The sequence below is a fragment of the Burkholderia sp. BCC1988 genome (genome assembly GCF_905339895.1).
GTDB lineage: Bacteria > Pseudomonadota > Gammaproteobacteria > Burkholderiales > Burkholderiaceae > Burkholderia.
This window is the reverse complement of sequence record NZ_CAJPHA010000015.1, coordinates 170,313-221,171: the sequence shown is the minus strand read 5'-3', so window position 1 is coordinate 221,171 and position 50,859 is coordinate 170,313. Positions and strand designations below refer to the sequence as shown.

Here is a 50,859-nt window from a genome sequence, read left to right as displayed (position 1 = left end):
AGGCGCCGGCACCCCCCCCCCGGGGGGGGGGGGGGGGGGGGGGGCCCCCCCCCCCACGACCGCCGCGTTGTCGTCGACGATTTCCCAGTCGGCCGGCACGCGTCCGCCTTCGTCGAGCACCGCGCGGCTGACGACGACGCGATCCTCGTCGGTCGCGAGCTTCATCCGGCGCAGCGGTTCGGCGGCGGCGCCGTCGACGATCGCCGCGAGCCGGCCGCCCGGCGCGAAGCGCAGCGGCCGCACTTCGCCGGCCGCGAGCGTCTCGCCCGCGCGCCAGAAATCGACGACCCACAGCAGCTCGCCGTGCGTGCGCTGCAGTTGCGCGACGCCCGCGCACACGCCGTGAAAGCCGCTGCGTGGCGCGCGATTCGCGTCGCGCACGAGCGGCGGATCATCGGTGTCCGGATCGGCGCCGGTGCGCATGATCTCGGGATCGACCAGCAGCACCAGCGCGATCCGGTGCGTGCGGCACCAGTCGGCGAGCGCGTGCGCTTCTTCCGCGAGCGCCGTCGGATCGTCCCAGCTGAACCAGCGTTGCGCGCCTTCGATGAAATACAGCGAGCGCGCGCGAAAACCGTAGCGCTTCATCGCGCGCAAGCCGCCCGTGAGCCGCGCGAACGGACCGGGCGCGGCACGGCGCGGCGCACCGGGCTCGCGCGCGGCATCGCCGTCGGCCGCCGCGGGCGCGGGCGGCATCGCCAGCACGTTGAGGTTGCGCGGCCAGCCGGCCGGCTGCGCGCCGCCCGAGAAACCGCGCGACTGCAGCTGCGCGGCAACGTGCGCCGCGGCGCGCGACAGCACGACCGTCACGTCGCGCGTGCGCGACTGCCGCGCGCTTTCCCACACCAGCGCGTCGCACGCCGGCGTGCCGGCGGCGGCATAGATCGCGTACAGGCCGCCCGCTTCCAGCTGCGTCCACGTGTCGGGCAGCCCGTCGATCGCGAGCCGGCTCAGCGGGCCGGCGCGGCCGCCGGCCGGCCCGGTGCGCAGCAGCGCGCGCAGGCGGCCCAGCAGGCCGGCGGCGCCGAGCGCGGGACGGGTTGCATCGAGTTCCGTATTCACGTGTTCTCCCAGTCCCCTAGTAATCCGAATAAAGCCGCACCGGCGTCGGCGTGACGAGCCAGCTGCGCGCCGCGCGTGCGTCGAACGCATAGCGCAGGTACACGAGCGCCGAACTCGGCGCGTAGTCGTGCGACCGGTCGACGTGCAGTTGCGCGCCGACGCTCAGGTGCGGATTCACGCGATACTCGACGATGCCGTTCACGCCGTACGAGAACGACACGCCGCGCGTCGAACTGCCCGCGTAGACGAGCCCCGCCGCCTCCTGCGCGGCGCGCTGGTCCGCGAAGGTCGGGTAGAACAGCGAGTCCTTCTCGTAGCTGTTCGAGATCCCGCCCGTGACGGTCAGGTCCCACGACAGCGCGTCGCGCCGCCCCGCCCACTCGAGCGGCACGCCGAGCGACAGGTAGCGCTGCGGGCTGTAGTAGCCGCCCTGCCCGTACGTGTAGTAACGCAGGTTCTGCGCGTAGTGCCACGCATTGCCGACGAGCCCCGTGCTCACCTTCATCGTCGCGCGTTCGTACACGGGCACCGTGAAGCCCGAGCGCAGCGTGACTTCCGCGTTGCGCTCGACGTTGCGGCCGGACAGCACGCCCGCGCCGAGTTCCGCGAACAGGTTCACGCGGCCGACGTCGAGCGCCGCGCGCAGGTTCACGCCGTCGCGGCGCACGCCGCCCCACACCGCGCCCGTCCACGGATCGCGCATCCCCGCATACGACAGCACGCTGCTCGTTTCCGGCCGGCGCGACGCGTTCACGGTGAAGCTCGCCGGGCCCGCGTCGAAGCGGTAGCGCACGCCGCCGACCAGGTAATGCACCGGGAAGCCGAGCGGCGACGTGCCGAGATCGACGCGCCACGCATCCGTGCGATAGCCGGCGCCGAGCGCGACGCCCGTCATCGGCTGGTGCAGGTCGCCCTGCGGATGCGCGATCAACGCGGCGGCCTGCTGGTTCAACGGTGCCAGCGACGAGCCGGCCAGCGCGTTGAGCGCGCCGTAGGTGCCGAAGGTCTTCAGCGAATACGCGTTCGGCACGCTCGTATCGAGCGTGCCGGCGTCCAGATGCACGGTGTCGAGCTGCAGGAACGCGTGCCCGTCGTAGCGCACCGGCATCTGCGCGTAGATCGGCACCTGCTGCGCGCGGTACGCGGAAATCCCTTCGTCGCCCGACTTGTACGCGGGCAGCCAGCCGATCTCGATCTCCGGATCGCGCCGCTGTTCGAGATCCGCGAACGCGGCCTGCGCGGGCGTGCGGCCGTCGCGGCCCGGGCTCACGCCGCTCGTGCGTTCCTGCGACAGCGACAGCCGGTACAGCGACGCGGCATCGTCGTAGCGGCCCTGCGCCTCGGCCACGCGCCCGGCGGCAACCGTCACGTCGGCGCGCGCCGGATACGCGGCCTGCAGCGGGTCGATCACCTGCGCGGCTTCGTCCGGGCGGCGCAGCGCGTTCAGCCGGCGCACGACCGACAGCCGCGTATCGACGTCGTCGTCCGGCGTGCGCGCCAGCACGGCCTGCACGCGCGCGAGCGCGGCCGCGCGCTGGCCGCTGTCCTCGTCGATGCGCGCGAGCGCGAGCTGCGTGTCGGCATCGTCCGGCATGCGCGCGATAACGGGCGCGAGCGCGTCGCGTGCCGCGTCGTAGTGACCTTGCGCGCGTTCGAGATCGGCCAGCTCGAGTGCGTAGCGCTTGTCCGCGCGGCCGGCCGGGCTCGCGCGATCGAGCAGCGTGCGCGCGCGCGCATAGTCCTGCTGCGCGATCGCGTCGTCCGTCCGGCGCAGCACGAGCCGCAGCGACTGATCCTCGATGCGCGCGGTCTGTGCCGGCGTCAGCGCCGGTTCGCGGCGCAGCGTGTCGAGCCACGCGGCGAGCGCGTCGTCGCGCCCCGCGCTGCCGAGCAGGTCGCCGTAGCGCAGCCGCACGTCGGGATCGGCCTCGCGCGGATGCGCGGCGATCCAGTCGCGCAACGGCGCGAGGCCGCGCTCGGGCTCGCCCGCGTCGATCCACTGCGCGCCGATCGCGGCCAGCATGTCGGGATCGTCCGGCGCGCTCGCCTGCGCATGCGCGAGCGACGCGGCAAACGCCGCGCGATCGCCGCGGCCGAGCGCGCCGCGCGCGTCGGCCAGCGCGCTTTGCGCGTCGAGCTTGCGGGCGAGCGCACGCATGCCGTCCGAGCGCTGCGCATCGTCGACACCCGCGAGCGCGGCCTGCGCGCCGGCGACATCGTCGAGCGAGTTGCGATACAGCGCGGTCGCATAGCGCATCTCGGGCGTATCGCTTTGCGCAAGCCCATCATCCATCACCGTGCGGCCGAGCTGCGGCAGCCCCATGTCGCGATACAGCCGCGCGAGCGCGAAACGCGTCCACGGTGCGCCGGGCGCCGCGCGCACGGCCGCTTCGTAGCGTTGCACGGCCGGCCCGCGTTCGCCCTTGTCGGCGAGCGCGCGCGCCTGGCTCGCGAGCAGGTCGGCGCGCAGCCCGTCGAGTGCGCGGCGATCGTCGCTGCCCGTCACGCGGCCTTGCAGCGCGTCGAGCAACGGGCCGACGCGGTCCGCGCGGCCGGTGTTCTCGTACAGCATCGCCGTGCCGCGCACCGCCGACACGTTCGGCGAACGGGCGGCCAGCAGTTCGCGCAGCAACGGCTCCGCGCGCGCCCAGTCGCGCTGCGCGAGCAGCGCGTCGGCGAGCTGCAGCTTCGCGTCCGGGCTGTCGGGCTGCATCGCGAGTGCGGCGCGCGCCGCGCGCTCGGCATCCTGCGGCCGCCCGGCCGACGCCGCCGCGCGGCCTTGCGCGAGCAGCCCCCAGAACTGCGCGGTACGCGCGAGGCTCTGCCACTTGCCGCGCTGGTCGGTCGACAGCGCCGCGGCGCGCGTGAACAGCGCACGCGCTTCGTCGTGCCGGCCTTCGCGCAAGCGCAGCAGGCCGAGCCCGCCGAGCGCATCGGCGTCGCCGGCGCGCGCCTGCGCGGCGCGCGCGAGCAGCGGATCGGCACCGGCCAGGTCGCCGCGCGCGAGCGCCTGCACGCCGCGCTGCTGCGCGATGTAGTCAGGGTCGCGTTCGAGCCGGCGCTGCGCGTCGCGCTGCCGGTCGAGTTCGGCGCTGCGATCGCGGAATTCGGTGTCGTCCGGCACCAGCGCGAGATACGCGTGCAGCGCATCGAGATACGCGGGATCGCTGCCGGCGGACTGCAGCACGCGCCGCCACACGGCCATCGCTTCCGTGTGATCGGCGTCGGCGCGCTTCGCGAGCGACCATGCGATGCGGTTCGCTTCCGCGCGCGTATCGGCGCGCTGGTTCAGCAGCCGCGCGAGCGCGAGCGCCGCGCTCGTGTCCTGCGGGTCGGCCGCGACCGCGCGGCGCAACGCGACGAGCGCCGATTCTCGGCCACCCGGCGCATTCGCGACGATCTGGTAATACTCGGCGCCGAGCGCGCCGGACGGCGCGCCGTTCGGGAACAGCGCGACGATCCGCCGGGCCGCTTCGTCGGCGCGGCCGCTGCGCGCGAGCAGCCGGATCTGCGCCATCTCGCCGCGCCCGCTCGTCGCGACGCGGTATTCGTCGGCCGCGCGCCGCGTGCCGGGCGCCGCGGGCGCGCGGGCCTGCAGGCGCGCCAGCGCGGCCTGCGCGCCTTGCGCGTCGCCGAGCCGCAGCAGCACCCGCATCTGTTCCGCGAGCAGTTCGGGATCGTCCGGCGCGATCAGGAGCCCCTTGCGCAGCGCGTCGCGCGCGAGGTCGTCGCGATGCTTCGCGCCCCACATGCGGGCGGTCGCGAGCTGACGCTGCGCATCGGGCAGGTCGGTCGTGGCCGGCGCCGAGATGGCCTTCGGCGCGACGGTTTTTGGCAACACGGGCGCGGGTGTGGCGACGGCGGCCGGCGCCGCCGCCGTGACCGACGACGCGAGCCACGCGAACCCCGCGACGCGCGGTGCGGTGCGCTTCATCGGGCCGCGCATGAACGGTCCTCCCAGCGCGCAGCGAGCGACCCGTCCGCGCCGAACCGGTAGCGGCCGTCGCGCCAGCCCAGGCCGAACAGCGTCAGCACGCTCGTGTAGTAGCCGGGCGCCGCCTGGCGCGCGAGCGCATCGACACGGGCCGCCTGCGCATCGGCGAGCGCATGCTGGCCGCGCGCGTCGAGGAACGGCACGGCTGCCGCGGAGAACCCGCCATTGCCGTCGTTCGGCCCCGCGACGCCGGTCGTCGTGTCGACCTTCTCCGGCGGCGCGCCATGCGCGGCGATATGGTCGGCGAACGGCGCGAAACGCGCGAGCAGCGGCGCGGCGAGCGGATCGGCGCGATCGAGCATGCCGGCCCACAGGTACACGCGGATCGCGTTGTACGCGCTTTCCGCATGGGTCTGGGGATCGGGGCCGAAGCCCGCGCCCGCGCGATACAACGCCCAGTCCGGCGAGAAGCCCTTCGGCGCGGTGTCGAGCAGCACGCGGCCGGTACTGGCCGCGAGCGCGGCCCAGCGGCGCTCGTCGGGCAGGCGCGCGGCGAGCCCGCGGATCACCTGCGGCGGCGAATAGCTCGGGTTCACGCGCCATTGGCCATCGGCCAGCTTGAACCCGGTCGGCCCGGGCAGCAGCGTGAGGCCGAGGCCCGGCACGCTGGCCGTCTCGTCGTCGAGCACGCGCTTCGCGAGCAGCGCGCCGCGCGCGGTGTAGCTGCGCTCGTGCCACAGCCGCCCGGCTTCGACGAGCGTGTAGGCGATCCAGAGATCGGCATCCGACGCCGCGTTCGCATCGAGCACGCGCCACGTGCCGTCCGGCGCGCGGCCCCACAACCACGCCGGCAGCCGGGCGCTCAGGTCGCCCTGTGCGAGGTTGTTCTCGGTCCATGCGAGGATCGTGTCGAACGTGCGTCGGTCGTTCGCGACGAGCGCGAAGAACAGTCCATACGCCTGCCCCTCCGATACCGTGCGCGAATCGGCTGAGCCGACGTCGATCACGCGGCCGTCGGCCGACACGAAATCGCGCTTGAACGCGTCCCAGCGCGGCCACGCCGCGCCGCACCGCACGTCGGCCGCACCGCCTTGCGCCGCCTGCGCGCGCCCGGCCGTCCCGGCTACCCCGGCCGCTGCGCACGCCGCCGCGACGGCCAGCACGAGCGTCGTGCCGCCCCGCCGGGCCGGCCGCGCTGCCCGTCGCCTTGCGAATGCCCAAGCCATCATCCGTTACATCCCCCGGCGGCGCGCGGCGATTTTCTGCAGCACGCTGAACACGCCGAGCGCGAGCAACAGCCCCGCGACGACGCCGACCACGCCGAGCGCCACCGGGTACCGCGCCGCCTGCGTCCAGACGCGCGCATACCAGGGCACGAAACCGACCACGTACGGATCGCCGACGCGCAGGCTGTCGACCTGTCCCGGCCGCACCAGCGCGAGGTCGCCCTGCAGTTGCGACACGAGGCCCGGCTTCTCGAAGACGTCCAGCAGGTCGGCCAGGCGCGTCTGGTCGGTCGCGGTCAGCGCGACGACGCTGCGGCCGTGGCTGCCCGGCAGTTCGAACCCGGCGAGCGCGGCGAGCGCGCCCGTCTGTTCGATATGCGCGCCGCCGTCGGCCATGCCGACGCCATTGCGCCAGCGCTCCTTCACCGAGAACGCGACACGCGTCGCGCCCGTGCCGGCCTGCTGGTCGATCGCCAGCGGCAGCGCCGCGCGCCAGTGCGACAGCAGCGGCGACGCGGGCGAGCCGTCGATCACGAGCAGGTCCTTGCGGCCCGCCAGCGCGGCGACGTCGGCGGGCCGCGCGACCTGCACGCGCAGCGCCGGGAAGCCGGTCCACTGCCCCATGTGGCCGAGCATCGTCAGGTAGGCTTCCAGCTCCTGCGGCGACGGCCGGTCCGGGATCACGACCGCCGTCTGCGACAGGTCGGCGAAGCGCGTGAACGGGAAGCCGCTGTTCGCGAAGAATGCGAGGTTCGGCAACTGCGCGTAGTGGACGAAGTGCGAGAAGTCGATCGTCGAATCGGGATCGATCGCCGCGCGCTGCGGCTCGGTCGCGGTGCTCGAGCAGAGCCCCGTCTTCTGCGAGTCGAGCGTGAAGCGGAACTGCAACTGGTTGCCGCTGCCGACGCGGAACGCCGGGATGTCGACATCGCTCGTCACGCGCCCTTCCGGCACCGCCAGCAGCGGCAGCTGCATGCGCCCGCGCGCGTCTTCGGCATGGGCCGGCCCGAGGCGGTACGACTTCACGAGCTGTTCGTTGATCTCGACGGCGAGCGTCGAGTTGTCCTGCACGGTCGGCGCCGTGTAGCGGTAGCGCAGCGTGATCGGCACGCCCGAGCCGTTCCACGAATGCAGGTCGGCCGGCACCCGCAGGTTCAGCCGGATCGCGTCCGGCGACGTGCCGCGCACTTCGAGTTCGCGCGGATCCGACACCAGTTCGCGGAACGCGATCGGCCGGTTCACCGGCAGCCAGCGCGGAGCGTCGTACGGCTTGCGCGGCGCGCCGAGATCGACGTGCGCGACCGTCGCCGCCGGGCCCGACAGCGCCGCGCGGCCGAGTACGAGCGCCGCGACCGCATCGTCGACCTCGGCTGCCGTGCGGCCCGTCACGACCAGCAGCTTGCGGCCCGGCGCGGCCGGGTTGTCGGCGACGGCGAGCAGCGGGCCGTTGACCGACGGCAGCGCGAGGCCGGCCGGCAAGGTCGCGGCCGTGCCGACCACCACCGCCTGGTCGTCGGCCGGCAGCGTCGCCGCGACCGGGAAGCGCGCCTGCCGGTAGTCGGCCTGCGCGCCGAACCACGACGCGAGCACGCCGGCACTGCGCAGCGTCGCCGAGTCGGGCGACGCCGGCAGCACGAACGGCAGCCGCAAGCGCCCGTTGTCGCGCCGGTCGAAGAACGGCGCGGGCAGCAGCGCGAGATCGTTCGGCAGGCGCACCGGCGACTCGTCGAGGATCAGCTCGCTCGTCGGGCTCACGTCGGCCCACAGCGCCGAGCTCGACGGGTCCTCGCAGTGATCGAGCGAGTAGTGCGCGATCAGGCGCAGGCCGATCTGGTTGAAATCGGAGAAGTAGCGCGGATCGATCGGGATGTCCTGCGTGACCGTGCGGCCCGCGCGCGTCGCGTCGAACGGGACGGTCGCGACCACCTCGTCGTTCACCGAAACCTTCAGGTGCGACATCGGGAACACGAGCGACGGCGAATACGCATAGGTCAGGCGCAGCCGCGCGCCGGTGACCACGCGGTCGAGCCGCACGCCCGCATGGATCGTGCGCGCATCGTCGGCGCCGCGCAGGTGCACCGGATCGAACGCGCCGAGCGACGCGAACGGCAGGTGCACGGTCGTCGCCGACAGGCCGGCGGCGCTCGATGCGGCCGATGCGCTCGATGCGGCCGCGCCGCTGGCAAGCGCCGGCGTGGCCGGGCTGCCGGCGGACGCCGAAGCGGCCGCCGAAACGGATGCCGACGCGGCCGGCATCGGCGCGGCCGACAGCGCGGCCGCATGAAACGCGCCGAACGTGGCGAGCGACAGGACGAACAGCGACACGGCCGGCTTCATGCGCGGCTCCGCATCGTCGTGGTCGTCCGGTGATCAAGCGCGCCGCAATCGACGCGCCCAAAGCAGCTATGCCCGTGAGTGCACATCCCCACTGCTTCCCCTCAAAGTCTGGCCTGAATGCATGTATCGAAACGACGCGGCGCATTCTTCCGCTGCCGGTCCATCGGACGGTGCGCGCCTGGCACCGGCGCTCGCACATTCGTCACACTATCTCAAAATCAGGACAAAACTCACCCTGATTCGCGCTGACGAAGCGAAAAACAACTCAATACGGTCGGAAATGCTGCGTGCGGCGACTGAATGGCAAGAATTACGCCGTTGCTGCCGGCCGGACCGATCGGCATACTGCCGACGCTGCCGGATCGGCGAACCGTCGCGCCGGCGAACCGTCCGGATACCGGATGCCGGATGCGACCCCTTGCGGGCCGCCCGGAACGCGCTGCCGCGTGGGCGGCGCGTATGCTACCGCAAGCCGGCGCCGCGTGCCGGGCTTTCTTCATGGAAAACTGACTTGGATCAAATCGTCGACACCGCCACCCCGTCCCCCGACACGCTGTTGCGCATCATCGCCACGCAGACCGAGATAGCGAAACTCGGCCTCGACCTCGGCAGCGTGATGGCTTATGTGACCGAGCAGGTGCCGCAACTCACGGGCGCGAGCGGCGCGGCGGTCGAATTCGCCGAAGGCGACGACATGGTGTACCGCGCCGCGTCGGGCTCCGCCGCCGGGATGCTCGGGCTGCGGTTGCGCCGCTCGGGCAGCCTGTCGGGCCTGTGCGTGACGCGCGGCGAATTGCTGCGCTGCACGGATTCGGAAACCGACCCGCGCGTCGATCGCGATGCCTGCCGCCGCGTCGGGCTGCGCTCGATGCTGGTGATGCCGCTCACCCACGCGGACACGACGGTCGGCGTGCTGAAGGTGATGTCGCCGGAGGTCGACGGCTTCTCGGCCGCCGACGCCGGCACGCTGCGGCTCACGGCCGACCTGATCGCCGCCGCGATGTTCCACGCGGCGCGCAACGAGGCGAACGAGCTGTACCTGCGCGCAACGCACGACGCGCTCACCGGCCTGCCGAACCGCGCGCTGTTCTACGACCGCCTGCGCCAGTCGATGCACACGGCGCTGCGCGCGAACGGCCGGCTCGGCATCCTCAACATCGACATGGACGGGCTCAAGCCGATCAACGACGGCTACGGCCACCGCGCGGGCGACGCGGCGCTGCGCGAGGCCGCCACGCGGATGCTGGGCGCCGTGCGGCGCTCGGATACGGTCGCGCGGGTGGGCGGCGACGAGTTCGCGGTGATCCTGCCGAACGTCGGCAGCCGCGACGACATCGACGCACAACGCGCACGGCTCGCCCGGCAGGTCGCCGAACCGTTCGAGTTCGAGGGGCAGCCGCTGCGGCTCGGCGTCAGTGTCGGCGTCGCGATGCTGCCCGAAGACGGCACCGACATGAACGCGCTGATCGAGCATGCGGACCAGGCGATGTACGAGGTGAAGCGCACGCGGACGCAGCGGGCATGCCACGCGTGACGGGCGCCCCCCGGCCCATTCGGCCAGCCGGGCCGCACGCGCACGGCTAACCGAATCGCGGCACCGCGATCGCCACCCCGACCACGATCCACTGCACGATCGCGACCAGCACGCCGGCCCGGCACAACCCGAGCGCGCTCATGACGCGTCGACCCGCTGCGCGAGGCCGACCGTGAAGATGCCCAACTCATCGATCCGCTGGTCGAGCTTGCGAAAGCCCGCGCGCGCGACGAGTTCGTCCATTCCGGCCTGCGAGCGGCGGCGCATCACCCAGGTCGCCTCGCCGCGATGATTGTTCAGCGCACGCGCGATGAATTCCAGCTGCGAATGCCACGGCTGTCCGGTGCAGACGAGATAGCCGCCGGGCGGCACCGCCTGTGCGAGCCCGCGCAGCTCGAACGCACGCAGCGGCGCGAGCGCCTGCGCGCGGTCACGCTCGCCGAGTCGACGAGGTGCGCGACGCGCGCCGAATGTTCGTGACCGCGATGCAGCAGCACGATCGCGTCGCGGCAGCGCGGGCCCGTCGCGGGCCAGTGACGCTAGAACAGCGTGTCGCCGTCGCGCGTGACGAAGCCGGCCTCGCGGGCCGTGCGTGCGCTCATGCGATCTCTCTCGCTTCGTTATTCGAATCATGCGGCGCCGCCCTCCGGCGCCGGTCCCGCTGCGGCCGCCAGCCGCCGTCAGCCACCCGCTTCGGCGACGCCCGCCTGCACGCGCCGCACCGCCGTCACGATCGACAGCACGATCAGCACGCGCCACAGCCACGCGGCGACACCGCCGACCGGCAGGCCGAAGCCGATCCACAGCGCGAACGCGCCGAGCGCGAGCGCGCGGTCGCTCTTGCCGAACGGGCCGTCGTAGCGGCGCGTCGCGCCGGCGAGCGGGCCGATCAGCCCCGCGCATTCGACGATGATCGCCGTCAGCGCGAACAGCCAGACGTCTGCCGGCGCGAACGCGGGAATCGCGAGAAACGGCAGCACGAGCGCGACATCGGACACGATGTCGCCGAGCTCGTTCAGGTACGCGCCGAGCGTGCTCTTCTGCCCGTGCTCGCGGGCGAGCATGCCGTCGATCGCGTTGAGCGCCATCCGCACGAACAGCCAGATCGGGATCAGCAGGAACAGCACGCGGGCGAACACGCCGAGCCCCGCGAGCGCGCCGACGACGATCGAGCCGCCGGCCGCGAACAGCGTGACCTGGTTGGCCGTGACGCCGCGCTCGGCAAGCGAATCCGCGAACGGACGCAGACGGTTCTGGAATTTCGGTTTGAGTGCGTAAAGGCTCATCGTTTTATTGGTTCGGCACGTTCGGATACGTTCGTCGCCGCCATGCCCCGGGCGGCGCAACCGCCGGCGGCGGCTTTCGACAGGTGGTCGTAATCGTCGCCGAGCGGCCCCGACGCGTCAAGCCGCGCCCCCGCGCCCGGCAATCTGGCGTTTTCGACGGAAACTCGCGATAATCCGCTGGCCCGTGAGCGCAGCAATTCACTCGAACTGTCGCCGGGCGCTCGTGCAACAGCCGATTATCACGCCGTCGAACGGCGCATTCGCCGCAACGCAACGTCTGCCGGCGCATCGTCCGATGATCGCGGCCCTGCGACAGGCAGCCACGAATTTGAAAAAACTTGAACAATGGCCGTCCGGCGCGCATCCTGCCGCGCCGGCATTCCGGGATTCCGCCCGCCGCGCCCGCGCGGCCGCGCGGGCATGCACGCAGGAGGCGCGGCGCCGATGAACATCCTGAACATCTGGCAGCGCGATTTCCTGCTGTCGATCGTGCGGCTCGTCGCCGGCGCGTATCCGGTCTGGCATCAGGCGCCGCCTTCCCCGACGCAGAAGATCTACTTCTCGAACCACACGAGCCACATCGACACGCTCGCGATCCTCGCCGCGCTGCCGCGCGACGTGCGCGCGGTCGTGCGGCCCGTCGCCGCGCGCGACTACTGGGACAGCGGCGACCTGAAGCGCCACATCGCGCAGAAACTGCTGAACGTCGTGCTGATCGACCGTCACCGCGAGAGCGGCGGCGACCCGCTGGACCCGGTGCGCGATGCCTTGCGGCAAGGCCACTCGATCATCATCTTCCCGGAAGGCACGCGCGGCGCCGACGTGTTGCCGCAGCCGTTCAAGAGCGGCCTGTTCCATCTCGCGACCGAGTTTCCGAACGTCGCGCTCGCGCCGGTCTATCTGGAGAACCTGCAGCGCATCATGCCGAAGGGCGCGATCTGGCCCGTGCCGCTGATCTGCAAGGTGCACTTCGGCGCGAACGACGCGCTCGGCGCCGGCGAAGACAAGCCGACCTTCCTCGCCCGCATGCGCGACGCGATCGTCGCGCTCGCGCCGCCGCAGCGGCCGGCCGGCTGAACGCGGCGCCCTCCTCTCCCTTTTCCGGACCTCTTCATGCGAACTCTCTTCTGGGAACTGGTCGCGGGCGTCACCGGCGTGCTGGTGCTCGCGACCGTGATCGGCGCGATCCTCGGCGCGCGCAGCGGCGGCGCGAGCGCGACCATCGTCAACCTGAACCAGCGCATCCGCGCGTGGTGGGCGATGATCGCGATCATGGTCATCGCGATCAGCCTCGGCAACAACGTCACGTATCTGGTGTTCGCGCTGCTGTCGTACCTGACGCTGCGCGAGTTCATCACGCTCACGCCGACGACCGCGAGCGACCATACGACGCTCTTCATCGCGTTCTTCGTCGCGATTCCGGTGCAGTACCTGCTGCTCGGGATCAACTGGTACGGGATGTATTCGATCTTCGTGCCGGTGCACCTGTTCTTCGCGATGTCGCTGGTGTCGGCGCTCACGCAGGACACGCGCGAATTCCTGAGCCGCAACGCGAAGATCAACTGGGCGCTGATGGTGTGCGTGTACGGGCTGAGCCACGCGCCGGCCGTGCTGATCCTCGACATTCCGCGCTACGCCGGGCAGAACGCGCTGCTGCTGTTCTTCTTCCTGTTCGTCGTGCAGATCAGCGACGTGCTGCAGTACGTGGTCGGCAAGCTGTGCGGGCGCCGCAAGATCGCACCGCAGCTGTCGCCGTCGAAGACGGTCGAAGGCTTCGTCGGCGGCGGCCTGCTCGCGACGCTGTGCGGCGCGTCGCTGTATCGCGTGACGCCGTTCAGCTTCGGCGCGGCGTTCGGGATCTCGCTCGCGATCGTGATCGCGGGCTTCGTCGGCGGCCTCGTGCTGTCGGCCGTGAAGCGCTCGCTCGGCACCAAGGACTGGGGTTCGATGATCGCGGGCCACGGCGGGATGCTCGATCGCGTCGACTCGGTCTGCTTCGCGGCGCCGGTGTTCTTCCACCTCGTGCGCTACCTGTACGTGTGATGCGCGGGCGGCGCGGCATCGCAAGCGCTAACGCGTCGGCGGGATGGGAAACCGGCGCGTTCGGCGCATACTGACGCTCATCCCCACCCTTGCGCCGCATCGCGCGACGAGCCACTGCCACCGAACCCGCCCATGAAACTGAAGCTCGACATCGTTCAGCTCGCCGGCCGCGACGGCGACACACCGTACAACCTGCGGCGCACGCTCGACGCCATCGCGAGCTGCGCGCCCGGCACCGACATCGTGATGTTTCCGGAAGCGCAGCTCACCGGCTTTCTCGATCCGTCGAATCTCGCGCGCGTGGCCGAGCCGCTCGACGGTCCGAGCATCGGCGCGGTGATCGCGGCCGCGCGAGCGCGCAACGTCGCGGTGGTGGCCGGGCTGATCGAGAACGACGGCGGGCGCTTCTACAACACGACCGTGTTCGTCACGCCGGACGGCATCGCACTGCGCTACCGGAAGACCCACCTGTGGCTGAGCGAGCGCGACGTCGTGCTGCCCGGCGACCGCTACGCGAGCGTCGAATGGCGCGGCGTGCGGATCGGCCTCTTGATCTGCTACGACAGCGAATTTCCGGAAACCGGCCGCGCGCTTGCGGCGCTCGGCACGCAGCTGATCCTCGTGACCGACGGCAACATGGAGCCGTACCGTCAGGTGCATCGCACGTCGGTCTCGGCCCGCGCGATGGAAAACCAGGTGTTCGCGGTCGTCGCGAACCGCGTCGGCGCAGGTGCGCACGACGTCGTGTTCGCGGGCGGCAGCCTCGCGGCCGATCCGTTCGGAAACCTGATCTTCGAAGCCGGCAACGGCGAATCGCGCCACACGGTCGAACTCGATCTCGACCAGGTCGCCGCGTCGCGCGCGGTCTACGACTATCGCGCGGATCAGCGCCTGCACATCGCGGGCGAACGCATCGAACACGCGGACGGGCGTCGCGAGTGGCTGATTCCGTGAGCATGAACCTGGCGGCGAACGCGGCCGGCTGGCGATGCACGCCGCCACATCGTCACGCCGGCTCCGGCACATCGATCGCCAGCAACACCGAGCTGACCGACTTGCCGTGCGCATCGAGCGCGAGCGAACGCGTGACGCCGCCGCCGAGCGCATCGCGCAGCACGAAGTTGAACGCGGCAAGCGCCGGCAGCTCGTAGCGCACGACTTCGCCGTGTACGATGCCCGCGAGCCATCCCTTCACCGCGGCCGCATCGAGATGCGCGCGCAGGTGTTCGTAGTGACGCGGATCGCGGCTGATGACCGATACGTTCAGCGTATTGCCCTTGTCGCCGGTGCGCGCATGCGCCAGTTCACGCAATTGCATCATGCCTCCACGAAAGAAAACGACGGCGTCACGGCCGTGCGCGGCAGCAGCACCGACTGCACCGCGATCACCTCGCGCGTCGACTTGAACGCACCGCCGCCGCCGGCCGGCCCGTTCGTATAGAGCGTCTCGACTTCGTTGCCGATCCGCGCGGCCTCGGCGGCGCTCGCCGCACGGCCGGCCACCCGCACGCGGACTTCGGCCGGCTCGCCGCGCACGGCGGGCGTCGCGTCGCCGTACAGCGCATCCACGCCGATCAAATCGAAACGCAGTTCGGTCGCGGCCACGCCCGTCAGCGCGAGCCGCTCGCGGACGATGTCGAGCGCGAGCCGCGCGCGTTCCAGCGCGCCCGGCCCGCCGTACGAGATCTGCCCTTCGCCGATATGGCCGTCGACATACGCAACCGACACCTTGAGCGTCCCGGTGCGTGCGCTGCCGCGCCCGCCCGTCACGCGCACGCGATCCGGCGCCTCCTCCGCAACCGCCACGCGCGTGAAATCCGCGACGACGTCGGGCTGCAGGTAGCGCGCCGGATCGTGAATCTCGTACAGCAGCTGTTCCTTGCAGGTCGCCGCGCTCACGCGGCCGCCCGCGTGCGGCACCTTGGTGATCACGACCGAGCCGTCGGCCGCGACCTCGCCGATCGGGAATCCGAGTCGCGCGAGATCCGGCACGTCCTTGTAGCCGGGGTCGGCGAAATAGCCGCCCGTCACCTGCCCCGCGCATTCGAGCAGATGGCCGACGACCGTCGCGGCCCCGAGCGCGTCCCAGTCGTCCATCCGCCAGCCGAACGCGTGGATCAGCGGCGCGGCGAACAGCGACGGATCGGCGACGCGCCCGGTCAGCACGACGTCCGCGCCGGCCGCGAGCGCATCGACGATCGGCGCGGCGCCGAGATACGCGTTCGCGGACACGATGCGGTCGCGATACGCGGCGACTTCGTCGCCCGACTCCTCGAAGCGGAACGCGCCGCGCAGCACGACGTCGAGCACGTCGTCGCCTTCGACCGCCGCGACCTTCAGCCCGGCGAGGCCGAGCGACTGCGCGATCCGCGCGGTGCGCCGCGCGGCCGCGCGCGGGTTCGCCGCGCCCATGTTCGACACGATCCGCACGCGCTTGTCCGCCGCCACCGGCAGCACGGCATGCATGCGCGCGTCGAGCAGCGGATCGTAACCGAGCGCCGGATCCTTGCGCCGCGCCTGCTGCGCGAGCGCGATCGTGCGCTCGGCCAGGCACTCGAAGACGAGATAGTCGAGCTGCCCGTGTTCGGCCAGCTCGACCGCGGGCTCGATCCGGTCGCCCGAATAGCCGGCGCCCGCGCCGATGCGCACGCGCCGTTCGTGTGATGGCTTTGCTGTCATGTCGGTACCGTGATCCGGCGCTCGCGCGCCGGAAAAAAAATCAAAAGACGCCCAGCACGACGCACGCGATCGTCATCACGATCGAGGCGCCGAACAGCAGCGGGAACGTGAACTTCTGGTGCTCGGCCAGCTCGATGCCGCACAGGCCGACGACGAGGAACGTCGCGGGCGTCAGCGGGCTGACCGGAAACCCGGTCGTCATCTGGCCGAGCAGCGCGGCCTGCCCCACGTGCACGGCCGGCACGCCGAGCTGGCCGGCCACTTCCGCGATCACCGGCAGCACGCCGAAGTAGAACGAATCGGGATCGAACAGCATGCTGAGCGGCATCGACGCCAGGCCGAGCGCGACCGGAATGTGGCCGGCCATCGACGGCGGCACGAAGCCGACCGCCGCCTGCGCCATCGCCTTCAGCATCCCGCTGCCCTGCATGATCCCGGTGAACAGGCCGGCCGCGAGCAGGATGCCGGCCATCATCAGCGCCGCGCGCGCATGCGCGTCGATGCGCTTCCTCTGCATGTCGACGTCCGGGTAGTTCACCATCAGCGCGACACACAGCCCGACCATGAACATGATCGCCGGCGGAATCTTCTCGCCCATCACGACCATCGTGCCGAGCACGACGAGCGTCAGCAGCAGGTTGAACCAGAACAGGCGCGGCCGGCGCAGCGCCTGCTCGTCGGGCGTCAGCGCGCGGGTCGGCAACGGAATCGACGCATCGTCGCGCGACAGGCCGAGCCGCTTCTCCTCGCGCCGCCCGAGCCAGTACGCAACGCCGAACACGAACACGAGCCCGAGCGCCTGCACCGGAATCAGCGGATTGAACAGCGCCGACACCGGCAGGTGCAGCGAGGCCGACGCACGGATCATCGGCCCCGTCCACGGCAGGAAGTTGATCCCCGCGGCCATCGACACGGCCGCGGCCAGCACGCGCCGGTCCATCTTCAGGCGGTCGTAAAGCGGCAGCACCGCGGGAATCGTCACGAGAAAGCACACGGCGCCCGAGCCGTCGAGGTGGATCAGCAGCGCGAGCAGCGTCGTGCCCATCACGATCCGCGTGGGCCGCGTGCCGACCGCGCGCAGGATGCGGTCGATGATCGGGTCGAGCGTGCCGGCGTCGGTGATCGTCCCGAAATAGAGGATCGCGAACACGAACATCCCGACCACGGGCGCGAGGCCCTTCAGCCCGTCGATCACGAACTTGCTGGTATGCAGCCCGAAGCCGCCGATCAGCGACGCCGCGATCGGCACGATGATCAGCGCGACGAGCGGCGACATGCGTTTCGACAGAATCGCGGCCAGCAGCACGACGATCGTGCCCAGCCCGAGTAACGGCAGCATCGGTGTCTCCTACCTTGTCTTTCGTTGGAGACGAGCGTAAGGTCGGCGCAGCGATAGCACAATTGAAATGATTTGATCGCAGCAATCACGAACCGTTATGGATCTGAACCTTCGCGACATTCGCGCGTTCGTCACCGTCGCGCAGGCCGGCAACTTCACGCGCGCCGCCGCGCGGCTGCACCTGTCGCAGCCGGCGCTGACCGTGCAGATCCGCCGGCTCGAGGAGATCGTCGGCGCGCGGCTGTTCGACCGCAACAGCCGCAGCGTCGCGCTCACGCAGACCGGGCGCGAACTGCTGCCGCTGCTGCAGCGTTCGCTCGACGACATGGAGCGCGTGCTGCGCGACGCGCGGGCGCTCGGCGAAGGCGCGAGCGGCACGGTGCGGCTCGCGTGCCTGCCGACGTTTGCATCCAGCCTGCTGCCGGAGCTGATCCAGTCGTTCCGGCGCGACGTGCCGCGCGCGGGCTTCGACATTCGCGACGGCGTCGCGAGTCTCGTCACCGCGCTGGTGCGCAACGAGGAAGCCGATCTCGGGCTGACCGGCGGCGACGCGTTCGACGCGTCGCTGGACGTGCTGTACGCGGGCGCCGACCGGCTCGTCGCCGTGTGCCCGAAGGATCATCCGCTCACGCGCAAGCGGCGCGTGCGCACCGCCGACGTCGCCGCCGTGCCGCTCGTGCTGACCGCTCAGGGCACGAGCGTGCGCAGCGTCGTCGATGCCGCGCTGGAAGCGGCCGGCTGCACGCCCGACATCGCGTGCGAACCGACCTACATGATGACGGCCGTCGCGATGGTGCGCGGCGGCCTCGGCGTGACGATCCTGCCGGCCGCCGCGCGCGAGGTGCGCGCCGAGCCCGACCTCGTCGCGAAACCGATCGACGACCCGGCGTTCGTGCGGCCGATCGCGCTCGTCGCGAAACGCGGGCGCACGCTGTCGCGCGTCGCGCAGGCGTTCGCCGACGTGATGCTGGCGGAATTGAAAAAGCGCGCGTGAACCGCGCGCCCGAATCGCGAACGAAAGCCCGCTTTCTGCCTACTGCGCGTCCGGATCGACGTGCAGCGATTCGCCGATCGCATAGAAGTTGCCGCCCGCGATGTAGTGCAGGCTGCGCAGCGCCGGATCGGCCGATTCGAAATACCAGTGACCGTCGCGGAACACGCGCGTGTCGGACCATGCACCGACCACCTCGCCGATGAACAGGTCGTAGGCCTGCTGGTTGTGCGGCTCGGGTATCAGCTTGCACGCGAGCCAGCCCGAGCAGCCGGCGACGAACGGCAGGTCATGGCCGGCGACGTCGAACAGCGTGACGCCCGCCTCGCGCAGCTTGTCCGGCCGCTCGGCGAGACTGTGACTGCCGACCGCATGCGTGAGCTGGAGCTGCGCGGCCGTCGGCACCTGGATCACGAAGGTGCCGCTGCGCTCGACCAGCTCGCGCGTCTTCGCGGACTTGTCGAGCACGACCGTCAGCTTCGGCGGCAGGAAATCGAGTGCGCAGGCCCACGCGGCGGCCATCACGTTGTCGACGCCGTCGTGACGGGCCGACACGAGCACGGTCGGGCCGTGGTTGAGAAGACGGTAGGCTTTCTTCAGCTCCACCGGAGCGATGTGACTGTCCATGCGGGTTCCCTGGTGAGCGGCACGACGCGTGCCGGCCGAGGCCAGCATTCTCGCACTCCGTGCCGATCGCCGCTGACGGCGCGCGCGGGCGCGCTGCATCACACCCAAATCACTCGCGCGGTGCGCGCAATAACACACTCGGCCCGCATCGCGCGATTCGATTCGTTAAATAATCAATTGATGAATCGACGACCCATGCATCGTCGTCGAAATTCGACTGGAAATCGTGCGGAATTATCACGATTCCGGCAATACGCCGGTCGCGCCATCTCGAAATTCAAATCGATTGATACACGATTCTCAATAATGTGAATCTCTCAATGGACCTTGCCGCAGCATGCATCTGTCGGCTTTATGTCACATCGGAGAATTTCGTTTTTGCCGTTCGTCGGCGGCTCGGTAGTCTCCTGCCATTCCGGTTCAAGAAAACAGGCCAATCGCAAGGAGATGAAATGAAACGCACGACCCTCTCGCTGATTTCGCTCGCGTCGTTCGCGGCGGTGCCCGCCGCGCATGCGCAGTCGAGCGTCACGCTGTATGGCGTGATCGACACGTCGATCACGTACGTGAATCACGCGCAGGGCAAGGACAACGCGTGGATGCTCGGCAACAGCAGCGCTGGCAATCTCTCCGGCAGCCGCTGGGGCGTGAAAGGCAGCGAGGATCTCGGCGGCGGGCTGAAGGCGCTGTTCCAGCTCGAGAACGGCTTCGACCCGAGCAGCGGCCGGCAGGGCCAGGGCGGCCGCCTGTTCGGCCGGCAGGCGTTCGTCGGGCTGTCGAGCGACCGCTACGGCACGCTCACGTTCGGCCGCCAGTACGACCCGCTCATCGACCTCGTGCAGGGCATCACCGCCGACAACTATCTCGGCAGCGTGTTCGCGACGCCGGGCGACGTCGACAACTACGACAACAGCTTCCGCGTCGACAACGCGGTGAAGTACACGTCGGCCGTGTATTCGGGCCTGCAGTTTTCGGCGATGTACTCGTTCGGCGGCATCGCCGGCAGCACCGGCGCCGCGCAGTCGTATTCGGCCGCCGTGTCGTACAACAACGGGCCGTTCAGCGTCGCGGGCGGGTACTTCCACGCGACCAACAGCCCCGCGTCGAACGGGCTGCGCAACGGCTGGACCAGCTCGTCGGACGGCACCTTCGACGGCCCGATCAACACTGGTTATGCGAGCGCGCATTCGATCGGCATCGCCCGCATCGCGGGCCAGTATGTTGCCGGCCCGTTCACGTTCGGCCTCGGCTACAGCAATGCGCAGTACCGCCGCGACGCGAGCTCGGTGTTCAACTCGAACGAGCACTACAACACCGGGCAAGGCTTCGTGAACTACCAGGCGACCAATGCGCTGCTCGTCGGGCTCGGCTACAGCTACACGCGCTCGGGCGGCGATACGTCGGCGACCTATCACCAGGTGTCGGCCGGCGCGGACTATACGCTGTCGAAGCGCACCGACGTGTACCTGACCGCCGCGTACCAGCACGCGAGCGGCCAGACCGGCGACGGCAACGGCGGGTCGATGGCCGCGCAGGCGTCGATCGGTTCGTACGGCTATGCGGGCACGAGCTCGCAGACGATGGTCAACCTCGGCCTGCGTCACCGCTTCTGAGCGACGACGGCCGGCTGCGCGAGGCATCGCGCGGCCGGCCGGTCGGAACCGGATTTCGGGAGTCGAGGATGCATCGACACGGCGGCTGCGGCCGCCGTCGTCGTTTCTATGGCCCGCGCACCGGCGCGCCTTTTATCGTCCGTTTCGCTGCACCATTCATTGCCGCATTCGCCGCGCAACTGACGCGTGGCGTCAGTATTCCTATAGCGGCCGCACGCCGGCATGCGCACGATAATCGGCCCTTTTTACCGATTCCATCCTGTCGGACGGGGATACCGGCACCGGTGAAAATCCGCGATAAATCCGCGACAAATCCGCCGGCAAATGCAAAGGAAAGTTTGACGCGAGCCATTTGCCTGCGCGCTATGGCACACTTCGCGTCTGCGTAATTTCCTTGCACCGGGCGGCCGGATTCCGCCCCATCCTGCCATGCCGCGTCAGACTGCCCGTTCGATCAGCCAAGCCACGCCGAAGATCGCCGCGACGATCGTGTTGTCGTGCGCGCTGCACGGGTTCGCGCGGGCCGACTGCCTCGACGACGCGGCCACGTTCCAGAAAGTGAGCGTGAGCCTGTTGCGCGGCATCGCGCAGGTCGAATCGGGGATGAATCCGAACGCCGTCAACACCAACACGAACGGCACCGTCGACATCGGCCTGATGCAGATCAACAGCACCTGGCTGCCGACGCTCGCGCGCGAAGGCATCACGCGGGAAAGCCTGTTCGATGCGTGCACCAACGCGTACGTCGGCGCGTGGATCCTGTCGCAGAACATCCGCCAGCTCGGCGCCAACTGGAACGCGATCGGCGCGTACAACGCCGCGTCGCCCGACAAGCGCCTCGCGTATGCGCGCAAGGTCTATGATGCAATCCGGACCATGCCGGATTCGCCGGATACTCCCATGCCCATCCTTCCGCCCTCCTTCACGCCGCCGCAACAGGTGCAGGCGTACAACCCGTTCGCCAGCCTGAGCGTGTCGGCACCGCCGGTCGCACGGCCCCGCACGCTCGCGCCTGCCGCGCCGCCGCAACCGCAAGGCGGGCCGGCCGGCCCGGCCGGCACGTACAACTTCGGCTGGACCGTCACGGGCGCCGACCAGGCCAAGCCGACCCAGGTGTTCGACGACGGCGCGCGGATCTACGTGCAGTTCAGCGACATGAAGCACGTGCCGGCGATCTTCACCGAGACGTCGTCGGGCCGCGTGCTGATGTCGTGGGAGCTGCAGTTCCCGTATGCCGTTCTGACGCGTCCCGCGCAAACGTTGATCTTCCAGCTCGGGCCGTTCGAGGCGCGCGCGCAGCGCGGCGCGACGGGGACGACTGCTCAGGCGGGCGCGGCAGCCGCAGCGGGCACGCAGCGTTCGGGTGCGACGGCCGCCACGGCAGCGACGGCGACGGCAGCGCCCGCATCCAGACACACCGCCGATGCAGCGGCCAAGCGCACCGCATCGGCCGATGCGCTTTGGTATATCGACACGGCGTCAACGTCGGGTTCGGCAGCAACCTCGAGTCAGGCCAATACGTCGACGGCATCGACCGCGTCGAACACGCCTGCGACGTGGCCCACCGCAGTGACGTCGAACATGCCGCCGCCCGTTGCGACACCTCAGGCGCCCGCCGCGACGAAGCCGGGCGCACGCGTCAGCACCGACGCGCTCTGGTACATCTCGAAGTAACGCTCGGGCCGGCCCGATCCCTCACCCGCGCCGCACCCAGATCACCTTGCCGTCGCGAATGCCGAGGTCGCGGCGCTCCTCGCGATAGTCCATCGTGCCCGGCAACGACTGGCCATCGCGCTCGAGCACGCGCCACAGGCAGCCGTCGAGCAGCGCGGCCGCATCGGCCTCGGTCTTGCCGATCAGCGCGTCGTCCGGCGTGGCGTCCGCCTTGCACGCGTTCACGGCGCCCGACGGCGCGGGGTTCGTCACCGCGCCGCCGGCGGTGGCGTTGGGGTGCTTCGTGTTCATGTCCGCACATCCCGCAAAGGTTGCGCTCGCAACGAGTGCCGCGAGCATCGCGATCGTGTTCTTCATCGGTTTCTCCCTGTCGCGGCCCGGCGCGGCAGGTGCGGGATGCGCGCACGCACCGGGCGTTGGATCCATGATGGGTTCTGCGCGCCACCGGCCGGTAAGGCACCGTATTGCGCGATCCGTTCGAGTCGAATCGGCTCCGCGCAGTCGCCTCGACAGCCTGACGCCGAAGCCGAAGCCGAAGCCGAAGCCGAAGCCGAAGCCGAAGCCGAAGCCGCCTTCATGTTACCGCACCGATCCGCGGCGAAGTCGTGCTCCCCGGACGGGGCGCTGGCGAATCATGCCGGCCGCGTCAGAACTTGTACGTCACGCCGGCCATGCCGAAGTAGTTGCTGCGCGTCTGGACGATCGGGCTGTCGCCATAGCGTCCGAGCAGCCGCGTGAAGCCGCTGGTCGCATGCACCGACCAGTGCCGCGACACGCCCCAGTTCCATGCGAGCGACAGCGTTGCGCTGTCGACCCCGCCGCTCGTCGAATACGGCCTGAAGCCGCTCGTCGCCGACTGCGCGTCGGTCACGCCGTAGAACGTCTGCATGTAGCGCCCCGTGCCGGCATGCACGCTGCCGGTCACGACAATATCGTGGCGGCCGGCCTTGAATACCGGCACCGCGAGATCGACGTGGCCGGACAAGCCGCGCGACGTATGCGTGACCGGCGCATCGATCGCGATGCTCAGTTCACCGCCATCGAGCAGCTGCACGCCCGCACGCATGCCGACGAGCACCGAACCGGGGATCCGGCCCATCCCCTTCAGGTGATCCGAACCCGCCAGGTCGAAACGGTTTTCGTCGGAACGGCCACCGGCATAGCCGAGCGCTGCCGACACGAACGCCCCGTGCGGCAGGTTCAAACGGTAGCCGGCGCCGGCTGCCGTGTCGATGAAGAACCCGTTGCCGAACATCGCGGAGAACGACGGCGCGACGACGGCGCGATACTGGTTGCTGCCCTGGTAGCGCGGCGCGAACCCGCCGCCGAGCGATATCGCGTACTGGTTTTCGGCGTGGGCGACGGCGGCAAGGGTCAGGCCGGCAAGCGGCATGCAATAGCGCAACGAGCGCAGCGAACGGAAGGATGGACTCACGATGTCGAGACAAGAGTGACGGAGCCCGAAGTCTAGGTACGACGGCGCGGCAGCACTGTCCTGAATCTGCGGCAAATGTGTGCTCAATTGTGATCGTTTGTTCCCGATTGTCGTATCGGGGCCCCGGCGGCCGCCACGCCGGATAGAATTCGCCGGCCGCGCATTCATCGGCATCGAGAAGCTGAACGCGCGCAACCGAGGAGACCATGAACGACAATCCGCTCAAATACCGTGTGCTGCTGATCGAGGACGACGACCGCCTCGCGCAGCTCGTGCGCGAATATCTCGACAACTATGAATTCGCGGTGACGGTCGTACGGCGTGGCGATCTCGCGGTCGCCGCGGTGCGCGAGCATCAGCCCGCGCTCGTGATACTCGACCTGATGCTGCCGAACCTCGACGGGATGGAAGTCTGCCGGCGCATTCGCGCGTTCACCAACGTGCCCGTGCTGATCCTCACCGCGCGCGCCGACGTGTACGACCAGGTCGCGGGCCTCGAAACCGGTGCCGACGATTACGTGACCAAGCCGATCGAGCCGCGCGTGCTCGTCGCACGCGCCCGTGCGCTGCTGCGCCGCGCGCAGCCTGCCGCGTCCGAACCGGCGGCCCACACGCAGCCGCACGCCCTCGTGTTCGGCGAGCTGACGATCTCGCCGCCGAACCGCACGGTCACGTGGCGCGGGGAACTCGTCGACCTGAAGACCACCGAGTTCAACCTGTTGCTGATCCTCGCGCGAGCGGCAGGCACCGTGCTGAGCCGCGACGACATCCTGAAGCAGTTGCGCGGCATCGAATTCGACGGGCTCGACCGCTCGGTCGACTCGGGCATCTCGAAGCTGCGCCGGCGCTTCGAGGACGCTTCGTCGGAGCCGCAACGGATCAAGACGATCTGGGGCCGCGGCTACCTGTTCAGCCCTTCCGCGTGGGACGACTAAATGCTGCGCCCGTTGATCAAGCTGTACCTCATCGTGATCCTGTGCTGTGCCGCCTCGATCGTATTCATTCAATGGTCGTTCAACAGGATTTTCTACGAACGCGTGGCGCAGGCGCAGCGCAACGCGCTGACCACTTACGCGTTCGTGCTGAACGATTACCTCGAACGCCATCCGGGCGGCAAGCGCAGCCTCGCGCTGCGTGAACTCGCGCAGCACGGCAACGAGCGATTCGGTTTCGTGACGATGGCCGACGCCCGTGCGCAACTGCGCGGCGGGCCGCTGCGCGATCTGGACGCCGGCCGGATCGCGATCAGTTACGACCGCAGGAACTACTACATGCCGCTCGCGGACGGCTCGGTCCTGCATGCCCGCCCGATCGCACCGGCCGACCTCGACATCCAGATCTACGCATACGGGATGACCGCACTCGCGGCCCTGTTCGCCGTCGCGCTGTGGACCTCGTATCACTGGCGCGACCTGCGCAAGCTGCAGGCCGCCGCGCACGCGTTCGGCGCGGGCAACCTGTCGACGCGCGTGAAGCTGTCCGGGCGCTCGAACATCTACGCGCTGTCGCAGCAGTTCAACGACATGGCCGAGCGGATCGAGGCGTCGATCAAGCAGCAGCGCGAGATGATGCACGGCATCTCGCACGAGCTGAAGACGCCGCTCGCGCGCCTCGAATTCGGGCTCGCGCTGCTCGCCGAATCCGACGAAAGCGGCCGCATGCGCGAGCGCCGCGACGAACTGCGGCGCGACGTGCGCGAACTCGACGAGCTGGTGACCGAGCTGCTGACGATCGGGCGGCTCGAACAAGGCGCAAGCGAACTCGCGCCGATGGACGTCGCCGTCGATGCGCTGATCGACAGCGTGGCCGGCAACGTCGCGAACGACGTCGCCGACCGCGGCCTCACGCTCGGCGTGTCGACGACCGGCGCGCCCGCCACGCACGTGTGCGATCCGAAACTCGTCGCACGGGCGCTGCTGAACCTGATCCGCAACGGCGCACGTTATGCGTCGCGCACCGTGCTGCTGTCCGCGACGCACGACGCGTCCGGCGCGCTGGTGCTGAGCGTGGACGACGACGGTCCCGGCATCCCGGTCGCCGAACGCGCGCGCGTGTTCGAACCGTTCCAGCGGCTCGACTCGAGCCGCGACCGGCAGACGGGCGGGTTCGGGCTCGGGCTCGCGATCGTGCGCCGTGTCGCGCTCGTGCACGGCGGCGACGTGCGGCTCGAGGATTCGCCGCTCGGCGGCGCCCGCTTCGTGATTTCGTTGCCGCCGCGGGCATTGCCGGAATTCCTCGGCGACACGCCACCGCGCACGGAGCACTCTCGTATCTAAACACTCTCTCCTGGGGCCGGCCGCCACGCCGCTCGATCGCCACATGCGCGGCAACCGTCGCCTTCACACCTGTCAGTGCTCCTGATCATGCCGCTCATGGTAGTGGCACACCGCGCCCGGTCGCGCCCGCATGCCGTTCGATGAACGAGAACACTATGTTCTGTCCGCGCGCGCTACGCACCGCCGCGCGAATCGCATAAGCTGACGACACTCGCCGGCACCCGAATCCGGCGAATCGCCAGGCGCGCGCCGCGTCGAGGTCGCGCCGCACCGTCGCGCTTCGATCGTCGCGGCACCGCACCACAGCAGAATCGCATCGCGCCCGCACGACGGGGCGGCGCGATCGTGATCCCCAGCCGCCCACCACCCTGATCTGGAGAGAACCATGGCAAGCGAACCGATTCGCGATCCCGCGAACGACCACCTGCTCACCCCGCAGAACGCAGCGTTCATCGTCATCGACTACCAGCCGGTCCAGGTGAACTCGATTGCATCGATGGATCGCCAGCTGCTGATCAACAACATCGTCGGCGCATCGAAGGCCGCGGTCGCGTACGACCTGCCGATCGTCCACTCGACCGTCAACGTGAAGACCGGCCTGAACAAGCCGCCGATCCCGCAGCTGCGCGCCGCGCTCGAAGGCTATCCGACCTACGACCGCACCAGCATCAACTCGTGGGAAGACGTCGAGTTCCGCAAGGCCGTCGAGGCCACCGGCCGCAAGAAACTGATCATGACCGCGCTGTGGACCGAGGCGTGCCTGACCTTCCCCGCGCTCGACGCGCTGAAGGCCGGCTACGAAGTCTATGTGGTCGTCGATGCGGTCGGCGGCACGTCGGTCGCCGCGCACGAAGCCGCGCTGCGCCGCATCGAGCAGGCCGGCGGCCAGATGATCAGCGTCGCGCAGCTGTTCTGCGAACTGCAGCGCGACTGGGCGCGCAGCGCGACCGTCCCCGCGTTCATCAACCTGTTCATCGAAACCGGCGGCACCGCGGGCATCCAGTTCTCGTACGACAAGAACTGAGCCGCGACGGCGCATGCCGTTTCGCGCGGTTGCGACCGGCCGGATACCGGCGGTCGCAACCGCGACACCACCCTGCGTCGACGCATTCCCTCCGATCCGTTACGAATACGCACGCACATCGCAGCGTTCCAGGCCCGCGACCGGGATGCCGTCGACACGGTGGAGGTCTATCGCCTCGATCAGATCGCCTGACGCCCGCCGCCGCGCCGGCAAGCACCGGCAGCGATTCGCAGATCGCGCCGCCCCTGGCGGCGGCGCGATCGATCGTTCCATGCACGGAACTCTGAGGACCATCCGGCCCGGCTATCGACACGCGACACGTTCCACTACGCTTGGACTCATACGGATTGCCAACGGCATCGGACTCGCATCAAGCTCGCGTAACCCGCCGCGCCCCCGAACTGCCCGTTCGCGCCGCGTTGCAGCGCAGCCGCGCGAAGTCGTTCGCGCGGCCGCGACATGCCGGCGGCGCGTCGCGTTTCCCACGCGTCGCAGCCGTTTCGGCGCATGCCGCCGCGCGCCGCGCTTTCGTCACACGATTCGCGCCGCCGGCCGCCGCCGTCGCGTCGCCCGTCGATCGCCTCGGCATGCGTGGCAGCGCAGCAAACGGCCGCCCTTTACTCATGCCCGACGCCCCTCGGACAGCATCATGAAATCCCTGAACATAGACGATATCCAGGCCTTCCTGTTCGCCGTCGAGCGGCAAAGCATCACCGAATCCGCACGCCGGCTCGGCCTGTCGAAGTCCGTCGTCAGCAAGCGCATCAGCGACCTCGAGCGCACGCTCGGCGTGCAACTGCTGATGCGCTCGACCCGCAACGTAACGCCGACCGAAGACGGCATGATCTTCTATCGTGCCGCGTCGGAATCGATGCGCCGGCTCGTCGACGTCGCCGAGGAAATCGCGGAACGCTCGCACGGACTGTGCGGCGAGCTGCGCATCACGTCGCCGGTGAGTCTCACTCGCCGCCTGCTCGGGCCGGCGGTCGCGGCCTTCGCCGCCGCGCATCCGCAGCTGCGCGTCACGCTCGACACCGACGATCGCACGATGAACCTCGAAGTCGAGCGCTTCGACGTCGCGATCCGCTCCGCGCGACTGCCCGACAGCGCGCTGATCGCACGCCGCGTCGCCGCATGCGAGCGCGTCGTCGTCTGCAGTCCCGACTATCTCGCCGCTCACGGCGAACCGGACTCGATCGACGCGCTGCTCGAGCACCGCTGTCTGAACTACAGCCATACGGCGCCGTCGGCCACCTGGACGTTCACGACACCCGGCAGCCTCGGCAAGCCGCGCGCAATCAGCCCGGGCAGCGTGTTCCTGTCCAACAACGGCGAAACGCTGTGCGACGCCGCGGTGCAAGGCATCGGCATCGCGATGCTGCCGCGCTACATCGCGGACGACTGCCTGCGCGACGGCCGGCTGGTGCGCGTGCTCGCCGATGAAGCACCGCAGGACGAAGTGATCTACGCGGTCTATCCGCGCAATCCGTACGCGAGCAACAAGCTGAAGCTGTTCATCGAACACGTGCGCATCGCGCTGCTCGATCCGCCGTCGTCCGCCGGCACGGACAAGGAGCTGCACGTCGAAATGCTGTCGACGGATTCCGTCTGACGCGATGCGCGCCACCGTGTCGCCGCCGTCCCGCCGGATCCGTCCTGCCGTCACGCCATGCCGCCGACCAAGCCCGCGTTAGCCAGGCCTGTCAACGCAGTGGCGTTCGCTCGCATGCTGCTCGGCATGAGCCGCGAATACGGCCGAGCCGACGGCGCGCGCCTGATCCATGTCGCGAAGACCATCGTCGCCGTCGTGCTGGCGGTGGGCGTGTCGATGCGGCTGGAGCTGGCAGCGCCGCGCATGGCGATGGTGACGGTCGTGATCCTGATGATGCCGGCGATCCGGCTGCTGTCCGGCGGGCCGTCGCTGACCGGACACGTCGAAAGCGTCGCGCGCGGCATCAGCGATCGCGACATTCCGGCCGGCGCGACGCTGCTCGCCGACGTCAACCCGATCTTCACGTGGGTGCGGCTCGCGTAGCGCGTGCCGGTCCGGATCCGGCTGGACGGTATGCCGCGCGACGGCTTCCTCGCTGCGGGCACGACCTGCACGGTCTCGCTGCGCCCGATGCCGCACGCGATGGCGCGCGGCGCGGCGCCGGATACGCGCCCTTGATGCCGTGGTGCGGCCGCATGCACGCACGCCCGTGTTCGATATCGGGCAACACCGTGTTCTTGTTCGCGCGCCTTCCGGTGGCCCGGCATGCGCTTTTACACTGGGCGTTCGTCGGCGATGCGAGCGGTATGTACTGCGCACCCGCTCCGTCGACGCATCCCGAACCCGCCGCGTCGAGCGCGCGCGGCCTCGATCGACCCCGCGCCGGCCTCGCCGGCCGGCAGGAGACTGGCAATGGCATTCAGCATAACTCACGAACTCCGGCGCCGCGCCGGGCGGCCGACGCAGTGCCGTTCGTCACCGCGCGATGCGGATCGGCGCCACGCCGGTCGCGCCGAAAGCAATCGATCATGTTGACCGTCACGTCCGTCGGCATCGCGCCGCGCACCTCGTCACCTGGTCGCAGCCAGGTTCACGTCACGCTGCTGGAGTGGTCGCACGAATCGCTGCTGGTCCGCTGGGTCGAAAGCGGCCGCCTGCACTACGGCGAACAGAAATGGCGCCGCGCGGTCGCACGGCGCGACGGACGGTGCGCGTATTCGGGCCGCGCCATCGTGCAGGGCGAGGCCGTGTTTCGTCCGACCGGCCGGCCGCGGCCCGCGAATCACCTCGCGATGATCGCGGCCGATGCGGTGGCGTTGCTCGATGCGTGATGCGCGGAGCGCGTTGTGCGTTGTGCGTTGTGCGTTGTGCGTTGTGCGTTGTGCGTTGTGCGTTGTGCGTTGTGCGTTGTGCGTTGTGCGTTGTGCGTCGCGCGTTGTGCGTTGTGCGTTGTGCGTTATGCGTTATGCGTTATGCGTGGTGCGTGGTGCGGAGCGCGTTGCGTTGTGCGTGGTACGTGGTGTGATGCGGTGCCGTGTCGTGCAACATCGATCGCGCGGAACGGTACTTGCTGCATCGGGAATTCGCTGGCGCGAGGCGAGCCGCGCATCGCCACGAGCCAAGTCGATCTTGGCTGCAACGCATCTTTCGCACTCCGGTATCCCGTTCGCACACGCTTCACCGGATTCGTTGATCAACGGGCGACAGTGCGTCACGCGCATGCCGGCTTATCGTTCGACGCGATCGCGCGTATCGTCGACCCATGTTGTCCGATCCCGTGGACGTCATCGGCTTCGTTCGCCAACCGGCCGCTCTCGCTCATGTGAATGCGGCCGTCAAAACAGGAAATTGATCATGGAATTCGTACTGGACCACTCGCTCGACGAGGATACCGCCCGCGCGGTCGAACATGAAATCTGGCGCGTCGATCCCGACGCCAAGGTCGAGATCGATCGCGCGACGTCGCACGTGAAGGTCGAGTCGTGGCTGTTCCCCGAGGAATTCGTCGTCGCGTTCGAGGATGCGGGCTACAGCGTCAGGATCAAGACTCACTGACGCGCGCCCGGCCGGCGCCGCACGCGAGCGCGACCGTCGCGTTGCGCCGGCGACATTTTCCGCACCGGCCGGCGGCCCGCCGCTCACCCGCCGATTTTGAACCCCGGCAACTGCTGCCCGAGCCGCGCACCCATTGCCGCGCCGAGCGCCTGCAGCGCATTGAACGGCCGGATCATCACCTCGAATTCGACGATCCGCCCGTCGACGTCGAAGCGGATCATGTCGATCCCCTTCAGCCGCTTGTCGCCGAGCGTCGCACTGAATTCCAGCACGACGCTCGTGCCGTCGTCGTCGGCGAACGCGCGGTGGTATTCGAAGTTCTCGAGGATCGTGAGCACCGTGCGCAGCGCCAGCAGCAGCGCGGGCGCCGGTCCGTACGGCTTGAACGCCATCGGCGAGCGGAACACGGCGTCCGGATGGACGATCGTGTCGAGTTCGCTGAAATCCTTGCGCGCGAGCATCGCGTGCCACGTCGCGAGCGATGCCGCGACGGCGGGTTGCAGATTCGACAGGGGTTGCATGCTCAACGACTCCGGTAACGTCACACGAAAGAAACCCGCTCGAAGGCGACGCCCGCTCGGGCCGCCGCCGCATGATGCCGCGCCAGCGTTGTCACGCGTCCGGCAGGATCACGACCTTGCCCTTCACCTGCCGGCTCGCCATGCGCGCGATTGCGTCGGCCGCGCCCGCGAGCGGCACGCGCTCGGTGATCGCGGGCCGCACCTTGCCGGCCGCGAACCATTGCGCGAGCTGGCGCATGTTCGCCGCATGCTGCGCGGGGTCGCGCCGCACCGCGTCGCCCCAGAACACGCCCAGGATATCGCGCTCCTTGAGCAGCGCGAGGTTCAGCGCGATCTTCGGAATCTCGCCGGCCGCGAAGCCGACCACGAGGAACCGGCCGCGCCACGCGGTCGCGCGCAGCGCCGCCTCGCTGTACGCGCCGCCGACCGGATCGTAGACGACGTCCGCGCCGCGTCCGCCGGTCAGTTCGTCGACACGACGCCGCAGGTCCTCGGTTGCATAGTCGAGCGTGTCGTCGGCGCCGGCCGCGCGGCACAGCGCGAGTTTGTCCGCGCTCGACGCGGCCGCGATCACGCGTGCGCCCAGCGCCTTCGCGATCTCGATCGCGGCCAGCCCGACGCCGCCGGCCGCGCCCAGCACCAGCAGCGTCTCGCCCTGCTGCAGGCGCGCGCGCTGCTGCAGCGCATGCAGCGACGTGCCGTAGGCCAGCACGAGCGCCGCGCCCTGCTCGAACGTCATCCCCGGCGGCAGCGCCGCGATCTGCTGCACGTCAGCCACGCAATGCTCCGCGAAACCGCCATGACCGGTGAACGCGACCACCTCGTCGCCGGGCCGCCAGGCGCTCACGCCGTCGCCGACCGCGTCGATCACGCCGGCGAATTCCGCGCCGGGCGAGAACGGCAGCGCCGGCTTTACCTGATAGAGCCCCTGGACGATCAGCGCATCGGGGAAGTTGAGCGACGCCGCCTTCACGCGAATCCGCACCTGGCCGGCGGCCGGTTCGGGAACCGCGACGTCCTCGATGCGCAAGCGGTCGATCGGGCCGAATGCGGTACACAACAGGGCTTTCATGCTCTCCTCTCTCCTCGCGCGACGTCGTCGCGCAGCGATACGGCATCGATACGGCAGCGGGACGCGCCGCGCGATCGGCGCACAGCGCACGCGCATCGGCCCGCGCCGCGTCACCATCATTCGTGCTGCGCGGCGCTCTGAACCACGCGTCGCGCATCTCGAGCGTCGTCGTATCGGCGCTCGCCAGCAGGTCGAGCTGCGCACCCACCTTCGGCAGCTCCCGGCGAAAGAAGTAACGCGCGGCGGCACGCTTGCCGGCGTGGAAATCGCCATCGCGCCCGTGCGCGGCGAGCGTCACGTCGAGCCACGGCCACGCGACGGCCAGATGGCCGCATGCCGCGAAACCGGATGATCGGGTCAGTGACTGCCAATGCTGGCGGGCAATTTAGCACGGTCGTTCTAAACCGACAATGGCGGGTCGCCCCGATGGCGAACCGGGGCGATGGCGGCATGCGCAGGTGAAGGTGGGTCGATGCCGGCGCGCGACACGCCGGCCGCGATGCCCGACGTGCCCGCGCCCCGCTCACGCGTGCGGCGGCGGGTCCGCGTCGTCTGCCAGCGTGCCGAGCGGCACGAAGATGTAGCCCTTGCCGCGCACCGTGCGGATGTAGCGATAGTCGCCGACCGCCTGCTCGATCAGGTTACGCAGCCGGAAGATCAGCACGTCGAGCCCGCGCTCGGAGCGCCCGGCCACGGTCAGCCCCAGCAGCGCGAGGATCTCCGCGCGCGACAGGACGCGCAGCGGCTGCGCGATGAACAGTTCGAGCAGCGCGAATTCGCTCGCGCGCAGCCCGAGGTCGTCTCCCGCGCGGGTCGCGCGCCGCGTGACGAAATTCACCTCGATGTCGCCGAACGCATAGGTTTCGGCATTCCGCGGCCCGCGCGGCGACTCCGACCGGTTCGGCGCGTAGCGGCGCATCGCGCTGCGCACGCGTGCGACCAGCTCCATCGGCTCGAACGGCTCCACGACATAGTCGTCCGCGCCGATCTCGAGCGCGACGACCTTGTCGACCACCTGCGCGTCGCGGCTGATCACGATCACCGGCATGTCGTAACCGGCGCGCCGCAGTGCGCCGAGCGCCATGTAGAACGTCGTGGCCGGCCGTTCGACCCGCAACACGATCAGGGTGGGCGGTCCCGCGCTCACATGCGCGAGCAGCATCGACACATCGTCGAGCGCCGACGTATCGATCTGGCAGCCGCGCAGGAGCGCGCGGATCCTGTCGCGCATGCGCGGATCGGGCTCTACGACGAGAACTTGGGTGGCCATGGAAAATCGTCCAGCACGACGGCCCGCACGGCGCATCGCGACGTCACGCCGGCCCGCCGTCCAGCCGGAACGGCCGGGTGCGGCCCGCACGAACCCGCGCGCGCACGACGCCGGCGACTACACATGCATGCAGCAATCGAGACTCGTCAGGAAATAGCTCAGGCTCTTGCGGATCGACGTCTCGACGTCCCGCACGTCGCGCGCCGCGGGCGACTGGCCGAGCAGCGTCGCGACGATGTCGAGCGCCTCCCACGGATGCCGGTCGTCGTAGTCGGCATGCAGCTTGAGCCAGCGCATCGCGCGATGCCGCACGGCCGGATCGAACTGCCGTTCGTACGGCGATGCGCACAGCAGCGCGCTCCACTCGCCCGTCACGCCCTCGATCGCATAGTTGGTCGCGGCGATGCTCGGCGCGAGCGCGTCGGTACTGCCGCTCTTCCAGCACCAGTGGCTCAGCGAGAATCCGGCCAGCGGCGCGTCGCCGCGCAGCAGCATGTCGATCGTCACGCCCGATTCCACCGCCCAGTTGGCCCAGTGATCGACGTGGTTCTGCTCGACGCGGATATTGCGGATCAGATAGCGCCGCGCCTTCTCGTCGCCGCGCGACCGGTAGGCGGCGGTCTTCACCAGGTTCATCGCCATGTATTCCGGAAACTGGCTGACCACCGCCCAGCCGGTCACGAAGAATGCGCGCAGTTGCGACGCGCGCAGCGTCCCGCCGCTCATCGCCGCGAACACCGGATGCGCACGGACGCGCGCCTTCAGTTCATCGGTCGCGCCGACCACGTCGCGCAGCCAGGCCGGATAGCTCGCCAGGTCCATCAGGTCGCCGGTCAGTTCAAATGGAGCACTCATGCGTTCGTTCCTCGCTTGGTTCAATGGAATCCCCCTTCCTGCCAGGGCGCGGGGCGGCTGAAGTAATAGCCCTGGCAATAGTCGACGCCCAGCGCGCGAAGCATCTCGGCCGTCGCCGTATCCTCGACGTGCTCGGCGACGGTGCGGTACTGCATCACGTGCGCGATGTCGTTGATCGCGGACGCGATGCCGCGCTTGATGCTGTCGGACGTCATGGTCGACACGAGGCCGCCGTCGATCTTCAGGTAGTCGATCGGCAACTGGCGCAGATACGAAAACGACGACATGCCGGCGCCGAAGTCGTCGAGCGCGAAGCGGCAGCCGAGGTCGCGCAGCTCGCACATGAAGCGCGACGCGACCTCCAGGTTGCGCACGGCGCTCGTCTCCGTGATCTCGAAACACAGCAGCGACGGGTCGAGCCCCGACGCCGACAGTTCGGCGATCACGAACTCCACGAAGCGCTCGTCGGTGATCGACATCGCCGACAGGTTCACGTTGTATTCGACGTAGCGGCGCTGTTCGAGTCGCGCGAGGCGCCGGATCACGGTGCGCACGACCCAGCGGTCGATCATCGTCATGTGGCCGTAGCGCTCGGCGGCCGGCAGGAACACCGGCGAGATCAGCTTGCCGTCGGCGTCGGGGATGCGCAGCAGGATCTCCGCGCGCTCCCGCGCGCCGAGCGCGGGCTGGATCGGCACGATCGGTTGCGCATACAACTGGAAGGAATTCGTCTCGAGCGCCGTCTTCACGCGCCGGCTCCACTGCGTGTGATACGCCTGGCGGCTCGAATGCATGTCGCGCGAATCGGCGACATGCACGCGGTTGCGGCCGCGATCCTTCGCGACGTAGCACGCGACGTCGGCCATCTGCATCGCCTTCTCGACGCTCTCGGGCCGGCACGCGAGATCCAGCACGCCGATGCTCACGCTGAGCTTGAACGGCTCGCCTTCCCACAGGAACGTGAAGTCCTCGAGACTCGCGCGCAGGCGTTCCGCCTTGCCGCCGTCCGGCGCGCCGTCGCGGCCGGCCGGCAGCAGGATGCCGAATTCGTCGCCGCCCAGCCGGCCGAACACGTCGTCGGGGCCGAGACAGCGCGCGAATACCGCGGTCGCGTCGCGCAGCAGCGCGTCGCCGGCCGCGTGGCCGCACACGTCGTTGACTTCCTTGAAGCCGTCGAGGTCGAGCACCAGCAGCATCCCGCCGCCGCGCTGCGCCAGCGCGTCGCCCAGGCGCCGCTCGAACGCCGTGCGATTGATGAGGCCGGTCAGCGCATCGTGCGACGCCTGCCAGGTCAGCTTCTCGATCAACTGGTGTTCGCGCGTCATGTCGCGCAGGATCAGCACGTAGCCGACGCAGCGGCCCGCGGCGTTGTCCATCTTCGACAGCGACGCGCGCACCGACACCGCCGAGCCGCACACGCGGATCAGGTCGAGATCGCGGGTGAACGTGGGGTCGCTGCGGTTGCCGAGCGACGCGAGCAGCTTGATCGACATGCCCGTCGACGTGTCGATCAGGTCCAGCACGTCGTTGATCGGCTTGCCGACACACTGCCGCGACGACGTGCCGAGCAGCTGCTCGGCCGCCGGATTGACGGTCTCGATACCGCGCGTGAGGCCGATCGTGACGATCGCATCGGCGACCGAGCGCAGCGCGGCTGCCGCGAATGCCTGGCTCCGGTCCAGCTCGGTCTGCATCGACACCTGCTGGCGTTGCGCGCGGCTCGCCCACCGCACCGACAGCAGGATGATCAGCAGCGAGGCCACGATGTACGACAGGAACAGCTGGATGACGGCCGAGCGGAATTCGGCGCTCAGTTCGTCGGAAAAGCGCTTCGGCAGCGGTTCGATGTGCGCGTTGAGATCCCAGATCGCGTGGTTCAGGCTGCTCGTGCGCCGGACGTCGTCCGCATGCACCGACGCGTGCAGCGCGTTGGCGATCCTGCGCAGGTCGACCAGTTGCCGGTCCGCGTCCTCCCAGTATTGCAACGCGGCGTTCAGGCGTGCGAAGCTGCTCAGGATCGGGTAGAACCACACCACCGCCGCCGCATCGACCGGATTGATGCCCGCCTCGATCAGCGCCTGGCGCGCCACGCCGTGGTCCGGCGGCGTACTGGTCATCGCGCGGCGCGCGGCGCCGAGGAAGGTGAGGGTCCGGTCGACCGCCAGGTATTCGTCGAACAGCTTTTCGTCGCCGGTCTGCCCGTAGCGGCTCAGCAGCAGGATCTCGTCCTTCTGCGCCTTCGACCAGCTGCTTTCGCCGCCGACGTACACGCGCAACGACATGATCACGATCAGGCTGACGGCGACGAACCCGGCCAGCGCGACGACCACGACGACGATCGGCAGGATGCCGAGCGCCGGACTCCATGGCCACACGTGGAACGAGCTGCGCTGACTCTGGAGCTTCGAAATGTTTTCCATACCTGAATGACTGTTTTTCTGATTCTTGTCGATGCCGCCTGCCCGACGCGTCGCCGCACCGCCTGCGCCAGGCACCTCCCCGTTCCCTTTGCGCGCCGCGCCGCCGTGCATGCCATCGCGCCACGACGCGGTGCCGGCGACTATGTCGTCCGGACGCGGCGCGACAGTTCGGCGCCGGCATCCGTACCGGCATCGGTCGCGAGAATGCGGCGTGTTTCGTCGCGCACGACCCGATGGCAATCGCAGCCCTGCCGTTCGAGACCGGCGAGATCCGTCAGCACGATGGCGCCGCGATGCTGATGGATCAGGCCGAGCTCGTGAAGCTGCCGCGTGGCATCGGTGACGGTCTCGCGGCGCACGCCCAGCATCTGCCCCAGCATGCCGTGCGTGACCGGGATTTCGATGCTGCGTGCGCGCTCGTAGGCGATCAGCAGCCAGCGGCCCAGTTGCTGCCGCATCACGTGATGACGGCTGCAGAACATGACCTGCGACGCCTGGGACAACGCCAGCTGCATCCGCACGAAGACCTGCCGCCGGATCGCCGCCGACACGTCGCACGCGTCCGCGAAGCGGCGCGCATACAGCCGGTACGCGAACCCGCCGCGGTAGACGACGACGCGGCGCTGCATCGCGCTGCCGATGACGTCGTCGCACACGATGCCTTCGCGGCCGATTTCCGTCACGCCGAGTGTCGTCTTGCCGCCCGCCGTGTATTGCAGGGAAATGCCCGCCGTCACCGGAAAATAGACGGCCTCCAGATTCTCGCCGGCATCGCACAGCACCTGGCCGGTCTCGAGATTCGAAAGCATCAGATGAGGCGCCAATTCGGAACGGTTAATTCCGTCGAGCGCTGACAGGAAATGATTGGCACCAAGTGCATGCGGCAACTCGATGACGTTGTTGGCCTGATGTATCACGGCGCACCTCGTACGTTGTATCCCTGCCCCTCGGCCACCGGACCTTCCTGCTGTTTTCACCGCACCGGTTTAACGGTTTCTCCGCCTTTTCAGCGCGGTGACATTGAGCAAAAAGGTATCACGCAGCCCAACCGTACGCGACACTCCGCTTTTGTTACATGAAGTAATTTGACAGTTCGGCTCGCCATCCGAAGATACTTGCATTGTCAATAAAAAATTGGCGATTTAAATCCCACCCATTTAAAACGGATTGCGCGATGAATCATTGAAAACGGCGCATGAATGTCAATGCGCGGTAATGCGATTTACACTGGAAATTAAAATCATTCCCGAATCGAAAAGAATGCGGAAAGTGTGGGTTATCCCACACTTCTCCCTCGTCAGGTGTGAGCGCCGTGACGGCGTGCACGTCCGAGACGGGTGCTAGTGCGCCGATGCCGTGGCCCGGCCCGCGTCGAGCGATGCGGCCCGCAATGCGTCCACCGGATCCGGGAAGTCGCGTTGCCGCAATTGCGCGAGCTGCGCATCGCGCGCGTCGGGCGCAAGCGGCTGCGCGTCGAGCCGGTCGCGTTCGGCTGCGTAGTCGCGATAGCGTGCCCGCCACGCATCGTCGCCCTGCTGCATCCGCTCGACGCGCGCGGCGACCTCGGCGCCGAGCTGCGCACGCAGCGCATCGGGCGTCGCGCGCTGGCCGTCGAGCCGCGCGAGCGTTGCAAGCGCATCGCGTTGGCGCGCCGCGCGCTCGCGTGCGGCGCGCTCGTCCGGCGGCAACGCCTGGTCGAGTGCGGCGAGGCGTGCGCGCTTCTGCGCGTCGTCGAGCGTCGGATCGCGCGCGATCCTGATCCGGTCGAGATCGCCGCGCTGCCGCCGCAATTCCGCGTCGAAGAACGGCGCGCTCCAGTCGCCGAGCCAGCGGTGCGCGAGCGCCGCGCGCCGCTCGAGTTCGCCTGCGATGCCGTCCGGATCGAGACCGGCGCCTGCCGGCAGCGCACCCGGCAGCGTGTCGAACGCGGCGATGCACGCGCGATAGCGCGGCCACAGATCGAGCGCATCGCGGCGGGCCGGCTCGCCGATCGGCTGCGAAGCGATTTCGTGCGCGACCAGCGCATCGAGCGCCGCGGGCGTCAGGTCATGCTGCGCAAGCAAAAGGTAATCGAAGAATTCCCGCACCGCATGCACGTGCGCGAGGCGCCCGCCGGGCCCGACCGGCAGGCGCGGCGCACGCGCGCCCGCGAGCGATGCCGGCAGCGTGACATCGGACACGGCAAGCACCGGCCGCGGCACCGCCGCACCGCTCGGCGCTGCGTGGCCGGGCGGCTCGGCACCCGTGGCGGCCACGGCGGCCGTCGACGCAGGCTGACGACCGAACGCGTGCCACACGGCGGCCGCGGCGATCGCCCCGGTCGCACCGTACAACACCGCGCGGGACAACATGGTCCGGATCTCCATCACTCAGACGCCCTGTTGCTTCAGCCGGTTTGCCTGCACGCGCAGCGCGGCGACCGGGTCTTCCGCATAGGCGCCGCGAACGCCGAGCAGCTGGTTGATCGCGTCGAAGTGATTCCAGCGATAGCGCGTCGAAATCACCGTGCCGAACCGCGCACTGCAGGTCGACGTGAAACCGTCGTTCGGGCCGGCGCCGGCCAGCGCCATGACGTTGCCGGCCGTCAGGAACACGAGCGTCGAAGGATCCAGCACGTTCGCGGGATCGATGACCGGAATCACGCTGGTGTCGACCGCGCCGGTCACGATGCCGAGCAGCGACACCGGCTGATACGCGGCCCCGCTCCACGAATACAGCAGATGCACGTTGCCGCCGATCGTCTCGACCGGTGCGCCGGTGCCGCACGCGCCGGCGCCGAGCCCCGGGCTCGGGAACAGCTGGTTGAACTGCGCGGCCTGGGGCGTGCTCAGCGCGTTGAGTGCGGCGATCGCATCCTGGTTCGTGTTGTGCGTGTCGCTGGTGAGGATCCCGAACAGGTTCAGCAGCGCACCGAATATTGGCGTCGACAGGCCGGTCGGGTCGAGCTTCAGCGCGCCCAGCACGAAATCGGCGAACTGCGAGCCGCGGTGCGGCGTCGCGATCGTCGTGACCGACGCGACGAGCGCGGGCGCGACCGACGCCACGTAGCGCGACGTCAGCCCGCCCTGGCTGTGGCCGATCAGGTTCACCCTGGCTGCGCCCGTGACCGCGAGCACCTGCTTGACGTAGGCCAGCAACTGTTCGCCGCGCCCGTTCGGGCCGAGGTCGCCCTGGAAGCCGGACAAGTCGGCGACGTAGACGGTCGCACCATGCCGCTGAAGATCGGCCTGGATGCCGTACCAGTACGGCAGGACGCCGAAATAGTCGTCGGTCCCGGTCAACCCGTGCACGAGGACGATCGGATAGCGGGTCGCCGCGTAGTCGTCGACGGCCGTCTGCGCGCCGGCCTGCACCGGGCCCAGCAGGACCCACGCGAGCAGCGCGATACGGGCGATGAGCGGTGCGTACCCAAGCGATACGCGTCGCGCCGTCACGGCGTGCAGGAACGCCGCCGCGATACCCCGCACGGCCGCATCGGCGCGACGACGCGGCGCGATACGCTGGTCGATGTCGAAGTCATGCATTCGCGTGCTCCCATGCGGCATGCGCGGCCACGCGCCGCTGCCATGCGATGAACAGCGGCGCGCCGACGACTTCGAGCGCCGTGAAGCCGACGAACGGCGGCCACGGCAGCCCGAGCGCCGCGAGCGAAATCAGCCGCCCGATACCGCCGAGAAAGATCATCATCCACAGCGTCGCGAACAGCCGCCCCTGATGCTCGATGCGCGGGATCACCGAAAACGCCGCGAGCCCGAGCCCGAGCCAGACGCCCGCATGGAAACGCAGGTTGCCGTCCAGCGTCGCGTCGGCCGGCAGCGCGATGCCGAGCGACGCGTACAGCGGATCATGGATGCCCATCATGCCGAGCACTCCGGTGATCGTCGGGACCAGCGCAAGCACGGCGGTCGCCGCCTGAAGCGCGCGTTTGCTCATTCGAATTCTCCTTGCGTCATCGATAAAAAATGCCCAGCACCTGAACGCTTGTCGACTCCGGCATCGCGCCGAAGCGGCTCCACGACGGCCCACCCTGATGCAGCCATTGCAGCGCGACGTCGAAGCGGTCGAAACGCCGCCGCAACTCGAGCCAGTATTGCCGGCCGCCGCCGAGATCGGCCTGCACGAAACCCGACAGGTCGAGGCGACGCACGCCGACATTTCGCCACGCCGCCATCACGAACACGCCGTGACGGGTTTGCAGTTCCTGCGCGGCAATCGAGGTCTGCACCGCACGGCCCCATGCGGGCGGGTTCGCGCGCTGCAACGACCGCCATTGCGCCGCGTTTGCGCCGCCGCCGTTGCTCTGGAATTCGGCGGTCAGCGACAGGTCGACCGGCAGCGTCCACGTCGCGCCCACCGATGAACTGGTGCGAAACGCACGATCGTCGGCCGCGCCGGTGGCACGCGTGATCAGCGAGCGCCGGTAGCCGCCCGTCCACTCGAGGTACGCGACCACCGAGTTGCCGAGCAGCACGCTCAGATTCTGGCCGAACTGCGGCGCCTGCCCGCTTTCGCCGTAGACGATCCATTGCGGCTGGATCGCCGCAGTGAGCCGCTGGCTCGCGACGAGCATCCAGCGGTCGACGCCGTTGGTGCGCTGCAGGTCGGACGACGCGGCCGGATCGCCCGGCAGGCTGCGGCGCTCGAGCCGCGGCGACAGCAGCGCCGCGAGCGAGCCCGAGTCCCACACCTGTTGTGCACGCAGCCCGACCGCGCCGAGCCGGTTCGTGTGCCGGCTGTCCGGATCGGGCGGCACGTCGAGACTCACCGCCCCGGCCCGGAAGAAGTCGGTCGGGTTGTAACCGATCGCCGCGCCGAGCCGCTCGTTCACGCGCCCCGCGTCGACGACGAACGCGGGCGACGCGCGCCAGCTCGCATACGCTTCCTTCACGAGCGTCACGTCGCGCGACGACGTGCGCGACGTGACGAGCGGATCGAAGCGGTCGAAGCGCATCGAGAAATGCGCGGCGAACGACGGCGTCAGCCACTGGCCGTATTCGAACTCGATCGACAGTTGGTTGCGGCCGGCCTCGCCGCCGTCGCGATAGCGGCTCGCGCGCAGCGCGTCCTGCACGTTCAGCTTCCACGGCTTCGCGGTGTCGGCGGGCGTCGCGGCCGGCTGGTCGGCCAGCGCCAGCGCCGCGGCATCGGCCGCGTCGACGCCGGCCGTGCCGTCCGCCGCACCCGCTCCACCCGCCCCACCCGCATCCGCTGCACGCACGAGCGCAGGCAGCAGCACGAACGCGAGCGCCGCGATCCGGCCTCGGCGCCGCGCCGTCATTGCGCCTGGAAGCGGGACAGGTAGTCGCGCTGCAGCCATGCATCGGGAATGTCGCGCCACGCGTAGTCGGAGAAACGCATGACCGTGACCCAGTTGCTGTCGAGCCCGTCGACGATGACGGTCTCGGTCGGCCGCTCGACGCCCAGTTGCATCGTGTAGCGGCGATAGAACGCGGTCTTCAGCAGCCGGTCGCTTTCCGAATAGAAGCGCGCCTTCAGCGGCCGGTTGTTCGCCGCGTCGATCCAGATCTCGATGCGGCGGTACGTGAGCCCGTCGCCGTGGCCGGCGAGCGCAAGGCGGTACGCGCGACGGGTCTGCCGGTCGCCGTCGACGATGTCCTCGACGCCCTTCAGCGCGGCCGTATAGTCGTGCGCGAGATTGACCGTCACGACGTCGCCGTTCGCGGCCTGGCCGAGCAGCCGCTGGTCCGGCGAGATCCGCACGCTGGCCTGGTTCGCCGGATCGTAGAACCACAGGTCGTTGCCGTTCTTCAGCATCAGCTTGCCCGTGTCGCGCGCCGGCGCGACGAAGCGCACCAGCGTGCGGAACGCACCGCCGGGCGCGTCGGGCTTCGAATGGATCGACAGCGTATTGCCGTCGACCTGCTTGCCGGACCGGTACTCGACGAGCGTCGCGGTCAGCACGAAAGATTTCTCCGGCGTGCGGATCGCGTCGCTCGCGGCGAGCACCTTCTGCGGATCGGGCGCCGGCTGCGCACGCGCGACGCCGGCCAGGAACGAAAGACTCAGACAGCATGAAACGAACAGGCGACGCACGGGCGCTCTCCCGAAAGTGAAGTGAACGAAAAACGCGGCAATCGGGCGACCTCACACGTGCCGCAGCGCATCGACGATCGACAGCCGCGCCGCATGCCGCGACGGCAGCCACGCGGACAGCCCGGCCACGCACGCGAGCCCGGCGAACGTGACGGCGATGGTTCGCCACTCGCCCCACACGCGCACCGTCAGCGCGACCGCGTCGATCCGCGCGGGCGGCGTCCAGGCCAGCCCGCTGCGATTGACGATCGCGGCAATGGCGAGCGCGACCAGCACGCCGAGCGACGCGCCGGCCACGCCGAGCAGCGCGCCCTCGCAGACGAACAGCGCCTGGATGCCGCCGCGCCGCATGCCCATCGCGCGCAGCGTGCCGATCTCGACGGTGCGCTCGATGATCGCGGTGCTCATCGTGTTGCTGATCACGAACAGCACGATCGCGCTGATCAGCACGAACACGAAACCGAAGATCACCGAGAACATCCGGTTGGTCTGGTCGTAGAACGGGTTCAGCGTCGCGAAATCGACGACGTCGAGCGCCTGGCCGTCGAAGCCGTCGTGCAGCAGCTGTTCGATGCGCGCGCGCGCCGCCGGCAGGTCGGCCGTGCGCGCGAGCTGGATCTCGATCGCGGTCGCGCGCGGCGCGGCGCCGCCGTAGACGAGCCGCTGCGCCTGCGGCAGGTGCACCGCGAGATACGCGTCGTCGAGTTCCTTCACGCCCTGCTGGTCCGCCTTCACGACCGAGAAGCGGCCGACGTTCGGCGCGCCGCCCGCGCTCGCGGTCAGCACTTCGACATGGGGCGCGCCGTCGGCGGCCGGCCGCGTGCCGGCCTCGGCCTGTGCGAGCGCGAGCACGTCGGGCGGCGCGGTCGCGGCCGGGCCGTCGGCGGGCGGCTCGGCCGGGGCCGGCGGCGCATCGCGGCAATCCGGCACGCGCAGCGGGCCGCACAGGTGCAGCACGCGCGCGACGCCGAGGCCGACGATCGCCGCGTCGCCGGCGCTGCCGCGCAACGCGAATGTGCGCTGCTGCAGCGGGAACCCGTAGGCGTTCCATTGCTGCATCCGGTACTGATCGTCCGCAATCGCGCCGAAGCCCATCACGGTGCGTGACACGCCGGCCGCGAAATTGCCGGCGATCCCGCCGAACTGCAGCGTCGGCGTGACGACCTGCAGCAGCGGCGCGAGCTGCGGGTCGTGCCGCAATTGTTCGATCAGCGTCGGGTAGCCGCGAATCCCGTACGCGGCCGGGTCGCCCGTGCCGTACAGGAAATAGCCCTGCCGCTGGATCTGCAGGTGGCCGCTGCGCTGCACGAAGTCGGTCTGCAAGCCGAGCGTGATGTCGCGGCTGAAGCCGCCGAACAACAGGATCGCGCTGACGCCGACGATCATCGCGAGCAGCGTGGTGAGCGAGCGCCGGCGGTTGCGCTGCAGGTTGCGCAGCGCGAGCATCAGCGTATGGGTCATCGGTACACCTCCTGCGTCGCCGTGTCGTCGCCGGCCCGTTCGTGGCCGACGATGCGGCCGTCGAGAATCCGGATCACGGCGTCGGCCACCTTCACCACCTCCGGATCGTGCGACGACACGATGAACGACACGTCGCGCTCGCGCTGGATCGCGCGCATCAACGCGATGATCGCGTGCCCGGTCGCGCTGTCGAGGTTCGCGGTGGGTTCGTCCGCGAGGACCATCGCGGGCTCGGCCGCGAGCGCGCGCGCGATCGCGACGCGCTGGCGCTGGCCGCCCGACAGCTGGCTCGGCCGGTGCCGCGCCTTGTCGGCCAGGCCCACTGCGTCGAGCAGGTCGCGCACCCGCGCCGCGCGCCGCGCCGGTGCCCAGCCCGCCATCAGCAGCGGATACTCGACGTTCTCGTACGCGGACAGCACCGGCAGCAGGTTGAAGGTCTGGAACACGTGGCCGACATGACGCGCGCGAAAATCGGACAGCGCATCGTCCGACAGCGACGCCGTGTCGTGACCGGCGATCGTCACGCGCCCGCTGTCGGGGCGGTCGATGCAGCCGATCAGGTTCAGCAGCGTCGTCTTGCCGCTGCCCGACGGGCCGCTCAGCACGGTGAAGCGGCCCGCGTCGAGCGTCGCCGACACGTCGGCGAGCCCGGTCACGCGCACGCTGTCGAGCCGGTAGGTCTTCGACAGGTGTTCGACATGCACGAGGCTCACGACGCACCTCCCGCGCGCACCGCGTGCACCGGCGCCGCCTTCGATGCCGCCGCGCCCGCACCGCCGGGCAAGGCCGGCAACCCGCGTATCAGCCGCCGCAGCTGCAGCCGGTACGCGAAATGCTCGACCTCGATCACGTGCCGCGGCGTGCGATGGAACGCGATGCCGCCGCTCCAGTCCGAGCGGCCGCGCCGGATCAGCCGGTCGATGCGCGCGGCCTTGCGCGGCGCCGCGTCGCGCGCATGCAGGTAGCGGGCGAGCAGCTGCGCCTGGTAGTCCATCAACGGCCAGTTGCCGGTCGAGGTCTGGAACAGCCCGATGAAGAACAGGTCGCGATGCTGCGCGTCGAACAGGTTCAGGTACAGCGACGGCTGCTGCTTGCGCCATTGCAGGTGCGCCTGGTCGATGAACGGGAAGCTCGGCTGGTAGCCGGTCGCGTACACGATCACGTCGATCGCCTCCTCGCTGCCGTCGACGAACACGACGCGATCGCCCTTCAGTTCGCGCACGTCCGGCCGCGCGTCGAGGTCGCCGTGTCCGAGGTGATAGAACAGCGTCGAGTTGATGATGAAATGCGATTCGAACAGCTTGTGGTCCGGCTTGCGCAGCCCGTAGTGTTCGGGTTGCCCGGCCGTCGTCAGGCGCAGCAGCCGTTCGCCGAAAAAGCGCCGCGCCCACAGCGGCATGCGCAGCCGCAGCGGCCATTCCGCCCACTCGTCCGCCGGCATTCCGAACAGGAATTTCGGCCAGTAGTAGTACCCGCGGCGCGTGCTGTGGAAGACCGCGCGCGCACGATGCGACGCCTCGACCGCGATGTCGCAGCCGGAATTGCCGGCGCCGACCACGAGCACGCGCTTGCCGTCGAAGATCTCCGGCGTGCGGTACTGCGACGAATGCAGCTGCAGCCCGTCGAACCGCCCCGGATAATCGGGCAGTTGCGGATGCGACAGGTGGCCGTTGCAGACGATCACGCCGCGATAGGTCCGCACCTCGCCGCGATCGAGTTCCACGCGCCACTGCGTGCCGCCCTGCACCGGTGCGATCTCGAGCACCGAGCGGCCGAACTCGATCCGGTCGTACACGCCGAAGCGCCGCGCGTACGCGCGCAGATACGCGAGTGCCTGGTCGCCGCGTGCATAGGTCGGATAGTCGTCGGGAATCGGAAAATCGGTGTACTCGGAAAACCGCTTCGAGCTGATCATGTGGATCGACCGATACACCGCGCCGCTCGGGCGGCCGTAGTACCAGTTGCCGCCGACGTCGTCCTCGCGTTCGATCACGTCGAAGCCGATGCCGGCCGCGAGCAGGTTCTTCGCGGCGGTGATGCCCGCCGCGCCCGCGCCGATGATGCAGTACCGCGCGCCGTCGTTGCGCTCCGTCATGGTGAACCTCCTCTTCCCGTTCAAGTAGCCGACGCCGTCACGGCTTGCGTGTCGGTCGCGCCGGCGAGCCGTGCGTCGTACAGGTCTGCGATCGATGCGCCCGCGCGATCCGCGATCGCGAAGCGATCGTCCGGATAGCGCAGCAGCATGTCGGCGTCGCCCGCCTGCGCGGCGCCGAACACGATGCGGCCGATGCGCCATGCGTGCGGCGGCTCGCCGTCGGCGGGCCACGCGCCGAGCAGCACGCGCAGCACGTTTTCCAGGTGATTGACCGGCAGCCACAGCTGCGGACACGGCACGCGCCCTGCATCCTCCTGCACACCCTGTACACCCCACAGCGCGGCGGGGTCGGCGGCCTTCGCCTGCGCGATGCCGCCGCTCCATCGGGCCTCGGGCAACAAGTCGTCGCGCCAGCTCGCGCGTGCGGACCGCCGGGCCGGGCCGTCCTCCGTCTCGCGCGGCAGCGCGACGGTCGTGCCGCCGGGTGGATGACTGCGGTACACGAACGTCGCATCGAGCAGCACGCGGGCGGCAAGCGACGCGCAGCGCACCGTCACGTGCCAGCCGTCGTCCACCGTGCGGCCGCTCACGTCGGTGTCGAGCGCGAGATCGCCGTGGCCGTCGAGCGCGTCGGCGAGCGCGTCGAGCGCGATCGTGATGTCGACGGCTTCCTGCAGGCAGGCCCGCTCGCCGCCGGGCGGCGCGACCCAGTCGGCCACGACGCGCGCGTGCTCGAGCAGCAGCGACACCGGCACGGCCGCGCGGCCGTCGAAGCGGAAGGCATGCGTGTACGGTGCGCCGGCCGTGCGATAGCGCGTCGAGAAGCAAGCGAACGGCCGGAAGCGCCGCGGCGCGCCCGCGTGATGCCGGCGCGTCGCGAGTTCGCCGAGGTTCGGCAAGCCTTCCACCGCGTCGAACCCGCGCAGCTGGATCGGCGTCAGTGCGCGGCCGACCGCGCCCATGTACATCGGCTCGCCGCTGTTGGATGTCGCTGGATTCGCCGGATTCGCCGGATTCCCCGGATTCGCCGGATTCGCTGGACTCGCTGGACTCGCCGGATTCGCCGGGGCCGCGAGTTCCGCGAGCCAGTGGCGCACGCCTTCGTCGATTCGCATCGGCGTTACGTAGCGCCGCGTGACGGCGAGGTTCGTGATCATCCCGACACCGTCCCAGGTCGGCCACGCGATCGTCTTCACGACGCGTTCGCCGGCGTCGCGCCGCGCCCACCAGCCGAGCCGCGCCAGCGCCTCGTTCGCGGCCGCATAGTCGGTCTCGCCTGTCATTCCGCCCCAGCGGCCGGTCAGCGAGCCGACGTTGACGAAACAGTCGACGCGCGGCCGGTTGCGCACCGCCGCGTAGAGATTGAGAAAGCCGAGCACCTTCACGCGCGCGGTGCCGATGAACTCGTCGGCGCTCTTGCGCGGCAAGCGCACCGGCTGATCGATGCCCGCGTTGTGGATCACGGCGCGCAGCCGGTCGCCGAATGCGTCGCACAGCGTGCGCACGGCATCCGCGTCGGTCACGTCGCATACGCGGTAGTACACAGGCAGGCCGAGCGCAGCCACGGCGTCGAGCGACGCCTTCAGGTCGCGGCGGCGTTCGAGCTGCCGCAGCGCATCCCGGATCGCCTTCGGAGATCGCTCGGGCGTCGCCTGGCGCAGTTGCTCGAGCCCGTAGCGCTTGAAGCCCGCGTCGTCGAGCGCGAGCCACGGCTCGTCGCCGGCGGCCAACGCATCGCGCCCGGTGACGATCACCGTGCAGCGATGGCGTTTTGCCAGCGCGCACGCGGCCAGGAAACCGATGCCGCGCGCGCCGCCCGAGAACAGCACGACGTCGTCGGGCGCCCAGTCGGGCGCCGCGTCGGCCGGCAGGTCGTCGCGGGTCGCGACGAGCGTATGGCGGCGTCCGCCGCGGTGGCCGACCTCGAAGCGTCCCCAGCGGTACAGTTCGCGCGCGATCAGCTGGTCGACGCGCCCCGTTTCGTCGGGCGCGATGTCGAGCACGCGCACGTTGCAGTTCGGCAGTTCCTGCGGCAGCGTCTTCGCGAGGCCGGCCCACAGTCCGCCGAGCGGCTGCACGAGCGGGCCGTCGCCATGGCCCATCAGGCCGTCCTGCCAGGTGAGCGCCAGATAGAACAGCCGCGACGTCGATTCTTCCTGCGACCAGTCGCCGTAGCACGCCTGCAGCAGCGCGACCGTGCGGCGCAGCGGCGCTTCCCATTGATCGCGCGCGTCGAGCGAGAACCGCGCTTCGATGCCGAGATCGACGATCCCGTCGAACGGCCCCGACTGCGCGACGAACGCGCTCGCGGCGGCTGCCGGATCGACGCCGTCGGCCGGCGCGAATACGCCCGGTTTCGCACAGGCGCGCGTGAGCGTCGCCACCACGCGCTCGACCGTGCGACCGCGGCCGTTGACGATCGCGATCCGCTTGCCGCTCAGCTCGGCCGCCGGCAGGTCGGGCAACGGCTCGATCTCGACCGGCCGCCAGGTGAAGCGGTGCGTCGGCGTGGCGTCGGTGCGCTGCGGCGCGTCGTCCGCGATCGCGTCGCGCTGCAGAAAGGCCAGCACGTCTGGCGCCAGCGTAGGGCCGGCGGAATGAACGGGCGTGGGTGATGCCGCGCTCGCCGGTTGCTCGGCGCCGGGTGTCGGTGTCGGTGTCGGTGTCGGTGTCGGTGTCGGTGTCGGTGTCGGTGTCAGTGTCCGTGTCGGCGTTGGCGTTGGCGTTGGCGTTGGCGTTGGCGTTGGCGTTGGCGTTGGCGTTGGCGTTGGCGTTGGCGTTGGCGTTGGCGTTGGCGTTGGCGACAGCGATGGTGATGGCGACGGCGACGGCGACGACGTAGTCCCCAGCGCTTGCGTACCCGTAAACGGACACACCGATGTCCTGACAGCCGGCGCGCTTGCATCCCCCCCGGCCTGCCCCGCGGACACCCGCTCGCGCAAGCGCGGCTTCGCGATCAACCGGATCCCGTCGCGCGGACGCAGCGAGATCGTCGCGCCGGTGTCGAGCGAATGACCGGGCACCGCGCTCAGGTCGACATGCTGCGCCACCACCGCGATCAGCACGCGCATCTGCAGCAACGCGGTCTGATAGCCGATGCATTTGCGCATCCCGCCGCCGAAGGGAAAGTACGCGTACCTGTGGCGCTCCGGCGCATGCGATCCGAAGTTCTCCGGATCGAACGCGTCGGGGTTCGCCCACAGCGCCGGATGACGATGCGTGACGTACGGCGACATGAACACCGACGAGCCGGCCGGCATGTGATAACCGCCGATCTCGTCGTCGTCGACCAGATCGCGCGTGAAGCCCCAGATCGGCGGATACAGGCGCAGGATCTCGTCGACGGTCTGCGCGAGGTACGGCAGGCGTTCGAGATCCGCCGCATCGGGCGCGCGGCCGCCGAGCACCGCATCGAGCTCCTCGCGCAAGCGGCGCAACACCTGCGGATGCTGCGCGAGCGCATAGAGCCCCCACGCCATCCCGCTGCCGGTGGTTTCGTGGCCGGCGAGAAACACCGTCATCACCTCGTCGTGCACCTCGCGCTCGGTCAGCGGCGCGCCCGTGTCCGGGTCGCGCGCGGCGAGCAGCAGCGAGATCACGTCGCTCGTGTCGCAGCGCCCCGCACGATGCTCGGCGACGATCGCGTCCACGATCGTGTCGATCCCGCGGCGTGCGTGCGCGATCCGGCGATTGAACGGCGTCGGCATCCAGCGCGGCACGAAATCGTTCAGGTTGCCCTGCGGCATCATCGCCGCGATGCCGAAGCGCACGGCCGGCCCGACGTCGTCCGCATGCCGCGAGATGTCCGCGTTGAACAGCATCAGCCCGAGCATGCGCAGGCTCACGCGCATCATTTCCTCGACGGCGTCGAACGGCGCATGCGCCGGCCGCTTCAGCCACGCCTCGACGAGCGCGAGCGCCGCCGCGCCGACCGCAGCCGTGTGCGACTCGACCTGCCTGCGGTGAAACAGCGGCTGCACCACGCGGCGGTGACGCCGCCAGAACTCGCCGTCGGTCGTCAGCAGGCCGTCGCCGAAGAACATCTTGAAGTTGTCGTAGAAGCGGCCGCGCACGTAGTTGCGGTGGTTGTCCTGCAGCACGTGCTGCACGCCGTCCGGATGCGCGAGGGCGTGCGTGAGGAACGGGCCGAGACGGTTGCGTGCAATGTCGCCGTACTGCTGCTGCAGCTTCAGCAGCATCGTGACGGGATTGCGCTTGTACGCCGCGAGGTTGCCCATCACGACGCTGCCGCGCGGGCCGGGCGCGAGTCGCTTCATGCTCATGCGGACACCTGTTCGGAAGGCGCGCGCCCGGCCAGTTGCGCATCGATCTCGCCGCGCGCGGCGAACGCGCCGGTCACGCGATGCACGTAGCCGATCACGATGCCCGTCACGTCGCGCATCTGCATCAGGATCCTGCCGTCCGGGCGCACCGCGACGAACCGGTTGCCGCTGCTCGCCGGCCCTTCCAGCGCGAACGCGCGC

40 protein-coding genes and 4 pseudogenes (1 of these 44 cut by a window edge) are annotated in these 50,859 nt (G+C 69.7%); 15 read left to right on the top strand and 29 right to left on the bottom strand.

Annotation, left to right across the window (positions count from 1 at the left end; translation table 11 throughout):
* From U4012_RS22355 to bcsB, 4 genes are all read right to left on the bottom strand, one after another.
* The coding region (locus U4012_RS22355) for a BcsE family c-di-GMP-binding protein (RefSeq protein ID WP_321801566.1) at nucleotides 1–1,062 on the bottom strand (1,062 nt) is incomplete at its 3' end.
* 16 nt (nucleotides 1,063–1,078) lie between these two features.
* On the bottom strand, nucleotides 1,079–5,008 hold the full coding sequence (locus tag U4012_RS22350) for a cellulose synthase subunit BcsC-related outer membrane protein (RefSeq protein WP_321801564.1): 3,930 nt from the start codon (nucleotides 5,006–5,008) through the stop codon (nucleotides 1,079–1,081).
* Entirely contained in the window at nucleotides 4,993–6,222 is a 1,230-nt protein-coding gene (gene bcsZ, locus U4012_RS22345; protein WP_044848441.1) for a cellulose synthase complex periplasmic endoglucanase BcsZ, read from the bottom strand. Before bcsZ ends, U4012_RS22350 begins: the two co-directional genes overlap by 16 nt.
* A 6-nt stretch (nucleotides 6,223–6,228) precedes the next feature.
* Nucleotides 6,229–8,559, bottom strand: a complete 2,331-nt coding sequence (gene bcsB, locus U4012_RS22340; protein WP_321801562.1) for a cellulose biosynthesis cyclic di-GMP-binding regulatory protein BcsB — start codon at nucleotides 8,557–8,559, stop codon at nucleotides 6,229–6,231.
* Between the two features lie 511 nt (nucleotides 8,560–9,070).
* On the opposite strand from bcsB, the gene U4012_RS22335 reads away from it, so the two are divergent.
* Nucleotides 9,071–10,093 carry a sensor domain-containing diguanylate cyclase gene (locus U4012_RS22335; RefSeq protein WP_044848432.1) on the top strand — a complete coding sequence of 341 codons (1,023 nt, stop codon included), beginning with the start codon at nucleotides 9,071–9,073 and terminating at the stop codon, nucleotides 10,091–10,093.
* Between the two features lie 138 nt (nucleotides 10,094–10,231).
* Here the strand turns inward: U4012_RS22335 and U4012_RS22330 are convergent.
* Together U4012_RS22330 and U4012_RS22325 are read right to left on the bottom strand one after the other, a co-directional pair.
* Nucleotides 10,232–10,486 (bottom strand): annotated as a pseudogene (locus U4012_RS22330) (class I SAM-dependent methyltransferase family protein); the annotation flags it as partial.
* Nucleotides 10,487–10,773: 287 nt separating this feature from the next.
* Nucleotides 10,774–11,379: a CDP-alcohol phosphatidyltransferase family protein gene (locus U4012_RS22325; protein ID WP_124489496.1), complete on the bottom strand. Its 606-nt coding sequence runs from the start codon at nucleotides 11,377–11,379 to the stop codon at nucleotides 10,774–10,776.
* Between the two features lie 444 nt (nucleotides 11,380–11,823).
* Here U4012_RS22325 and U4012_RS22320 point away from each other — a divergent pair, with 444 nt between their 5' ends.
* From U4012_RS22320 to U4012_RS22310, 3 genes are all read left to right on the top strand, one after another.
* A complete protein-coding gene (locus tag U4012_RS22320; RefSeq protein ID WP_124489497.1) occupies nucleotides 11,824–12,456 on the top strand; it encodes a lysophospholipid acyltransferase family protein in 633 nt (210 codons plus the stop codon).
* A gap of 36 nt (nucleotides 12,457–12,492) precedes the next feature.
* The gene (locus U4012_RS22315) at nucleotides 12,493–13,422 is read left to right on the top strand and encodes a phosphatidate cytidylyltransferase (protein WP_044848429.1); all 930 of its coding nucleotides are present in this window, start codon (nucleotides 12,493–12,495) and stop codon (nucleotides 13,420–13,422) included.
* 132 nt (nucleotides 13,423–13,554) lie between these two features.
* Complete coding sequence (locus tag U4012_RS22310; protein WP_321801557.1) at nucleotides 13,555–14,376, top strand: carbon-nitrogen hydrolase family protein; 822 nt, start codon at nucleotides 13,555–13,557, stop codon at nucleotides 14,374–14,376.
* A 52-nt stretch (nucleotides 14,377–14,428) separates the two neighbouring features.
* Here U4012_RS22310 and U4012_RS22305 read toward each other — a convergent pair whose 3' ends face one another.
* Genes U4012_RS22305 through U4012_RS22295 form a run of 3 tightly spaced genes read right to left on the bottom strand, consistent with a single transcriptional unit; the run spans nucleotide 14,429 to nucleotide 17,440 of the window.
* Complete coding sequence (locus tag U4012_RS22305; protein ID WP_321801555.1) at nucleotides 14,429–14,740, bottom strand: hypothetical protein; 312 nt, start codon at nucleotides 14,738–14,740, stop codon at nucleotides 14,429–14,431.
* Entirely contained in the window at nucleotides 14,740–16,101 is a 1,362-nt protein-coding gene (locus tag U4012_RS22300; RefSeq protein WP_321801553.1) for an acyclic terpene utilization AtuA family protein, read from the bottom strand. The genes U4012_RS22305 and U4012_RS22300 overlap by 1 nt, the downstream gene beginning before the upstream one ends.
* A gap of 40 nt (nucleotides 16,102–16,141) precedes the next feature.
* Complete coding sequence (locus U4012_RS22295) at nucleotides 16,142–17,440, bottom strand: citrate:proton symporter (RefSeq protein ID WP_321801551.1); 1,299 nt, start codon at nucleotides 17,438–17,440, stop codon at nucleotides 16,142–16,144.
* Nucleotides 17,441–17,537: 97 nt separating this feature from the next.
* On the opposite strand from U4012_RS22295, the gene U4012_RS22290 reads away from it, so the two are divergent.
* Nucleotides 17,538–18,434, top strand: a complete 897-nt coding sequence (locus U4012_RS22290) for a LysR family transcriptional regulator (protein WP_321801549.1) — start codon at nucleotides 17,538–17,540, stop codon at nucleotides 18,432–18,434.
* A gap of 39 nt (nucleotides 18,435–18,473) precedes the next feature.
* Here the strand turns inward: U4012_RS22290 and U4012_RS22285 are convergent, their stop codons facing one another.
* The gene (locus U4012_RS22285; protein WP_044848424.1) at nucleotides 18,474–19,058 is read right to left on the bottom strand and encodes a flavin reductase family protein; all 585 of its coding nucleotides are present in this window, start codon (nucleotides 19,056–19,058) and stop codon (nucleotides 18,474–18,476) included.
* 452 nt (nucleotides 19,059–19,510) lie between these two features.
* On the opposite strand from U4012_RS22285, the gene U4012_RS22280 reads away from it, so the two are divergent.
* Both U4012_RS22280 and U4012_RS22275 read left to right on the top strand, forming a co-directional pair.
* Nucleotides 19,511–20,671: a porin gene (locus U4012_RS22280; protein WP_321801546.1), complete on the top strand. Its 1,161-nt coding sequence runs from the start codon at nucleotides 19,511–19,513 to the stop codon at nucleotides 20,669–20,671.
* 429 nt (nucleotides 20,672–21,100) lie between these two features.
* A complete protein-coding gene (locus U4012_RS22275; protein ID WP_321801544.1) occupies nucleotides 21,101–22,345 on the top strand; it encodes a transglycosylase SLT domain-containing protein in 1,245 nt (414 codons plus the stop codon).
* A gap of 21 nt (nucleotides 22,346–22,366) precedes the next feature.
* Here the strand turns inward: U4012_RS22275 and U4012_RS22270 are convergent, their stop codons facing one another.
* On the bottom strand, nucleotides 22,367–22,702 hold the full coding sequence (locus tag U4012_RS22270) for a hypothetical protein (protein WP_321801541.1): 336 nt from the start codon (nucleotides 22,700–22,702) through the stop codon (nucleotides 22,367–22,369).
* A 289-nt stretch (nucleotides 22,703–22,991) separates the two neighbouring features.
* Nucleotides 22,992–23,738 carry a MipA/OmpV family protein gene (locus tag U4012_RS22265; RefSeq protein ID WP_321801579.1) on the bottom strand — a complete coding sequence of 249 codons (747 nt, stop codon included), beginning with the start codon at nucleotides 23,736–23,738 and terminating at the stop codon, nucleotides 22,992–22,994.
* A 248-nt stretch (nucleotides 23,739–23,986) separates the two neighbouring features.
* On the opposite strand from U4012_RS22265, the gene U4012_RS22260 reads away from it, so the two are divergent.
* The 8 genes and pseudogenes from U4012_RS22260 (at nucleotide 23,987) to U4012_RS22225 (ending at nucleotide 30,627) form a co-directional block, all read left to right on the top strand.
* Entirely contained in the window at nucleotides 23,987–24,715 is a 729-nt protein-coding gene (locus U4012_RS22260) for a response regulator (protein WP_321801539.1), read from the top strand.
* The gene (locus U4012_RS22255) at nucleotides 24,716–26,056 is read left to right on the top strand and encodes an ATP-binding protein (protein ID WP_124489506.1); all 1,341 of its coding nucleotides are present in this window, start codon (nucleotides 24,716–24,718) and stop codon (nucleotides 26,054–26,056) included.
* Between the two features lie 385 nt (nucleotides 26,057–26,441).
* Complete coding sequence (locus U4012_RS22250; RefSeq protein WP_124921720.1) at nucleotides 26,442–27,080, top strand: hydrolase; 639 nt, start codon at nucleotides 26,442–26,444, stop codon at nucleotides 27,078–27,080.
* A gap of 658 nt (nucleotides 27,081–27,738) precedes the next feature.
* Nucleotides 27,739–28,692, top strand: a complete 954-nt coding sequence (locus U4012_RS22245) for a LysR family transcriptional regulator (protein ID WP_124487631.1) — start codon at nucleotides 27,739–27,741, stop codon at nucleotides 28,690–28,692.
* 57 nt (nucleotides 28,693–28,749) lie between these two features.
* Nucleotides 28,750–28,962 (top strand): annotated as a pseudogene (locus U4012_RS22240) (FUSC family protein); the annotation flags it as partial.
* Nucleotides 28,963–28,974: 12 nt separating this feature from the next.
* Nucleotides 28,975–29,250, top strand: a pseudogene (locus tag U4012_RS22235) (efflux transporter periplasmic adaptor subunit); the annotation flags it as partial.
* Between the two features lie 53 nt (nucleotides 29,251–29,303).
* Nucleotides 29,304–29,903 (top strand): DUF3331 domain-containing protein, encoded by a 600-nt coding sequence (locus U4012_RS22230; RefSeq protein ID WP_321801532.1) that lies wholly within the window; start codon nucleotides 29,304–29,306, stop codon nucleotides 29,901–29,903.
* Nucleotides 29,904–30,426: 523 nt separating this feature from the next.
* Nucleotides 30,427–30,627, top strand: coding sequence for a hypothetical protein (locus U4012_RS22225; protein WP_044848408.1), 201 nt, complete (start codon nucleotides 30,427–30,429; stop codon nucleotides 30,625–30,627).
* Between the two features lie 83 nt (nucleotides 30,628–30,710).
* Here U4012_RS22225 and U4012_RS22220 read toward each other — a convergent pair whose 3' ends face one another.
* The 17 genes and pseudogenes from U4012_RS22220 to U4012_RS22140 form a co-directional block, all read right to left on the bottom strand.
* Entirely contained in the window at nucleotides 30,711–31,148 is a 438-nt protein-coding gene (locus U4012_RS22220) for a nuclear transport factor 2 family protein (protein WP_415750392.1), read from the bottom strand.
* Nucleotides 31,149–31,239: 91 nt separating this feature from the next.
* On the bottom strand, nucleotides 31,240–32,220 hold the full coding sequence (locus tag U4012_RS22215) for an NADPH:quinone oxidoreductase family protein (RefSeq protein ID WP_321801527.1): 981 nt from the start codon (nucleotides 32,218–32,220) through the stop codon (nucleotides 31,240–31,242).
* Between the two features lie 139 nt (nucleotides 32,221–32,359).
* A pseudogene (locus tag U4012_RS22210) lies at nucleotides 32,360–32,557 on the bottom strand (acyl-CoA dehydrogenase C-terminal domain-containing protein); the annotation flags it as partial.
* A 186-nt stretch (nucleotides 32,558–32,743) separates the two neighbouring features.
* Nucleotides 32,744–33,490, bottom strand: a complete 747-nt coding sequence (locus tag U4012_RS22205; protein ID WP_321801526.1) for a response regulator transcription factor — start codon at nucleotides 33,488–33,490, stop codon at nucleotides 32,744–32,746.
* A gap of 117 nt (nucleotides 33,491–33,607) precedes the next feature.
* Nucleotides 33,608–34,345 carry a TenA family transcriptional regulator gene (locus tag U4012_RS22200; RefSeq protein ID WP_321801524.1) on the bottom strand — a complete coding sequence of 246 codons (738 nt, stop codon included), beginning with the start codon at nucleotides 34,343–34,345 and terminating at the stop codon, nucleotides 33,608–33,610.
* Nucleotides 34,346–34,365: 20 nt separating this feature from the next.
* The gene (locus tag U4012_RS22195; protein ID WP_321801522.1) at nucleotides 34,366–36,765 is read right to left on the bottom strand and encodes a putative bifunctional diguanylate cyclase/phosphodiesterase; all 2,400 of its coding nucleotides are present in this window, start codon (nucleotides 36,763–36,765) and stop codon (nucleotides 34,366–34,368) included.
* 140 nt (nucleotides 36,766–36,905) lie between these two features.
* On the bottom strand, nucleotides 36,906–37,682 hold the full coding sequence (locus U4012_RS22190; RefSeq protein WP_124487617.1) for a Crp/Fnr family transcriptional regulator: 777 nt from the start codon (nucleotides 37,680–37,682) through the stop codon (nucleotides 36,906–36,908).
* Nucleotides 37,683–38,105: 423 nt separating this feature from the next.
* On the bottom strand, nucleotides 38,106–39,116 hold the full coding sequence (locus U4012_RS22185; RefSeq protein ID WP_321801520.1) for a lipase secretion chaperone: 1,011 nt from the start codon (nucleotides 39,114–39,116) through the stop codon (nucleotides 38,106–38,108).
* An 18-nt stretch (nucleotides 39,117–39,134) separates the two neighbouring features.
* Entirely contained in the window at nucleotides 39,135–40,289 is a 1,155-nt protein-coding gene (locus U4012_RS22180) for a triacylglycerol lipase (RefSeq protein WP_321801517.1), read from the bottom strand.
* Nucleotides 40,282–40,698: a DUF4345 domain-containing protein gene (locus U4012_RS22175; protein WP_321801515.1), complete on the bottom strand. Its 417-nt coding sequence runs from the start codon at nucleotides 40,696–40,698 to the stop codon at nucleotides 40,282–40,284. The genes U4012_RS22180 and U4012_RS22175 overlap by 8 nt, the downstream gene beginning before the upstream one ends.
* A gap of 16 nt (nucleotides 40,699–40,714) precedes the next feature.
* Nucleotides 40,715–42,019 (bottom strand): hypothetical protein, encoded by a 1,305-nt coding sequence (locus U4012_RS22170; protein WP_415750394.1) that lies wholly within the window; start codon nucleotides 42,017–42,019, stop codon nucleotides 40,715–40,717.
* A gap of 20 nt (nucleotides 42,020–42,039) precedes the next feature.
* A complete protein-coding gene (locus U4012_RS22165) occupies nucleotides 42,040–42,819 on the bottom strand; it encodes an outer membrane lipoprotein-sorting protein (protein WP_124892451.1) in 780 nt (259 codons plus the stop codon).
* Nucleotides 42,820–42,870: 51 nt separating this feature from the next.
* On the bottom strand, nucleotides 42,871–44,280 hold the full coding sequence (locus U4012_RS22160) for an ABC transporter permease (protein ID WP_321801510.1): 1,410 nt from the start codon (nucleotides 44,278–44,280) through the stop codon (nucleotides 42,871–42,873).
* Nucleotides 44,277–44,993, bottom strand: coding sequence for an ABC transporter ATP-binding protein (locus U4012_RS22155; RefSeq protein ID WP_321801508.1), 717 nt, complete (start codon nucleotides 44,991–44,993; stop codon nucleotides 44,277–44,279). The genes U4012_RS22160 and U4012_RS22155 overlap by 4 nt, the downstream gene beginning before the upstream one ends.
* The gene (locus U4012_RS22150) at nucleotides 44,990–46,375 is read right to left on the bottom strand and encodes a flavin-containing monooxygenase (protein ID WP_321801505.1); all 1,386 of its coding nucleotides are present in this window, start codon (nucleotides 46,373–46,375) and stop codon (nucleotides 44,990–44,992) included. The genes U4012_RS22155 and U4012_RS22150 overlap by 4 nt, the downstream gene beginning before the upstream one ends.
* Before the next feature lie 20 nt (nucleotides 46,376–46,395).
* A complete protein-coding gene (locus U4012_RS22145) occupies nucleotides 46,396–50,658 on the bottom strand; it encodes a cytochrome P450 (protein ID WP_321801503.1) in 4,263 nt (1,420 codons plus the stop codon).
* Nucleotides 50,655–50,859, bottom strand: the final stretch of a protein-coding gene (locus U4012_RS22140; protein WP_321801501.1) for an SDR family oxidoreductase. Its footprint extends 5,840 nt past the window's final position; only the last 205 of its 6,045 coding nucleotides appear in the window; the start codon falls outside the window, past its right edge; the stop codon is at nucleotides 50,655–50,657. Before U4012_RS22140 ends, U4012_RS22145 begins: the two co-directional genes overlap by 4 nt.

Bases quoted from the DNA above. Each gene is read 5' to 3' on its own strand.
- U4012_RS22350 (WP_321801564.1), bottom strand. From the start codon at position 5,008: ATGCGCGGCCCGATGAAGCGCACCGCACCGCGCGTCGCGGGGTTCGCG.
- bcsZ (WP_044848441.1), bottom strand. From the start codon at position 6,222: ATGGCTTGGGCATTCGCAAGGCGACGGGCAGCGCGGCCGGCCCGGCGG.
- bcsB (WP_321801562.1), bottom strand. From the start codon at position 8,559: ATGAAGCCGGCCGTGTCGCTGTTCGTCCTGTCGCTCGCCACGTTCGGC.
- U4012_RS22325 (WP_124489496.1), bottom strand. From the start codon at position 11,379: ATGAGCCTTTACGCACTCAAACCGAAATTCCAGAACCGTCTGCGTCCG.
- U4012_RS22320 (WP_124489497.1), top strand. From the start codon at position 11,824: ATGAACATCCTGAACATCTGGCAGCGCGATTTCCTGCTGTCGATCGTG.
- U4012_RS22315 (WP_044848429.1), top strand. From the start codon at position 12,493: ATGCGAACTCTCTTCTGGGAACTGGTCGCGGGCGTCACCGGCGTGCTG.
- U4012_RS22310 (WP_321801557.1), top strand. From the start codon at position 13,555: ATGAAACTGAAGCTCGACATCGTTCAGCTCGCCGGCCGCGACGGCGAC.
- U4012_RS22305 (WP_321801555.1), bottom strand. From the start codon at position 14,740: ATGCAATTGCGTGAACTGGCGCATGCGCGCACCGGCGACAAGGGCAAT.
- U4012_RS22300 (WP_321801553.1), bottom strand. From the start codon at position 16,101: ATGACAGCAAAGCCATCACACGAACGGCGCGTGCGCATCGGCGCGGGC.
- U4012_RS22295 (WP_321801551.1), bottom strand. From the start codon at position 17,440: ATGCTGCCGTTACTCGGGCTGGGCACGATCGTCGTGCTGCTGGCCGCG.
- U4012_RS22290 (WP_321801549.1), top strand. From the start codon at position 17,538: ATGGATCTGAACCTTCGCGACATTCGCGCGTTCGTCACCGTCGCGCAG.
- U4012_RS22285 (WP_044848424.1), bottom strand. From the start codon at position 19,058: ATGGACAGTCACATCGCTCCGGTGGAGCTGAAGAAAGCCTACCGTCTT.
- U4012_RS22280 (WP_321801546.1), top strand. From the start codon at position 19,511: ATGAAACGCACGACCCTCTCGCTGATTTCGCTCGCGTCGTTCGCGGCG.
- U4012_RS22275 (WP_321801544.1), top strand. From the start codon at position 21,101: ATGCCGCGTCAGACTGCCCGTTCGATCAGCCAAGCCACGCCGAAGATC.
- U4012_RS22270 (WP_321801541.1), bottom strand. From the start codon at position 22,702: ATGAAGAACACGATCGCGATGCTCGCGGCACTCGTTGCGAGCGCAACC.
- U4012_RS22265 (WP_321801579.1), bottom strand. From the start codon at position 23,738: ATGCCGCTTGCCGGCCTGACCCTTGCCGCCGTCGCCCACGCCGAAAAC.
- U4012_RS22260 (WP_321801539.1), top strand. From the start codon at position 23,987: ATGAACGACAATCCGCTCAAATACCGTGTGCTGCTGATCGAGGACGAC.
- U4012_RS22255 (WP_124489506.1), top strand. From the start codon at position 24,716: ATGCTGCGCCCGTTGATCAAGCTGTACCTCATCGTGATCCTGTGCTGT.
- U4012_RS22250 (WP_124921720.1), top strand. From the start codon at position 26,442: ATGGCAAGCGAACCGATTCGCGATCCCGCGAACGACCACCTGCTCACC.
- U4012_RS22225 (WP_044848408.1), top strand. From the start codon at position 30,427: ATGGAATTCGTACTGGACCACTCGCTCGACGAGGATACCGCCCGCGCG.
- U4012_RS22220 (WP_415750392.1), bottom strand. From the start codon at position 31,148: ATGCAACCCCTGTCGAATCTGCAACCCGCCGTCGCGGCATCGCTCGCG.
- U4012_RS22215 (WP_321801527.1), bottom strand. From the start codon at position 32,220: ATGAAAGCCCTGTTGTGTACCGCATTCGGCCCGATCGACCGCTTGCGC.
- U4012_RS22205 (WP_321801526.1), bottom strand. From the start codon at position 33,490: ATGGCCACCCAAGTTCTCGTCGTAGAGCCCGATCCGCGCATGCGCGAC.
- U4012_RS22200 (WP_321801524.1), bottom strand. From the start codon at position 34,345: ATGAGTGCTCCATTTGAACTGACCGGCGACCTGATGGACCTGGCGAGC.
- U4012_RS22195 (WP_321801522.1), bottom strand. From the start codon at position 36,765: ATGGAAAACATTTCGAAGCTCCAGAGTCAGCGCAGCTCGTTCCACGTG.
- U4012_RS22185 (WP_321801520.1), bottom strand. From the start codon at position 39,116: ATGTTGTCCCGCGCGGTGTTGTACGGTGCGACCGGGGCGATCGCCGCG.
- U4012_RS22180 (WP_321801517.1), bottom strand. From the start codon at position 40,289: ATGCATGACTTCGACATCGACCAGCGTATCGCGCCGCGTCGTCGCGCC.
- U4012_RS22175 (WP_321801515.1), bottom strand. From the start codon at position 40,698: ATGAGCAAACGCGCGCTTCAGGCGGCGACCGCCGTGCTTGCGCTGGTC.
- U4012_RS22160 (WP_321801510.1), bottom strand. From the start codon at position 44,280: ATGACCCATACGCTGATGCTCGCGCTGCGCAACCTGCAGCGCAACCGC.
- U4012_RS22150 (WP_321801505.1), bottom strand. From the start codon at position 46,375: ATGACGGAGCGCAACGACGGCGCGCGGTACTGCATCATCGGCGCGGGC.
- U4012_RS22145 (WP_321801503.1), bottom strand. From the start codon at position 50,658: ATGAGCATGAAGCGACTCGCGCCCGGCCCGCGCGGCAGCGTCGTGATG.